This is a genomic window from Methylonatrum kenyense, from assembly GCF_023195885.1.
In the GTDB taxonomy this organism is placed as follows: Bacteria; Pseudomonadota; Gammaproteobacteria; order Nitrococcales; family Aquisalimonadaceae; genus Methylonatrum; species Methylonatrum kenyense.
The window spans coordinates 1-55914 of the sequence record NZ_JALPKO010000011.1; the positions used below are offsets into that span (position 1 = coordinate 1).

General features: G+C 62.8%; 55 protein-coding genes and 1 pseudogene (1 of these 56 only partly in view). 29 read left to right on the plus strand and 27 right to left on the minus strand.

Annotated elements, in window-relative coordinates; all coding sequences use genetic code 11:
* Window positions 1–58: 58 nt before the first annotated feature.
* The 3 genes from M0534_RS12065 to M0534_RS12075 all read right to left on the minus strand — a co-directional run bounded on the left by M0534_RS12065 (window position 59) and on the right by M0534_RS12075 (window position 2516).
* Complete coding sequence (locus tag M0534_RS12065; protein ID WP_248568692.1) at window positions 59–1174, minus strand: hypothetical protein; 1116 nt, start codon at window positions 1172–1174, stop codon at window positions 59–61.
* Window positions 1158–1973, minus strand: a complete 816-nt coding sequence (locus tag M0534_RS12070; RefSeq protein ID WP_248568693.1) for a hypothetical protein — start codon at window positions 1971–1973, stop codon at window positions 1158–1160. The genes M0534_RS12065 and M0534_RS12070 overlap by 17 nt, the downstream gene beginning before the upstream one ends.
* A 189-nt stretch (window positions 1974–2162) precedes the next feature.
* Window positions 2163–2516, minus strand: coding sequence for a hypothetical protein (locus M0534_RS12075; protein WP_248568694.1), 354 nt, complete (start codon window positions 2514–2516; stop codon window positions 2163–2165).
* An 80-nt stretch (window positions 2517–2596) separates the two neighbouring features.
* Between M0534_RS12075 and M0534_RS12080 the strand changes: the two genes are divergently transcribed.
* The 12 genes from M0534_RS12080 to M0534_RS12135 all read left to right on the plus strand — a co-directional run bounded on the left by M0534_RS12080 (window position 2597) and on the right by M0534_RS12135 (window position 12185).
* The gene (locus M0534_RS12080; RefSeq protein WP_248568695.1) at window positions 2597–3490 is read left to right on the plus strand and encodes an SMP-30/gluconolactonase/LRE family protein; all 894 of its coding nucleotides are present in this window, start codon (window positions 2597–2599) and stop codon (window positions 3488–3490) included.
* Window positions 3491–3539: 49 nt separating this feature from the next.
* On the plus strand, window positions 3540–4232 hold the full coding sequence (locus M0534_RS12085; RefSeq protein ID WP_248568696.1) for a CPBP family intramembrane glutamic endopeptidase: 693 nt from the start codon (window positions 3540–3542) through the stop codon (window positions 4230–4232).
* Window positions 4233–4324: 92 nt separating this feature from the next.
* The gene (locus M0534_RS12090) at window positions 4325–4591 is read left to right on the plus strand and encodes a hypothetical protein (protein WP_248568697.1); all 267 of its coding nucleotides are present in this window, start codon (window positions 4325–4327) and stop codon (window positions 4589–4591) included.
* A gap of 192 nt (window positions 4592–4783) precedes the next feature.
* Complete coding sequence (locus M0534_RS12095) at window positions 4784–5263, plus strand: Na+/H+ antiporter subunit E (RefSeq protein ID WP_248568698.1); 480 nt, start codon at window positions 4784–4786, stop codon at window positions 5261–5263.
* Entirely contained in the window at window positions 5260–5520 is a 261-nt protein-coding gene (locus tag M0534_RS12100) for an MrpF/PhaF family protein (protein WP_248568699.1), read from the plus strand. The genes M0534_RS12095 and M0534_RS12100 overlap by 4 nt, the downstream gene beginning before the upstream one ends.
* Window positions 5517–5822, plus strand: a complete 306-nt coding sequence (locus M0534_RS12105) for a cation:proton antiporter (protein ID WP_345894727.1) — start codon at window positions 5517–5519, stop codon at window positions 5820–5822. The genes M0534_RS12100 and M0534_RS12105 overlap by 4 nt, the downstream gene beginning before the upstream one ends.
* On the plus strand, window positions 5819–6748 hold the full coding sequence (locus M0534_RS12110; protein ID WP_248568700.1) for a hydrogenase subunit MbhD domain-containing protein: 930 nt from the start codon (window positions 5819–5821) through the stop codon (window positions 6746–6748). The genes M0534_RS12105 and M0534_RS12110 overlap by 4 nt, the downstream gene beginning before the upstream one ends.
* Window positions 6745–7032, plus strand: a complete 288-nt coding sequence (locus M0534_RS12115) for an NADH-quinone oxidoreductase subunit K (protein WP_248568701.1) — start codon at window positions 6745–6747, stop codon at window positions 7030–7032. The genes M0534_RS12110 and M0534_RS12115 overlap by 4 nt, the downstream gene beginning before the upstream one ends.
* Window positions 7025–8467 carry a complex I subunit 5 family protein gene (locus M0534_RS12120; protein WP_248568702.1) on the plus strand — a complete coding sequence of 481 codons (1443 nt, stop codon included), beginning with the start codon at window positions 7025–7027 and terminating at the stop codon, window positions 8465–8467. Before M0534_RS12115 ends, M0534_RS12120 begins: the two co-directional genes overlap by 8 nt.
* Before the next feature lie 17 nt (window positions 8468–8484).
* Window positions 8485–9948 (plus strand): proton-conducting transporter transmembrane domain-containing protein, encoded by a 1464-nt coding sequence (locus M0534_RS12125; protein ID WP_248568756.1) that lies wholly within the window; start codon window positions 8485–8487, stop codon window positions 9946–9948.
* A complete protein-coding gene (locus tag M0534_RS12130) occupies window positions 9945–11609 on the plus strand; it encodes a complex I subunit 5 family protein (protein ID WP_248568703.1) in 1665 nt (554 codons plus the stop codon). The genes M0534_RS12125 and M0534_RS12130 overlap by 4 nt, the downstream gene beginning before the upstream one ends.
* 51 nt (window positions 11610–11660) lie before the next feature.
* Window positions 11661–12185 (plus strand): lipocalin family protein, encoded by a 525-nt coding sequence (locus M0534_RS12135; protein WP_248568704.1) that lies wholly within the window; start codon window positions 11661–11663, stop codon window positions 12183–12185.
* A 79-nt stretch (window positions 12186–12264) separates the two neighbouring features.
* Here M0534_RS12135 and mtgA read toward each other — a convergent pair whose 3' ends face one another.
* Window positions 12265–12996 carry a monofunctional biosynthetic peptidoglycan transglycosylase gene (gene mtgA / locus M0534_RS12140; RefSeq protein WP_248568705.1) on the minus strand — a complete coding sequence of 244 codons (732 nt, stop codon included), beginning with the start codon at window positions 12994–12996 and terminating at the stop codon, window positions 12265–12267.
* 55 nt (window positions 12997–13051) lie between these two features.
* On the opposite strand from mtgA, the gene M0534_RS12145 reads away from it, so the two are divergent.
* Together M0534_RS12145 and M0534_RS12150 are read left to right on the plus strand one after the other, a co-directional pair.
* Window positions 13052–13681 (plus strand): SDR family oxidoreductase, encoded by a 630-nt coding sequence (locus tag M0534_RS12145; RefSeq protein ID WP_248568706.1) that lies wholly within the window; start codon window positions 13052–13054, stop codon window positions 13679–13681.
* Window positions 13682–13711: 30 nt separating this feature from the next.
* A complete protein-coding gene (locus M0534_RS12150) occupies window positions 13712–15148 on the plus strand; it encodes a lipase family alpha/beta hydrolase (protein ID WP_248568707.1) in 1437 nt (478 codons plus the stop codon).
* 8 nt (window positions 15149–15156) lie between these two features.
* On the opposite strand, the gene M0534_RS12155 is transcribed toward M0534_RS12150, so the two are convergent.
* From M0534_RS12155 to M0534_RS12175, 5 genes are all read right to left on the minus strand, one after another.
* Window positions 15157–16218, minus strand: a complete 1062-nt coding sequence (locus tag M0534_RS12155) for a DUF294 nucleotidyltransferase-like domain-containing protein (protein WP_248568708.1) — start codon at window positions 16216–16218, stop codon at window positions 15157–15159.
* A gap of 143 nt (window positions 16219–16361) precedes the next feature.
* On the minus strand, window positions 16362–18143 hold the full coding sequence (locus M0534_RS12160) for a sodium:solute symporter family protein (RefSeq protein WP_248568709.1): 1782 nt from the start codon (window positions 18141–18143) through the stop codon (window positions 16362–16364).
* Between the two features lie 12 nt (window positions 18144–18155).
* Window positions 18156–18431 carry a DUF4212 domain-containing protein gene (locus tag M0534_RS12165; protein WP_248568710.1) on the minus strand — a complete coding sequence of 92 codons (276 nt, stop codon included), beginning with the start codon at window positions 18429–18431 and terminating at the stop codon, window positions 18156–18158.
* Between the two features lie 56 nt (window positions 18432–18487).
* On the minus strand, window positions 18488–20419 hold the full coding sequence (locus M0534_RS12170; protein ID WP_248568711.1) for a DUF294 nucleotidyltransferase-like domain-containing protein: 1932 nt from the start codon (window positions 20417–20419) through the stop codon (window positions 18488–18490).
* 173 nt (window positions 20420–20592) lie between these two features.
* Window positions 20593–22728, minus strand: a complete 2136-nt coding sequence (locus M0534_RS12175; RefSeq protein WP_248568712.1) for a 3'-5' exonuclease — start codon at window positions 22726–22728, stop codon at window positions 20593–20595.
* Window positions 22729–23039: 311 nt separating this feature from the next.
* Between M0534_RS12175 and M0534_RS12180 the strand changes: the two genes are divergently transcribed.
* The 3 genes from M0534_RS12180 to M0534_RS12190 all read left to right on the plus strand — a co-directional run bounded on the left by M0534_RS12180 (window position 23040) and on the right by M0534_RS12190 (window position 24534).
* The gene (locus M0534_RS12180) at window positions 23040–23288 is read left to right on the plus strand and encodes a hypothetical protein (protein ID WP_248568713.1); all 249 of its coding nucleotides are present in this window, start codon (window positions 23040–23042) and stop codon (window positions 23286–23288) included.
* On the plus strand, window positions 23289–23660 hold the full coding sequence (locus tag M0534_RS12185) for a hypothetical protein (protein WP_248568714.1): 372 nt from the start codon (window positions 23289–23291) through the stop codon (window positions 23658–23660).
* 223 nt (window positions 23661–23883) lie between these two features.
* Window positions 23884–24534, plus strand: coding sequence for a porin family protein (locus M0534_RS12190; RefSeq protein WP_248568715.1), 651 nt, complete (start codon window positions 23884–23886; stop codon window positions 24532–24534).
* Between the two features lie 48 nt (window positions 24535–24582).
* On the opposite strand, the gene M0534_RS12195 is transcribed toward M0534_RS12190, so the two are convergent.
* A complete protein-coding gene (locus M0534_RS12195) occupies window positions 24583–25593 on the minus strand; it encodes an alpha/beta fold hydrolase (RefSeq protein ID WP_248568716.1) in 1011 nt (336 codons plus the stop codon).
* 38 nt (window positions 25594–25631) lie between these two features.
* Between M0534_RS12195 and M0534_RS12200 the strand changes: the two genes are divergently transcribed.
* Window positions 25632–26249 (plus strand): IMPACT family protein, encoded by a 618-nt coding sequence (locus tag M0534_RS12200; protein WP_248568717.1) that lies wholly within the window; start codon window positions 25632–25634, stop codon window positions 26247–26249.
* 62 nt (window positions 26250–26311) lie between these two features.
* On the opposite strand, the gene M0534_RS12205 is transcribed toward M0534_RS12200, so the two are convergent.
* Together M0534_RS12205 and M0534_RS12210 are read right to left on the minus strand one after the other, a co-directional pair.
* Window positions 26312–27661 (minus strand): ATP-binding protein, encoded by a 1350-nt coding sequence (locus tag M0534_RS12205; RefSeq protein WP_248568718.1) that lies wholly within the window; start codon window positions 27659–27661, stop codon window positions 26312–26314.
* A complete protein-coding gene (locus M0534_RS12210) occupies window positions 27658–28293 on the minus strand; it encodes a response regulator (protein WP_248568719.1) in 636 nt (211 codons plus the stop codon). The genes M0534_RS12205 and M0534_RS12210 overlap by 4 nt, the downstream gene beginning before the upstream one ends.
* A 153-nt stretch (window positions 28294–28446) precedes the next feature.
* Between M0534_RS12210 and M0534_RS12215 the strand changes: the two genes are divergently transcribed.
* Window positions 28447–28878 (plus strand): hypothetical protein, encoded by a 432-nt coding sequence (locus M0534_RS12215; protein ID WP_248568720.1) that lies wholly within the window; start codon window positions 28447–28449, stop codon window positions 28876–28878.
* 621 nt (window positions 28879–29499) lie between these two features.
* Here the strand turns inward: M0534_RS12215 and M0534_RS12220 are convergent.
* Entirely contained in the window at window positions 29500–29988 is a 489-nt protein-coding gene (locus M0534_RS12220; protein WP_248568721.1) for a copper chaperone PCu(A)C, read from the minus strand.
* Window positions 29989–29996: 8 nt separating this feature from the next.
* On the minus strand, window positions 29997–30569 hold the full coding sequence (locus M0534_RS12225) for an invasion associated locus B family protein (protein ID WP_248568722.1): 573 nt from the start codon (window positions 30567–30569) through the stop codon (window positions 29997–29999).
* Between the two features lie 126 nt (window positions 30570–30695).
* Here M0534_RS12225 and M0534_RS12230 point away from each other — a divergent pair, with 126 nt between their 5' ends.
* On the plus strand, window positions 30696–31655 hold the full coding sequence (locus M0534_RS12230) for a cation diffusion facilitator family transporter (RefSeq protein ID WP_248568723.1): 960 nt from the start codon (window positions 30696–30698) through the stop codon (window positions 31653–31655).
* 281 nt (window positions 31656–31936) lie between these two features.
* On the opposite strand, the gene phoU is transcribed toward M0534_RS12230, so the two are convergent.
* The 9 genes and pseudogenes from phoU to M0534_RS12275 form a co-directional block, all read right to left on the minus strand.
* A complete protein-coding gene (gene phoU, locus M0534_RS12235; protein WP_248568724.1) occupies window positions 31937–32659 on the minus strand; it encodes a phosphate signaling complex protein PhoU in 723 nt (240 codons plus the stop codon).
* A 133-nt stretch (window positions 32660–32792) separates the two neighbouring features.
* A pseudogene (gene pstB / locus M0534_RS12240) lies at window positions 32793–33527 on the minus strand (phosphate ABC transporter ATP-binding protein PstB); the annotation flags it as partial.
* 168 nt (window positions 33528–33695) lie between these two features.
* The gene (pstA, locus tag M0534_RS12245; protein ID WP_248568725.1) at window positions 33696–35360 is read right to left on the minus strand and encodes a phosphate ABC transporter permease PstA; all 1665 of its coding nucleotides are present in this window, start codon (window positions 35358–35360) and stop codon (window positions 33696–33698) included.
* Window positions 35361–35386: 26 nt separating this feature from the next.
* The gene (locus M0534_RS12250) at window positions 35387–37702 is read right to left on the minus strand and encodes an ABC transporter permease subunit (protein ID WP_248568726.1); all 2316 of its coding nucleotides are present in this window, start codon (window positions 37700–37702) and stop codon (window positions 35387–35389) included.
* Window positions 37703–37873: 171 nt separating this feature from the next.
* Window positions 37874–38857 (minus strand): PstS family phosphate ABC transporter substrate-binding protein, encoded by a 984-nt coding sequence (locus M0534_RS12255; RefSeq protein ID WP_248568727.1) that lies wholly within the window; start codon window positions 38855–38857, stop codon window positions 37874–37876.
* 237 nt (window positions 38858–39094) lie between these two features.
* Complete coding sequence (gene phoR / locus M0534_RS12260) at window positions 39095–40573, minus strand: phosphate regulon sensor histidine kinase PhoR (RefSeq protein WP_282571435.1); 1479 nt, start codon at window positions 40571–40573, stop codon at window positions 39095–39097.
* Window positions 40574–40595: 22 nt separating this feature from the next.
* Window positions 40596–41285: a phosphate regulon transcriptional regulator PhoB gene (gene phoB, locus M0534_RS12265; RefSeq protein WP_248568729.1), complete on the minus strand. Its 690-nt coding sequence runs from the start codon at window positions 41283–41285 to the stop codon at window positions 40596–40598.
* A gap of 83 nt (window positions 41286–41368) precedes the next feature.
* Entirely contained in the window at window positions 41369–42166 is a 798-nt protein-coding gene (locus M0534_RS12270; protein WP_248568730.1) for a lysophospholipid acyltransferase family protein, read from the minus strand.
* Window positions 42166–44355, minus strand: coding sequence for a DUF1631 family protein (locus M0534_RS12275; RefSeq protein ID WP_248568731.1), 2190 nt, complete (start codon window positions 44353–44355; stop codon window positions 42166–42168). Before M0534_RS12275 ends, M0534_RS12270 begins: the two co-directional genes overlap by 1 nt.
* Window positions 44356–44718: 363 nt before the next feature.
* On the opposite strand from M0534_RS12275, the gene M0534_RS12280 reads away from it, so the two are divergent.
* The 9 genes from M0534_RS12280 (at window position 44719) to nadC (ending at window position 52470) form a co-directional block, all read left to right on the plus strand.
* On the plus strand, window positions 44719–45768 hold the full coding sequence (locus M0534_RS12280) for a class I fructose-bisphosphate aldolase (RefSeq protein WP_248568732.1): 1050 nt from the start codon (window positions 44719–44721) through the stop codon (window positions 45766–45768).
* Between the two features lie 118 nt (window positions 45769–45886).
* On the plus strand, window positions 45887–48190 hold the full coding sequence (locus M0534_RS12285; protein ID WP_248568733.1) for a putative monovalent cation/H+ antiporter subunit A: 2304 nt from the start codon (window positions 45887–45889) through the stop codon (window positions 48188–48190).
* Window positions 48187–48615: a Na+/H+ antiporter subunit B gene (locus tag M0534_RS12290; RefSeq protein ID WP_248568734.1), complete on the plus strand. Its 429-nt coding sequence runs from the start codon at window positions 48187–48189 to the stop codon at window positions 48613–48615. Before M0534_RS12285 ends, M0534_RS12290 begins: the two co-directional genes overlap by 4 nt.
* A 1-nt stretch (window position 48616) precedes the next feature.
* Window positions 48617–48967, plus strand: coding sequence for a Na+/H+ antiporter subunit C (locus M0534_RS12295; protein ID WP_248568735.1), 351 nt, complete (start codon window positions 48617–48619; stop codon window positions 48965–48967).
* The gene (locus M0534_RS12300) at window positions 48964–50478 is read left to right on the plus strand and encodes a Na+/H+ antiporter subunit D (protein WP_248568736.1); all 1515 of its coding nucleotides are present in this window, start codon (window positions 48964–48966) and stop codon (window positions 50476–50478) included. The genes M0534_RS12295 and M0534_RS12300 overlap by 4 nt, the downstream gene beginning before the upstream one ends.
* Window positions 50475–50969 (plus strand): Na+/H+ antiporter subunit E, encoded by a 495-nt coding sequence (locus tag M0534_RS12305; protein WP_248568737.1) that lies wholly within the window; start codon window positions 50475–50477, stop codon window positions 50967–50969. The genes M0534_RS12300 and M0534_RS12305 overlap by 4 nt, the downstream gene beginning before the upstream one ends.
* On the plus strand, window positions 50962–51231 hold the full coding sequence (locus M0534_RS12310; RefSeq protein WP_248568738.1) for an MrpF/PhaF family protein: 270 nt from the start codon (window positions 50962–50964) through the stop codon (window positions 51229–51231). The genes M0534_RS12305 and M0534_RS12310 overlap by 8 nt, the downstream gene beginning before the upstream one ends.
* The gene (gene mnhG / locus M0534_RS12315; protein ID WP_248568739.1) at window positions 51228–51617 is read left to right on the plus strand and encodes a monovalent cation/H(+) antiporter subunit G; all 390 of its coding nucleotides are present in this window, start codon (window positions 51228–51230) and stop codon (window positions 51615–51617) included. The genes M0534_RS12310 and mnhG overlap by 4 nt, the downstream gene beginning before the upstream one ends.
* The gene (nadC, locus tag M0534_RS12320) at window positions 51592–52470 is read left to right on the plus strand and encodes a carboxylating nicotinate-nucleotide diphosphorylase (RefSeq protein ID WP_248568740.1); all 879 of its coding nucleotides are present in this window, start codon (window positions 51592–51594) and stop codon (window positions 52468–52470) included. Before mnhG ends, nadC begins: the two co-directional genes overlap by 26 nt.
* 40 nt (window positions 52471–52510) lie before the next feature.
* Here nadC and M0534_RS12325 read toward each other — a convergent pair whose 3' ends face one another.
* The 4 genes in view from M0534_RS12325 to M0534_RS12340 are tightly spaced (at most 25 nt apart) and all read right to left on the minus strand, a layout consistent with a single transcriptional unit that may run on beyond the window.
* Window positions 52511–53779, minus strand: coding sequence for a type IV pilus modification PilV family protein (locus M0534_RS12325; protein WP_248568741.1), 1269 nt, complete (start codon window positions 53777–53779; stop codon window positions 52511–52513).
* A gap of 25 nt (window positions 53780–53804) precedes the next feature.
* Window positions 53805–55040: a pilus assembly PilX family protein gene (locus M0534_RS12330; protein WP_248568742.1), complete on the minus strand. Its 1236-nt coding sequence runs from the start codon at window positions 55038–55040 to the stop codon at window positions 53805–53807.
* Window positions 55041–55058: 18 nt separating this feature from the next.
* Window positions 55059–55871: a PilW family protein gene (locus M0534_RS12335; RefSeq protein ID WP_248568743.1), complete on the minus strand. Its 813-nt coding sequence runs from the start codon at window positions 55869–55871 to the stop codon at window positions 55059–55061.
* Window positions 55865–55914, minus strand: partial view of a GspH/FimT family pseudopilin gene (locus M0534_RS12340; protein WP_248568744.1) — the final stretch only. It continues 490 nt past the right edge of the window; 50 of the gene's 540 nt are visible here — the last part of the coding sequence; its start codon lies beyond the right edge, outside the window — the gene reads right to left on this strand; it ends in the stop codon at window positions 55865–55867. Before M0534_RS12340 ends, M0534_RS12335 begins: the two co-directional genes overlap by 7 nt.

Genomic DNA, 55914 nt, shown 5'->3' on the forward strand with positions numbered 1-55914 from the left:
CTTCCTGCACAGCGCGCCTTGCCTCGGATAAATGCGGCCCAACCAGAGGCAAGGCCGCTCAGGACCTGTCCTTTGCGGCCAATGCCCGCACCGGAATGAAACTGCGTTCCACCGATTGGCGCAGATCCGCGTGCTGCTGCTCCACGACGAAGTGCCAATGCGCCAGGACCTGGGCTTCGAGGTCCTCGCGCAGTTCGGCGATGGCATTATGCAACTCCGCTTCAAGGGCGGCCTGGTTGCGCCAGGCATCGAAACGCAGCAACCCCCAGTCGGTGGCGACCCAGGTCAGGCCGAAGGCCAGTGCGCCGCACACCGGGGCCCCGACCACGGTGGGGCTGCAAATGGCTGCGCCCGCCCCGGCCGCCGGCCCGGCCCTGGCCGCGCTGCGGCTTGCGCCCCGGGCGGCCAGCGAGCCTCCTGCCGTACCCAGCGCACGCCGTCCCAGCAGCCGTGCCGTAACCGTCGCTGCCCCGGCTCCGGATGCAGCCATCGAGGAAGCCGCCAGACGGTCTTCAAAGGCCGGACCGGAGCGCTGATCGAGAGCCGGCAGCACATCGTCCAGCGACAGTCGGATTTCGTTCTCCGGCAACGTTTCCGGCGCAACGGTGCGACCGGAGACGCGTTGCATCACCTGCTCGATCCAGTCGGCACGCATCTGTTGATGGTGGGTCTGCATCGTCATCGCGCCGGCCCGATTCAGGCGTTGCAGCCGGGTTGCGTAATCGGTGTCATCGAACAACTCGCTCTGCAGCCGCTGCAACACGACATCGCCATCAACCATACCGGCCTGCCCAAGCAGCCAGAACGTGATCCGGCTGTACTCGCCCGCCAGGGAAAAATACCAGTCGGCGAAAGCCGGCACGCGCGCATGGACATCGGCGAACAGGCGATCCAGTTCCTCATCAACCAGCTGCGTCAGTTGCTGCTGCAAACCGGACTGTGAGGCCTGCAGATGCTCGCGGGACAGGGCATCGAGCTCCAGGGCCTCGGTCGGCGATAACCGGTGGTGGGCACCACCCAGCTCGACCACCAGCGCCGGCTCATCCCGCCAGAGATCCTGCAGGGTTTCGCGCTGATCGATGGCAAACCACAGCAGCCCGCCAACCAGTACGGCAACCCCCAGACCGAGCAGGCTCCTGTTCGCTGATCGCTCCATCTCAGTTGCCACCGCCATTCCGACTCCAGCAGGTCCGGACCTCCGCCGCCAGCATCAACACGCCGGCCAGGTACAGCAGATAGGACCACAGAAACAGCGCCTTGACGCCAAACAACAGCAACCAGCCGCCAAGCTGGAGTATCGGCAGGCCGACCGCCGGCGTCAGTTGCTGCGCCAGCCACCAGGCAATGGCATCCAGGGCCGCATGCAACTGCAGCGCGGTCAGTAATACGCGGCTGCCCGCCTGTTGCAATGCCACCTCGGCGGACACCGCGTTCACCAGACTGAGCCCATGCATATCGGGATAGCTGCCATGGAGACCGGCCACGGCCAGCAGGATGACAAGCACACCGAGGTTCAACCCCAGACCAAGGCGCCAGCAGGCAATCGGCAGGTAATCCGCCGACAGATGGCGTGCCAGGCTGCGTTGCAGCCAGACTTGGGCCAGGGCGGCCAGCGGCAGATGCAGCAACAGCAGCTGCCAGGCCGCCGTCTGATCCAGGCGCACGACAAACGGGGGCAGCAGCATGCCGAGCACCGCAGCGAGCAGGGCTGCCTTCAGGCCCAGAAACAGCCGGCCACCCAGGAGCCGCTGTAGCGGACTGTCTGCGCGCACATGCGCCGCGATGAACAGTCGACGCCGCGCACGCGCCTGCCGGTAGAGACCGCGGGCAAGCACCAGACTCATTAGCAGCCAGACGGTGACCATCGCGGCATCGCCAAGGTCGGAAGCCACCAGGTGCAACAGAAAGAGCCCCGCCAGCGCCGCCAGAAGAGTTGCCAGGACAGGACCGAAATCGAGCCAGGTGCGATTCATTGAAGAGGGAGGCGATTGCATCTGCCGGCGGCAGCAATCGTGCGCATGCTGCCGCCGCCGGTGGATGCCGATCGGAGGCCACAGACAGGAGGCACCGCAACAATCCCTGGCAGCGCTTCGCCCTGGAGGGCGGTCTGCCTGCGATGGCACAACGGCGCGGGGCGCGCTGCCGTTATCCAGCCCAAGACGTCAGTCGCGGGCGCGCTGCCAGCCGCGCTCGCGCATGCAGTCATGCAGGGCGCGCCGTCGCAGTGCCTGCCGCTCGCCATCCTCGTAGATGGCCGTGTCGGCATCGGTTTCGCCCTCTTCCTCGGCCTCACGCATGCGCTGTTCATCGATTTCCATGATTCGACGATCGGCAATCGGCTCGCAGCGGGACATATCGAGATTGTACCGTCGGCGCTGGTCCTCGGCGGAGACATCAGGGTTGACCCAACGCGCTTCCTCGGCAAAGCGCCCGCCCTCCGTGCCGGCACAGGCGACAAGCATCAGGCTGGCGAGCAGGCTTGCCGGAACGACTATCCTTGCACTGTGGTGACGCATCAATCCATTCCTTATGCTTGAACCTGCAGTCTGAAACCCCATGTTATCCGAGACGACCTTCAGACAGGAGACCGAATTCGATGTCCAGTGAAAACCGACTTGCCGCACCCCGCCACCTCGCCCTCGGCCTGAGCCTGGCCGCGATCGGTTTCGCCGGCACCGCCAGTGCGCTGGAGCCGGCCTGGGAGACGGATGCCGTCTTCGAACAACCCGAATCCATCGCCTACGACGCCGCCTCCGGCTACCTGTACGTGAGCAATGTTGCCGGCGACCCGGATGACGCCAACGGCGAGGGTTTCATCAGCAGGATCACCCTGGACGGCGAGGTGGACACCCTGAATTGGGCTTCGGACCTGAATGCTCCCAAGGGCATCGATATCGTGGGAGACCGGCTGTTTGCGGCCGACATCGACCATCTGGTTGAAATCGACCTCGCCAGTGGCGATATCGTCGCGCGCCACGAAGGCAGCGGTGCAGTATTCCTCAACGATGTTGCCGCGGCTCCGGATGGCAACGTCTACGTCTCCGACATGATGACCGATGCGATCTACCGGCTGCGGGATGGCGAATTTACCCGCTGGCTGGAGAACAGTGAGCTGCAGGGGCCGAACGGTGTGCTGGTCGAGAACGGCACGCTGATCATCGGTTCCTGGGGCAATATCGTCGACGGCTTCGAGACCGATACCGTTGGCCACCTGAAACAGGTGGAACGGGATTCCGGTGCAGTCCAGAGCCTGGGAGATGGTAGCGAAGTCGGCCATCTGGACGGCGTGCAGCCGGATGGCGACGGCAATTACCTGGTGACCGACTGGGTGAGCGGTGACCTTTACCGGATTCAACCGGACGGTAGCTTCGAAAGCCTGATGAATCTGGGCCAGGGCCTGGCCGACCATCTGGTGCTGCTGGACCAGGGCCTGGTCATCCTGCCGCAGATGATGGATGGCGTCGTGCATGCCTATCACCTGGAGCCCTGAGCGCAGGCTGATGCAATCGGCCGTGCCCGTGTCTGCTTGAGCGGCAGGTTTGGCCGAGAGTTCAAGACCGACGCGGCTGGCACTGACCGGCGAACTAGCACTGGCTGTAGCACTGGTCCTGTTCGCCGGCATCACCGCGGCCGTGATCGGCAGCGCCTTCGCCGGCCCGGCGACACCCCTGGCACTGCAGGTGGTGCTTGCCCAGGGGCTGATCATTCTCGCCGGTCTTTACAGCCTGCTCCGCTGGCGGGCGATCCCCTGGTCGGCAATCGGCCTGGTCCGTCCCCAGCTCCGAGACCTGCCCCGCGGGCTGACCGTCCTGCTGGTGGTCTTCCTGTGCAATGGGGTGTTCGCCGGCCTGGTCATGCTCTTGTCGCCGGGGGCGCTGGAACAACACCATGCACGACTGACTGACGTCGCCGGCTTTCTGGTGGGCGGCCTACCGCTTGCCGCGATCGCGGCCCTGATGCTGTTTGTTGCCCTGTATGAAGAACTGCTGGCCCGGGGCTTCCTGCTGCATCGGAGCCGTCTGCTGCTTGCCGGGATCTGGCCTCCGGTGATGCTGTCGTCCCTGCTGTTCGGCCTGGGCCACGGCTACCAGGGCTGGATCGGCATCGCCCAGACCGCCCTGGTCGGCATCGTGCTGGCCCGGGCCACCCTGCACTGGAACACACTGTGGCCGGCAATCATCGCCCACGCGGCTCTCAACACCGTGGCTCTGGGCCTGCTGCTTGGCGCCTGAACTGCGCCGGTCGGCTTCGGTCGACAAGCCCAAGACATTGCCCTCTAAGCGCTGATGAGGCAGCCATCTGTTCCGCCAGGGAGATCCCGGTCATGCGCATTCCCCACCTGTTTGCCATTGCACTTGCCGGCATTCTGGCCAGCAGCAGTCTGCTCGCCGACGCACCGGATACTGACGCAATGTTTAACCATGAACTGCGGCGCCTGCACGCCGATGAGACCGTCAAACTGCGCGATGTTCTGGCCGGGCAGCCGCTGCTGCTGGTCAACACCGCCAGTCGCTGCGGTTTTACCGGCCAGTTCGAAGGCCTGGAGGCGCTGCACCAGGAGTTCGCCGAATCGGGACTAGGGAACCACTGAATTATTCGCGCGTCTGCCTCGACAGACTTCCGCCTGCTGCCTTGCCCGTTGACATGCAGGCCGGTGCGTCTCCGATAGCGCCCGGGGCAACCATCCCAATATCGGAACCGCGACGGAGCGGCCGCCCCAGCTTGCCGTGACCCGGGGTGATTGGTAGAACCGGTAACTCGAATCAGGCAGGGAGGCAACGGATTGGCGGAACGGCGCAACTGGGCACTGGCAACCGGCCTCTTCGCCTTCGGCTTCTGGTGGCTACTTGCCGGTGCGTATGGCCTCGCTTACGCCCTGGTCGCCGCCCTCGCCACCGGCTTGCTGGCAGCCTGGCTGGCTCCATCCAGGCTGCCGGCGATGCGCCTGTCGGGCCTGCTGGCTTTTCTGAGGTTCTTCCTGAGCCGTTCGGTACTCGGCGGCATCGATGTGTCGCGCCGCGCCCTGCAACCCGACCTGCCACTGGACCCGGGCTGGCTGGACTACACCTGCCGGCTGCGAACGCCGCCCGCCCGCAACCTGTTCCTGCTCAGTATCAGTCTGATGCCGGGAACACTGGCCGCCGATATGAATACGGACACGGTACGCGTGCATCTGCTGGATCCCGCCATGCGAGACGACCTGCCCCTGCTGGAACAACGCATCTCGTGGGTATTTCCCGATGAACCGGAGCTTGAGCCGTGATCGTACTGGTGCTGGATGCCGCCTGCCTGGCACTCATCCTGCTCCTCGGACTGGGTCTGGTCCGCGTCATCGCCGGACCGGCCGCCGCCGATCGCATTCTCGCCATCCAGCTGTCCGGCACGACCACGGTGGGCCTGTTGCTGCTGCTGGCGATACGGCTTGAGCAACCGGCCCTGATCCATGCCGCACTGGTGTTTGTGCTGTTTGCCGCGTTGCTGGCCCTGGGTTTCGTCTACGGCACGGAGCGCAAACCGTGACCCTGGCCAGTATCACTGCCAGTGTGCTGATCGTCGTTGGCACCGCTTTCTATATCGCCGGCACCGTCGGGCTGTTGCGCTTTCCGGACATTCACAGCCGGCTGCACGCCTTGACCAAGGCGGACAATACGGGCCTGGGTTTTCTTGCCCTCGGGGTGGCCCTGCTCAGCGGATCGCCGCGCCTGGCCGTGCTGATAGCGCTGGTCTGGCTGCTGGCCCTGATCGCCGCCTCGGTGGCCTGCCACCTGATCGCGCGGTACGCACTGGATGGCACGGATTCCGATTCGGAGCCGCGGGCATGATGCTGCTGGATGGCGTCCTCGCGCTGCTGTTGCTCCTGCTCGCCGGGCGATGCGTCACCGCCGCCAGCCTGCTCCAGGCGATCGTGGCGTTCATCGTGCTTGGCCTGCTGTTGGCCCTGTCCTGGGTCAGGCTTCAGGCGCCGGACCTGGCCCTGGCCGAGGCGGCCATCGGCGCCGGACTGCTCGGCGTGCTGCTGCTGGGGACGTGGCGCCATCTGCCGGCTTCAGGCATCCATCACGAGTTCCCGTGGCCGTGGCACGGCATGAAGCAGGCTGTCTCCGCACTGGGCGGTCTGGCCCTGGCGGTGATGCTTGCGCTGGCGCTGCATGAAACGGCGCCCGAACCGGCGGCAGCCGGCGAGACTGCCCTGGCGCAACTGGATGCGGCAGGCGTCAAACAGCCGGTCACCGCCGTACTGCTGAACTTCCGCGCCTACGACACATTGCTGGAAATGGGTGTCCTGCTGATGGCCTTGATCGGCGCCCTGATCGTGCGCCGACCATTGCAGGACGGCTCCCGGATCGCGCCGGCGACCCTACTGTCGCCAAGCCTGGCTCGTCTGTTTCTGCCACCGATCCTGCTGATCGGCCTGTATCTGGTCTGGGCCGGGGCCTACAGTCCCGGCGGTGCTTTCCAGGGCGGCGCCGTGCTTGCCGGTGCCGGTGTCATGCTGGCACTGACCGGTCTGTTGCGCGGCGCATCCGTGGACGGCCTTTGGCTGCGCGGGCTTCTGGCCCTGGGCGCCATTGTCTTCACTACGGCAGGGGTTTTGCTGGTGCCGGTGACCGGGCATTTCATGGCGTATCCCGATGGACTGGTCACACCACTGATGGTGCTGATCGAATTCAGCCTGGCGATTTCCATCGCGCTGTCGTTGCTGTTGCTGTTCACCGGCACGCCCGGACTTGCCAGGAGCCGGCCATGAGCGGGATTGATCCGTTCGCCCTGGCCGCGGCCGGGCTGATGGCCTTCGGCCTCTACGGTTTCTGCGTGTGCCGTCATCCACTGCGACGGCTGCTGGCAATCAACCTGGTCGGCAATGGCGTTTTCCTGGCACTGATCCTGATTGCCCGACGCCTGCCGGACGGCCCGGACCCCGTGCCCCATGCCATGGTGCTGACCGGAATCGTGATCGCAGTCAGCGCGACCGCGTTCGGGCTGGCCCTGATTCGCCGTCAGGCGCGGCCGGAGGACGACGGCAATGACTGAGGCCTTGCCGGTGCTGCTGGTCTTTGTCCCGTTTCTTGCCGGCCTCGGCCAGTTCGTGCTGGGCCGTGCCGTGCCCTGGTCCCAGCAGTTCGTTTCCGGCTTCAACCTGCTGCTAGTGCTCCTGCTGCTGCGCGCGGTCGCTGGCGGCGAGCCGGTGATTGCCGATCTCGGCGGCTGGGGAGAACCGCTGGCCATCCACCTGCAGGCGGATGGCCTGGCCACGTTGATGCTGCTGCTCACCGCGGTGCTGGCGGTCGCGATCTCCCTGTACGCGATACCCGCATTCGGTGGTCATGCCCGTTCCGCCTGGCAGTTCTGGACGCTCTGGCCATTGCTGCTGGGGTCATTGAATGCCCTGTTCCTGTCCCGCGACCTGTTCAACATCTACGTCACACTGGAACTGGTCACCCTTGCGGCGATCCCCCTGGTGCTGCTGGCCGGGCCGCGAAAAACCGTCGATGCCGCCCTGCGTTACCTGCTGTTCGCATTACTCGGCTCTCTGATCTATCTCGCCGGCGTGGCGCTGCTTTACGCCCAGGCGGGCACCCTGGACCTGGCCCTGCTTCCCGCGGCGACGCCCACGGGCAGTCTCGCCGGCCCACTGGCGGCCGCGCTGATCATCACCGGCATATTGATCAAGGGCGCAATCCTGCCGTTTCATATCTGGCTACCGGCGGCGCATGGCGGCGCGCCGGCAGCGGTCAGCGCGATCCTGTCTGCCCTGGTGGTAAAGGCCGCAATCTACCTGCTGCTGCGGCTCTGGACCGGGGCCCTGGAACCGCTGGTCTCGATCGCCGCCGGCCAGTTGCTGGGCCTGCTTGGCGCCAGCGCCGTGCTGTTCGGTTCCTGGCAGGCATTCCGGCAGTCCCGTCTCAAGCTGGTGGTTGCCTATTCCACGGTGGCCCAGCTCGGCTACATGCTGCTTTTCTTTCCGATGGCGGTGACTGCCGCCTGGCAAGGCGCCGTTTACCACGGTCTGGCTCACGGCGTCGCCAAGGCGGCGCTGTTTCTGGCAGCCGGCAACCTCCTGTATTACCTGGGCCAGGATCGACTGGAGGCATTGCGCGGCATCGACCGTCCACTGGCGGTGAGCCTGCTGGCCTTCGGCCTGGCCGGCGTCAGCATCATGGGATTGCCGCCAAGCGGTGGTTTCACTGCCAAGTGGCTGTTGCTCACCGCATCGCTGCAGACTGGGCAATGGTGGTGGACTGCCGCGCTGGTGGCCGGCGGCCTGCTGGCGGCCGGCTACATTTTCCGTGTGTTGCGCCTTGCCTTCCTGCAATCCGCCGAACCGGCAGAGCGCCGCGACGGCCCCGTGCCGGGCCGCCTGATGGCATGGACGGCAACTGCCCTGGCGCTGCTGGCCATTGGCCTGGGCCTGATCTCGGCACCGCTGCTGGATCTGCTTGGTGACATCCCGGGAGGCGGCTCGTGAGCCTCGCCTATCAGGCCATGCCCCTCTGGGTGCTGCTCAGTTCACTGCTTGCCGCGGCCGTGATCTTCGCCCTCGGTGAAGGTCGGCCGAGGTTGCGCATCGGGATCAACCTTGCGGCCGCCCTGATCAAGCTGGTGCTGGTCGGGATCATGTTGCTGGGTGTCCGGGCCGGGCACGAGTTTATTGTCCGGCTGCCGCTGATGCCGGGCATCGATCTGGTGCTGCAGGCGGACGCGCTCAGCATGCTGTTCATCAGCCTGTCGGCGCTGCTTTGGCTGGCCACCACCATCTATGCCATCGCCTATCTGGAGGACTCGCCCAACCGGGCACGTTTCTTCGGTTTCTTCAGCCTGTGCGTGGCTGCAACCATGGGCATCGCCACCGCCGGCAACCTTTTCACATTCTTCATTTTCTACGAGATGCTGACCCTGGCCACCTGGCCGCTGGTGATCCATCGCGGCACACAGCAGGCGATGCGGGCCGGCCGTGGCTACCTGTGCTACACGCTTGGCGGCGGCGCGGTGTTATTGCTGGGGATCGTGCTGCTGCACGGCTTGGCCGGACCGCAGGATTTCGTTGCAGGCGGCACCCTCGTGGAACGTGGCGAAAGCCATCCACTGGTGCTGACTTTGATATTTGCCCTGCTGATCACCGGCATGGGGGTCAAGGCTGCACTGGCGCCGCTGCATGGCTGGTTGCCGACCGCCATGGTGGCACCGGCACCGGTCAGTGCCCTGCTGCACGCCGTTGCCGTGGTCAAGGCCGGCGCCTTCGGTATCGTCCGCGTGGTCTACGACGTCTACGGCATCGAACTGACCCAGGCGCTGGGCATGGCCGAAGTGCTGGCGATTGCCGCCTCCGTGACCATCATCTACGGGTCGCTGCGCGCGATCTGGCAGACCGACCTCAAACGCCGGCTGGCCTATTCCACGGTCAGCCAGGTGTCCTACATCGCGCTCGGCGTTGCCCTGGCCAATCCGCTGGCCAGCATCGGCGGGCTGGTGCACCTGGTCCATCAGGGACTGATGAAGATCACCCTGTTCTTCTGCGCCGGCTGCTATGCCGAGACCCATGGCATTCATTCCATCGACGAGCTCGACGGCATCGGACGCCGGATGCCGTGGACCACGGCCATGTTCACGCTGGGGGCCCTGGGCATGATCGGCCTGCCGCCGCTGGCCGGGTTCATCAGCAAATGGTACCTGGGCCTGGGGGCGGTCGCCGCCGGACAGCTCTGGGTAATCGGTGTCCTGCTGGCCAGTACCGTATTGAACGCCATCTATTTCCTGCCGATATTGCACCGGGCCTGGTTCCGCCCGCCGAAGCAGGCCGATGACAGCCTGGCCGAAGCTCCCGTGGGTCTACTCGGTCCCACCCTGTTCGCCGGCTTCGCCGCCCTGGCGGTCGGTCTGTTTGCCGGCTCCGGCTGGAGCCCACTGGCCTGGGTCGAACTGCTGGTCCAGCGGGAGTACAGCCCGTGAATCTGCTGCTGATGCTGCTGCCGTCGCTGCCGCTGGTGCTCGGCACCGCAGCCCTGGCCGGCCGCCTGGGCCGCAACAGCGCCGGCGGCGGCGTTATCGGCACATGTGTGGTGGCACTGCTGGTCGTGCTGCTGGAGCCATCCGACTTGCATCTGTCCTGGCTGCTGCTGGGGACAACGCTGGCGCTGGACGAGGTGAGTCGGGTCCTGTTGTTCTGCGCCGCACTACTCTGGCCGGCTGCAACGCTGGCCGCCGGCGGCTTGTTCGAGGGCCGCGACGGACGCCGTTTCGGCATGTGCTGGCTGTTTACGCTGAGCGGCAATCTGGGCATGTTGCTGAGCCAGGACCTGGCCTCGTTCTATCTCTGCTTCGCGGTGATGACCTTCTCCGCCTACGGCCTGGTTGTGCATAAGGCAAACCATGAGGCGTGGTACGCCGGCAGGATCTACCTGATCCTTGCCATCGGCGGCGAGAGCCTGCTGCTGGCCGGGATCTTCCTGCTCGCGGCCGAGGCCGGCAATCCGACCGTCGCCGATATCCCGCAGGTGTTCGCCGCGCTGGACAGGCCGGCGTTGGCCGGGGGCCTGCTGCTGACCGGTTTCGCGGTCAAGATGGGCGTGATTCCGCTGCATGTCTGGCTGCCGCTGGCGCATCCGGCGGCACCGGTGCCGGCCAGCGCGGTACTCTCCGGCCTGCTGGTCAAGGGCGGCCTGATAGGCTGGCTGCGTTTTCTGCCGTCGGACACCGAGCCACTGCAGCTGGCCGCAGACATCCTGCTCCTGCTCGGCTTCGCCGGCGCCTTTCTCGCGGCCCTTGCGGGCTGTCTGCAGCAGCGGCCGAAAACAGTCCTCGCCTATTCCACGATCAGCCAGATGGGCTTGCTGACCGTACCGGTGGCGCTGTTACTCGGGGGCCGGCTTGATCCGGTGACCGCGATGCCCGTAATCGCCCTGTTCGCCGGCCATCATGTCCTGGCCAAGGGTGCCCTGTTCCTGGCGGTGGACCATTGGCCAGGCGCCCGCTGGCGCCGGCTTGTGACCGTTCTGCTGGCGCTGACCATCGCCGGACTGCCCATCAGTGGCGGACTGCTGGCCAAGGCAGCGCTGAAATCGACACTGATCGAACCGCTGCCGCTGCTTGTCACGCTGAGTTCAATCACCACCAGCCTGCTGCTGCTGCGAGCCTTGCAACGCCTTCGCGAAACGGCAAGCGACCAGCCGCCACCGGACACCCTGGCGACCTGGTCCTGGGTCATTCTGGCCATCGCCGCTGTCAGTCTTCCCTGGGCCCTGGCGGATGGCGATGTCCGCAGCTACGCAATGGCTGCTAGCGGACTGATCGACGCGAGCTGGCCCATCGCACTCGCCGGCCTGATCGTCCTGCTTGGTGCGAGACACCTGCGCTTCACCATCGCCGAGGGCGATATCCTTGCGCCGATCGAGCGTCTGGTCAGACGCATGCTGGAGAGCGTAAACCGGCTACGGGACCAGCTCGGGCTTGAACGGGCCCAGGCCGCATTGGAGCAAGGTCATCGACGGGCGGCCGACGGCAAGGACAGGCTGCTCGGCCTGCTGGAAAGGGATCTACCGGAACAGTTGGTCACGTTGCTTCTGATCGGTCTGCTGCTACTGCTGGGCATACTTCTGATCGCCGGCGGATGAACATTGCCGGGCGGCGTCTGTCAGTGGATCAGTCCATTCGGAGAGACCACCATGCACCGTGTACCCGCTCCGCTCTCGCTGCTCGCGGCAGGCCTGCTTGCCGGCTGTCAGTCCACCCCACCGATGCCGACCGTCGATCATGTCGACCTGGACCGCTACATGGGCGACTGGTACGTCATTGCCAACATCCCGACATACCTGGAACGGGACGCCCATAATGCGGTGGAAAGCTACAGCCTGAACGCGGACGGCACCATCGACACGGTGTTCACCTTCCGCCAGGGCGGTTTCGATGGTGAAAAAAAGCGCTACAACCCCACCGGCTTCGTCCGCAGTGACAACAATGCCGAATGGGGCATGCAGTTCATCTGGCCGATCAAGGCCGAGTTCCTGGTCATCTGGCTGGACGAGGACTACACCCAGACCGTGATCGGCCGCAGCAAGCGCGACTATGTCTGGATCATGGCGCGGGAGCCCGAGATGGCCGACAAGGACCTGCAGCAGATCATCGCCTTCCTCGGCGACAAGGGCTACGACACATCCGAGATCCAGATGGTGCCGCAGCAATGGGATTAAAATCCCGTTTTAGGTGTTACGTTTTATGTTTTACGTCAACAACTTAAAACCTTAAACGTTACACCTTAAACGCGCGCTCCTAGAGCGCGCCTAAGTAAGCCGTCCCGCCGAGGGACTGCATCTGGCGCTGGATCCAGATCTGGCGTGAGCGGACATGATCCGACGGCGCGTCGACCCGGAAACGGTTGGGGCTCGGCAGCACTGCGGCCAGCAGCGCGGCCTCCGCCGGCTGCAGCTGGGCGGCAGGCTTGTTGAAATACTGCTGGCTCGCGGCCTCGACACCGTAGACCTCGGGGCCGAACCGGGCGACATTCAGGTACACCTCGAGGATCCGGCGCTTGCCCCAGAACTGCTCGATCAGCACCGTGAACCAGGCCTCGACACCCTTGCGCACCAGACTCCGCCGTGGCGACAGAAACAGGTTCTTCGCCACCTGCTGGCTGATCGTGCTGGCACCACGGAGTCGCCCGCCATCCCGGTAGTCGGCGACAGCGGCAGCGATCGAATCGAAATCGAATCCCCGGTGGTGCGGGAAAAGCTGGTCTTCTGCGGCAACCACCGCCAAGCGCATGTGCGGCGATATATCGTCCCAGTCTATCCATTCCCGGCGCGGCGCAGCCAGTTCCTCATTGCCCCAGGCCTGCCAGGAATGCTGCAACATGAAGGCGGTGGTGGGTGGATTCACCACCCGGAACAACAGCACCAGCAAGACACTGAGCGTCGCCAGCAAAAGCAGGGTCCCACCCAGGACCAGAGCCACTTGCCGCAGGATTCGGGGCAACAGCTTGCGTTTACCGGCTCGCTTTTTCATGCTCGGGATTCTTGCCCACTCGCAGACATCACGCAAAAACACGGGGAACCGGCAGATGAAAACACTGGTCATCGGCGCCAACGGCCAGATCGGTCGCCAGCTCTGCGCGCTCGCCGCCCGGGCGGATCTGCCCGTACGCGCGATGCTTCGGCAGGCCGAGCAGGCACCATGGTTCAGCGACCAGGGCATCGAGACGGTGATTGCCGATCTCGAAGGCGACTTCCGCCATGCCGCGGAAGGCTGCAGCGAGATCCTCTTCACTGCCGGCTCAGGACCCCACACCGGGGCCGACAAGACCCTGTTGATCGATCTGCTGGGGGCCATCCGGGCCATGGACCTGGCCGACGCGACGAGCATGCGCCGCTTCATCATGGTCAGCGCGTTGCGGGCCGAGGACCCGATGCAGGCGCCCGAGGCGCTGCGCCCCTATGCCGCGGCCAAACATGCCGCGGACCGCCTCATTCGTCTTGCGCGAACACCTCATTTGATCCTGAAGCCCGGCAAGTTGACGGATGAGCCGGCCAGCGGATATCTGACCACGAACCCTGCGACTGTCGGTCATATCACGATTTCCCGGGAAAACGTTGCGCTGGCGCTGCGCGAAGCGTTGCGGCGACCGGAGCTTCGCCAGACCGAATTCGAGTTGCTCGACGGCGACATACCGGTCGAGCAGCTATTCTCCTGAGACGCCTGGCGACAGAGAGGGATCTCGGCGATGGAACAACGCTACCTGCCGATCATCTACGTACGTGGTTATGCAGGCAACCAGGGCTTCGTGGAGTCCACGGTTGACCTGCCCTATTACGGCTTCAATCTCGGCAGCACGAAGATCCGGACGGGCGCCGATGGTGATCCGGAGTTCCGGATCTTTGAGAGCCCGCTGGTTCGCTTGATTCGGGATCATGGTTATACGGATTATTTCGCCCGGGTCCGCGATGGCGAGGTGGAGGTACTGCGCGGCGAATCCGGCGACGAGGTGCCGCAACGTTCACTCTGGATCTACCGCTATTACGACCAGACCTCGCGCGAGATCGGCGACGGCACCCGCGACCCGGTGGAGGATCTGGCCGGCGACCTCGGGCGGCTGATCGAGCATGTGATACGGTGCAGCGGCGCACCCCGCGTGCACCTGGTGGCCCATTCCATGGGCGGCTTGGTCTGCCGCAGCCTGATCCAGCGCCACCTGCGGGACCGCGCCGAGGAACGGGTCGATCGCCTGTTCACCTACGGCACGCCGCACGGTGGCATCCACTTCCGCACCGGGCTCGGCTTTGCCGCCAAGCTGCGTGACCTGTTCGGTATCAACGATGCGGATACCTTCGGCCCGCGCCGCATGCGCGAGTACCTGCGCGTGCCCGACGACTGGGATGATGACCGGCTGCACGAGATCAGCCACTTCCCGCCGCAGAAAGTGTTTTCCCTGATCGGCACCAATCACGAGGACTACAACATGGCGCGTCTGGCCGTCGGCCCGCGCAGCGACGGCCTGGTCAAGATGAAACACGCCTATGTTCGCCACAGCAGCCGCGCCTTTGTGTTCCGCGCCCACAGCGGCCCGCTGGGCATGGTCAATTCCGACGAGGCCTACCAGAACCTGCAACGCTTCCTGTTCGGCGATACCAGCGTCGAGATCGCGATCGAGGACCTGGTGCTGAGGGACGCCTTGCGGGACAACGACGAGTTGCGCCACCTGCTGATCGAGACCCAGGTCGTGATCCGCGGCGAGGACGTGACCATGACGGACCAGCGCGAGGAGGACGGCTCGGCCATCCGCACCAGTCCGGCAGCGCTGGAGGACGGCCGCGAGACATTGTTCCGCGTGTTCCTGATGCGCGGTTTCCGGCCGCAGGCACGGGAGAAATACTCGTTTTTCCAGATCCGGTTGCGGATCCTGCCGGTGTTCGTGCGCGAACGGCGGGTCGTGCGCGACCGCCATTTCTCGGGAGAACACCTGTTCTCGGACACGCTGACCATCGGCGTGCGGGACCAGGACGATGCCGAAGGACGGCTGATTCGCGCGGGCTGGGGCGGCCTGGAAAGTGATGCGCCGAAACAGGGCAAGCGCTATACCGACGAAATCGTTCGTATTCCGATGGAAGGCCGACACCTGCAGTCCGGCGACGTCACGCTGACCATCCGCGACGAGAGTTGAAGCCTCACTCACAGACCCTGGCCGAGAACGGTCTGCCGCAACACCGCTTGCATGGCGGAAATTGCGCGGAACCCCTTGCGCAGGGCGTCCAGCTCGTCAGCGGTCATTCGCCGCGGACTAAACCGGTTTGCCAATGGCTCACCGGCCTGAATTGACTCGGCCTGCAACCGCGCCCGGATCCCGGTCAGTTGACGATAGGCATCGGCCAGTGCCTGCGCCGAGTCGGCGCTCAGCAAGCCGGCCTGTTGCGCCTGCCGCAGCCGATCCAGGGTATGCAGCGCCGGCAGTCCGCCGCGAACCGCAAAACAGCGGGCAAGCTGCACCAGCGGCAGGATTCCGCCCTGTTTTAGATCAAGCAATCCCGCGTTGGCGCCGAACCACGGCGTTCGAAACCGCCCGAACAGGTTGATCGGTGGCCTCGTCCGGATCGCACCATCCCGCAGACGCGCCATGAAACGGCGGTTGATACCGGCCTCGGTCAAGGCCTGGCGGCGAAGGGGTTCGAACAGATCCGGAGGGCCGTCGACCACCCGCAGGTCCATGTAATGCGTGGCCAGCATCACGGCCCGGTTTTCCGGGTTGCGAATCACCTGCTCGAATGCCCGGCGCCAGCCACTGGCCGGCCGCCGCCATTCCGGGTTCGAAGGCCCGACTCCGCCGGGGCAGAGTGGCAGACCGCAATCCGCCAGGCCGCGACTGATCTGACGGGCGGTCTCGCCGAACCAGGCATCCGCCGATGCCGGCAGGTCGTCAGCGTAGACCATCGCATTGTCCTGATCGGTATGGACCGTCTGCTCGCTCCTGCCCTGGGACCCGCAGGCCAGCCAGGCCCATGGCCCGGGCGCCGGCTGATCGCGACGCTCAATGACCAAACGGATCACCACCCGCGTGAGCCTGTCCATCAGCGCGGTGAGCTGCCGGGCCTGCTCGATTGCATCCACCGAGCCGGCCTGCATGTCGGCCTGGAACCCGGGAAAACGGTTCGAGATTGCGGCCAACGCAGGAATCTCCCGCGCGTCGTCCAACTGCTGCTCCAGATCCCTGCACTGATCCGCCCAGCCCTCAGTCATCGAACGTGCCCCGCGTCAATGCGTCGTATCCCACCACGTTAAGGAAACGGAGCACCGGGCACAAAAAAGCCCGCCGGAAGGCGGGCTTTTGTTTCACTCCAGAGCTGCGGCCGCGGATCACGGCCAACAGCTTGACGACCGGGTCAGTCGGCGCGCGGCACGCGCACGCTTTCCACCAGGTCCTGGATGTGGGCCGGCGGCGGCGCCGTCACCTTGGCGACGATGAAGGACACCGCCAGGTTCGCCAGGGCACCGATCACCCCGAAGCTGCCCGGGTTGATGCCGAACAGCCAGTAGTCGGCGTTATCCGGCAACAGCGCGAGCTGCGGGAAGAAGAACAGGCCCTTATAGGTGAAGATGTAGGCGCAGGTTACGATCAGACCCGCCAGCATCCCGGCGATGGCACCTTCCCGGTTCATCTTCTTGTAGAAGATACCCAGCATCAGGGTCGGGAACAGACTGGCCGCTGCCAGACCGAACGCCAGGGCCACCACTTCCGCCGCAAAGCCTGGTGGATTGAGCCCCAGGTAACCGGCCAGCAGGATGGCCGCTGCCATACTGATACGGGCCGCCAGCATTTCCCCCTTCTCGGTAATATCCGGCCTGAACACGCCCTTCAGCAAGTCATGGGAAATCGCCGACGAAATCGCCAGCAGGAGGCCTGCCGCGGTGGACAACGCCGCGGCGATACCACCCGCCGCCACCAGTGCGATCACCCAGGTTGGCAGCCCGGCAATTTCCGGGTTGGCCAGCACGATGATGTCGCGGTCGAGGGTGGTCAGCTCGGAGCCTTCCCAACCCCACTCGTCCTGGGCCATCTGCGCGAACTCTTCATTGTCCGCATTGTAGTACTGGATCCGGCCGTCCTCGTTCTTGTCCTCGAAGCCAAGCAGACCGGTCTCGCCCCAGCGCTCCATCCAGGCCGGCTGATCCTCAAAGGCCAGGTGGGCCTCTTCCTGACCGATGTTGTCACGGTCCAGGATCAGGGTATCCAGCAGGTTCCAGGTCGCCATGGCACCCACCGCCGGAGCCGTGGTGTACAGGATGGCGATGAAGAACAGCGCCCAGCCGGCGGATTTCCGCGCATCACGGATCTTCGGCACCGTGAAGAAGCGGATAATCACGTGCGGCAGACCCGCGGTGCCGATCATCAGCGAGATCGTCAGCAGGAACATGTTGAGCATGCTCATGCCGCCGTCAGTGGCGGTGTACTGGGCGAAGCCGAGATCCACCAGCGTCTGGTCCAGAGCCGTCAGCAGGTGGGTATCAGATCCAGCCAGCGTGCCACCGAGACCGATCTGCGGGATCGGCATGCCGGTAATGGTGATGGCGATGAACACCGCCGGCACCGTGTAGGCAAAGATCATGACGCAGTACTGGGCAATCTGGGTGTAGGTAATGCCCTTCATGCCGCCGAACACGGCGTACAGGAACACCACGAACATGCCAGATACCAGACCAACGGTCAGCGGCACCTCCAGGATGTTGGAGAAGGCGATACCGACGCCTCGCATCTGCCCGATAACGTAGGTGATCGAGATGACCAGCAAGCAGATCACCGCTACCACACGCGCCGTGGTCGAGTAGAACCGGTCACCGATGAACTCGGGCACCGTGAACTTGCCGAACTTGCGCAGGTACGGAGCCAGCAACAATGCCATCAGCACGTAGCCGCCGGTCCAGCCCATCAGGTACGCACCCCCGGTGAAGCCGAGGAATGCGATTAGGCCGGCCATGGAGATGAAGCTGGCCGCCGACATCCAGTCGGCCGCCGTGGCCATGCCGTTGGCGACAGGGTTGATGCCCTTGCCGGCGACATAGAACTCACTGGTACTGCTGGTGCGGGCCCAGATTGCGATCCCGATATAGAGCGCAAAGGTCAGGCCAACGACCAGCAAATTGATTATCTGTTGGGAGCCTTCCATCGTCTTTTGTCCTCAGTCTTCGTAAACGTCGTATTCCCGGTCCAGCTTGTTCATGCGCCAGGCGTAATAAAAAATGATCACCAGGAAGGTGTAGATCGAGCCTTGCTGCGCGAACCAGAAGCCCAGGGGATACCCGCCAATGCTGAAGTTGTTGAGCGGCCCCGCGAAAATGATGCTCAGTCCCAGCCCAACGAAGGCCCAGACGAAAAGGCAACCGGCAATGATCTTCAGGTTTTTCTGCCAGTATTCGCCTCGGTCCTTTGTCGGCTGATTTCCAGAATCAGACATTTATCAACTCTCCTCTCTTTCCCAGGACGAAGGGTTTTTGTGTGTTGCTGTTACGATTACAACTGATAATCCGATGCAAGCTTCGACTGTAATTTTCTCGCCTCCCGAAACGCCTCTTTCAAAATCTTTCGATCCAGTTCGTTCAATTGGTCCGGCGCCACATGGTTGCTGAGTTCCTCGCCGGCCTGACCCTGCTCCTGGTGCTGCCGCGTCCGCAACACCTGGATGTAGTGATAGGCGATGACCCAGGCCTCGACATCACCGCGCGACAGCGCCCCGCACTCGGCCCCTTGCCATAGCCTGTCCACGGTATTCGTGGCCGGCAGGCCGTGGGCCAGTGAAAAGATTCTCGCCGCGTCGACGAATGGCGTCACCCCGTTGATTTTCAGATCAATCACGTTGCGCTGCTCGCCATGACTTCGGGTCACGAAGTCACGGATGATGCCGAGTGGCGGTCGATTTTTCAGCGCGTTCGCCGCCATCTGTTGTCTGAACCTGCTGTTGCGCCGGGTCAATTCCATCAGCTCCCGGCGCATCTCCTCGGCATCCTGCCCCGGGCCATGGATTACCCGGAAATCGAAAAAGATTGCCGCCTTCAGCAGGTGTTCCGGCGTGCCCTGTTCAATCCAGCGCCGGAAGCGCTTCTGCCACTCCTCCCGTGACAGGCAGCATTCCGGGTTGCCCGCCATGATATTGCCCGGACACAGCGGATAGCCGCAGCGATCCAGGGCCTTGTTGATCCGTTCGGCCACCGGCAACAGCCGCCGCCGGATCGCATCGGCGTTGCCACCGGCGGGCACCTCGAACAGGATGCCATTATCCTGATCCGTCTTCAGTGTCTGCTCGCGCCGCCCCTCGCTGCCGAACGCCAGCCAGCAGAACCGGACGTCGCTCAGGTCCTCCTCGTTGTCCTGCATGCACAGCTCGATCACACGCTCGCAGATGTGGTCGTTCAGCAGCGTGATGATCTGCATGATCTGGCCGACCTTGATGCCCTGATCGATCATCTGTCCGACCAGCGCATGGATGTCCGCCTGCAACGGTACCAGCGCATCCACGGTCGTCGCCCGGCGGATCGTCCGGGTCAGATTGACCAGCCCGACCCGCTGCAGCGAGAACAGGTCACGCTCGGAGATCACGCCCCTGAGCCGGCCCTCATCCACCACGCAGACATGGTGAATCCGGTTCTGCGCCATCACCATCGCCGCCTCGAAGGCAAATGCGGTGGACGACAGTGTCACCGGATCAGGCGACATGACCTGCCCGATTTCCTGGTCCAGGTCGACCTCCGGCAGCGCGACCCGACGCAGCAGGTCATTCAGCGTGAACACCCCCACCGGTGCCGTCGACTGGTCGACTACCACCATACTGCCGACGTGGGCGTCAGCCATGGCCTGCAATGCATTCCGGATGCTGCTCTCCGGCGCACAGGTAACCGGCGCCTTGCGCAGGCGCTCGCACAGCTGGATGTCCAGCGAGGTATCGCCACCGGCCAGGCTTTTTATGCCAGCATTGTCCGCCTGCTCCAGAAGGCGGTCCAGCGTGTGCGACAGACGCCGGTTGCAGAAGGCATGAAACGCATCCGACGCCCGCAACAACTGCTGGAAATCGGCGCGATCCAGTTCCAGACAAACGGTATCTTCCTCTGCCTGGAACGCCCGCCGAAGACTTCGGCCGCTGAGCAGCTCGCCAACCGGAAAGCATTCGCCCGGCAGCAGTTCAGAGTCTGCGGCCAGGCGCCGACCATCCTCCACCCTCGCGCCTGTCACCCGCCCCGTACGAATGATGCAAAGGCTTTGTGCCGGCTTGCCATCGCGCGGACCGACCTGCGTTCCGGCGGCATACCGCTGCTCACGCACACGCTCGGCCAGCAGGGCAAGGTGCTCCGCACTCATTGCATCAAACGGGGGATACTGACGAAGAAACATCCTGATCGCTTCGCGATCCACATCCACCCGGGGGCCTTGCTTATCGTTATCCGCGCCCATGCTGCGCTATGTTCTCCCCACCATCACCGTCACTTGCAGGTGGCGTGCCAGTCAGCGCACGCCATGAATCAATGAATTGGCTACCCAGCCAGCGCCGAGAGGTTACGGATCGTAACAATTCGCTACCTGAGGTAACGTCCCGGTGGCAAACGCGGGGAGTGAGCAGTGCCTCCCTAGCCACCAGCCCGACCCGCCTCTCCGGCACCGAACACGGCGGAGCGGTGCCGCAGCTCCGCCTCCATATGCGAATCCCGCATCACCTGACCCAGCGTGGTCTTGCCCTGCGCCTTCAAGCGGTCGATAAAACGCACCAGCAGCCGCGCGGTGGCCATGGCATCGCCCAGCGCCGTATGCCTGCCACTGATCGCGATACCGTAGCGATCGCACAGCGCATCCAGTGAATGACTCTCCTCTTCGCCATCGAGCAGGGCGGACAACAGCAGGGTATCCAGTACCGGATTGTCGAAACTGACTCCGGCCTGACGTTGCCGCAAGCTGATGAACTTCATGTCGAAGGCGGCGTTATGCGCCACCAGCACCGCATCACCGGCAAAGGCGTGGAATTCGGGCAGCACCTCGGTGATTGCCGGCTTGTTCGCCACATCCTGGTCGGTGATACCGTGGAATCGAATCGAACCGGCGGGGATCGGTCGCCCCGGATTGACCAACCGGTCAAAGGTCTCGCCGGTCAGGACGCGTCCGTTGACCACGCGGACACCGGCAATCGCGATGATCTCGTCGCCCTGCTCCGGGTTCAGGCCAGTCATCTCGCAGTCAAACACCACGAAACTCAGCTCCGTCAGCTGCTTGCCGGACAGGGCGTCGCGCTCACGAAAATCCTGCAGCAATCCGAAATCGTAGAACTCCGGCCGCGCCGGCAGCCGCTCCTCATCCATGAACTGCGGCCGACGCGAATCCATCAGCGGCAGGCGCAACAGCGCGTGTCCCTCCCGGCTCGAGGGCTGGCTCCAGGGTTCACAGCCGTGCCGCTCCAACGTATCGCCAAGGCTCTGACCGCCCGGCTCACCGTAGCCGCAAGGCAGTTCGAACCACTGATTGAGGACGCTGCTGGGTAGCATATTGCCAGCCCAGCTGATGTCCAGGTAGACCCGTCGATCACCCAGCAGGGATTCGATCTCGAACAGTTCGGCACCGGTGTGGTCGTGCAACTGCCGCAACAGGCAATCCAGCGCCAGCATCAGGGACAGGCTGTCGCCGTGAACCCATAACGGCGAGCCGGCCAGCTTCACATGCACGGTGGGCAGGTCCGACAGCCTGTGTTCCAGGCAATTGACCAGGTCGCCGACAAACACGTCTGCCATCGGCCAACGGCTCATGTTGTAGCCGTGGATACGCTTGGCCAGTTCGTCGATGGCCTCACTCAGGCGCTCACTCTCCTTGTTGATCACCTGGTCAAACGATGCCTGCTCCTCCGCAGACATGTCCGGATAGGCCATCCGGGTCTCCGCTGCCGCCCGAAGATTGCCCACCATGCCGCGCATGTCCCGGGTCAGCACCCGACGGACATGGTCAATCTGCGCCATGCGGCCCAGGTCCGCGGAAATGTCCACCAGGGTCACCAGGTAGCCGGTCACCGCACCATCGTGCTCCTGCATCAGGGCCATGCGCCCATGAAACATGCGCTCGGAGTCGACGCTGGTGCAGACGAACGGCGCCGAGAACTCCACGGGCTCGTCATCCTGCCGCCGGTGGCGCCATTCCAGTCGCTCCATGGTGTGCTGCAGCGGTGCCTCGGACAGCACGCCGTGCAATGGCCGGCCCAGGCCGATGGCTTCCGGCTGGCCGAGGATCGCCACCGCCGCCCGGTTGTAGAGCATGATCTGGTGCTGCCGGTTACAGACCAGCACCCCCTCGGTAAGCCCCTGCAGAATCACCTCAAGCCACGCCTTCTGCTCGGAGAGCTCGGCCGTAGCCGACTGCGTTGCCTTGTGCGTCTCGCGCCGGGACAGCCGCAGCGCGTCGGCCAGCGCGGTGACAGCCGGTGCCAGCTCCGCCAGCGCATGGCGCTGGGGCAGGCTCAGTTCCTGCTCCACGTTGCGGGATTCGAGCAACGCGTTGATCCCGCGCGCCAGCTTGCGACCGGGGCGCATCACCAGTCGCTCCATGGTCCACCAGCAGAACAGGCCGCAAGCAGCCAGCAATAGGATCGCGAGGGTGAGGACAACTCCCGGCCCGGCTCCATCACCGACCTCGTTGGCAATCACGTAACGCACGGCGATCACGAGAACGGCAATCGCAAGCACGGTCTGGAGCGTGCAAAGAACGATTGTCAGGTTGCGCGCCCGCATCAGCGTTTGCCACCGAGACCGCTGGCGCCTGCGAGGCCATGTCGGTCAGGCCATCTCCGGGACACGGGACTGGCAGTCGATGTCATCCTCTCCCCCGGGGCACCGCGATGGGCGCCTCTGTTATATCGCGCTACAGCCCGAACGTAGCACACCACGGGACCCGCAATCAGAACCGCTTGATCCGCCGAACCCGACCGCCTAGCCTGATCGGGCTTGGGGCGTCGCTGACCCATTCCCGTGCCTGGGTCAGAAACTGGTTCGTCATCTGGCAAGACCTGGAAATGATTTAACTCACCGGAGAACGAACGCACATGAGTGACCAGCCGCAACGCCAGGTGCTGCCACCTGATCCGATGCTGCGCATGCTGATGAAGATAGGCCTGCCCATCGGCGCGGTCAGCCTGATATGCCTCTGGCTTGCCTACTTCCTGAACAACCAGGCCCTGCTGACCGTGTTCTTCGTCACCGCACTGGTGGCCTTCGGTATCGGTCTGGTCTACAACGCGCGCCTGGTGCTGGTCATGCTGCGGCGCAAACGCGAAGAGCAGAACTCCCGATAAATGCCTCAACGACAGCACGATGACCTGACCACAGGCCAATGGCTGCTCGCCTTCTGGTTTGCGCACTGGCACCTGGCAAGGATGCCGGCGGAGACGGAACAGGATCGACTGCGCCGGGCTGCCTGGTGCCGCGATTACTGCAACCGTTTCGCCGCCCGCTGGTTCGTGCTCGCCATCGTTTTGATCTTCGTCCAGAACTCGCCGCTGGGCTTTGTCTTCGTAATTGGTGGCGTGCCTGTGCTGCTGCCACTCTTTCTGCTCACCTTCTGCGTCGCCATCGGCCACCTGGTCTGGCAGCTCCTGGCGCAAAAGAAGGCGGGCCCACCGGAGATCGATCCACCCCAGGACTGGGATGACGACGATCCGCGCTGACCAGTCCGAGTCACCGGATCGTCAGGCACTTTCCCGCAGACCCACGGGACTATGACGTGCCGTTGCTGCCCATCCCCTTACTCACCGGAAACCCGGCCCCGGCCACGCTATTGCCAGGTTCTGAAGATGGGCATGGATCACGTTTCTGCCCTTTCACCCTTGCAACTGACCGAGCGGCATCTGACCCTCTCGCCCTGCACCAATCACAATGGAGAAAGCAACGATGAAACCTTTGACCGGTTACTGCAGTGCCTTGGCGTTGGCCGCTGTCCTCACTACCGGATCTGCCCACGCCCACAATCACGTTCAGACGGGCACCAGCAGCTGGGACGGTCCTTATGTGGGTGTCACGCTGGGTTACACCGACTTCACGATGGAATTCCGCGGCCGGGACGACTTCGGCTCCGTGCGTTCCGATTTTGGCGGCAGCGGCGCCAACTACGGCATTCTGGCCGGATGGGGGTTCACGCACGGACAGGGTTATCTCGCCTTTGAAGCGAATTTCGGCTCCAGTGCGGCGGATTCAACGATGAGCGTCGACGGTGATCGCATCAAGATCGATCAGGAAGAAAGCTATGGGTTGAGCATGCTTGGGGGCGGCTTCGTTGCGGATTGGCTGTTGCTTTATGGTCGCCTTGGCTGGCAGCGCACAAACTATGAGGCCTCCGTTTCCGGCGCGGGTTCCGACGACGAGGACTTCGATGGCGTGCGCGCCGGCCTTGGCGCCGACATGAGATACAACGATAACTTGAGCTTGCGCATTGAGTACAACCGAATCTATTACAGTTCCGAGCGTTTCCGCGCCGGAAATGCCCGAACATCCTTCGAACCCGAAGAAGCCCGCTTCGAGCTTTCGGCAATCATGCGCTTCTAAGCCCCTTGTTGCTGACCCGCCGTCCAGCGGCGGGTCAGCCCTGATTGCCTACTCCTCGAGATCCGCCTGGAATAACCCGTCCAGCGCTTCCAGGTACTGCTCCGGCGCCTCGATGTGGGGCATGTGCCCGATGCCTTCGAACAGGATCAGTTCGCCGTCCTGGAGTCGCTCCAGTGCGCGATCACCCAGCGTCGTGTAGTCGCCCATCCTTTCGCCGAGTTCGTCGTCCACCAGCGGACGGCCGATGGCGGTTCGGTCACGGTCACCGATCAGCAAGGTCACCGGCATCTCCAGCTGGTCGAACTGGTAAAGCACCGGCTGCGTCATCACCATGTCCGCGGTCCGCGCCTGGGCCCATGCCACGCGGTCGCGTTCATCCGACTCATAGGTGGCAGCCAACATCCGCGCCCAGCGGTCGTAATTGCTGTTCCAGTTGCCGTCGTAGTAATAGGTCTTCTGGTACTCGCGGATACTCTCGTAGTCCTTTTCCATTTCCGACTCGAAGATCTGGTCGACACTCCGGTAGGGCACGCCCATGGCGCGCCAGTCCTCGAGACCAATGGGGTTCAACATAGCCAGGTGCTCGACCCGGTCCGGGTACTGCAGTGCAAAGCGCGTCGCCAGCATGCCACCCATGGAATGTCCCAGCAGCTTGACCTGCTCGACATCCAGCGCATCCAGCAACTTCCGCGTGTTATCGGCAAGCTGGGCGAATGTGTACTGATATGCTTCCGGTTTGCTGCTCTTGCAGAAGCCGATCTGGTCCGGAACGACGACGCGATAACCACGGGCGGCCAGATGATCGATCGTCTGATGCCAGTAGGCACCACAGAAGTTCTTGCCGTGCAGGAGCACGACGGTTGCGGCCGGTTCCTGCTCCGGTTGCACGTCCATAAAGGCCATCGACACGGGTTCGCGCTGGCTGGTGAACTCGAATTCGGACACCGGATGCGGATAGGTGAAACGCTCCAGGTCCGGCCCGTAATCCGGCGCCCCGGCGTGGCCGTTGCTGCCAAGAGAAACGGCAATGAAGGCGAAAACCGCGGTGATGACACGCATGATCGGGAAACTCCTGGTGAGCAATCACACTTGATGAAATGACAGACTCAGGCTACCCCATACCGGAAGAAGACCGGGAACGCGAGACGGAAGTTCGCAAGAGCAGATTCATTGCGCGGGTGCACGCGGTTCGCGACCGACAGCAGGCGATGGAACGCGTGGCACTGGCGCAGCAGGACCACCCCAACGCCAGTCACCACTGCTGGGCCTACGTGCTGGGCCGGCCCGGCGCGGCGACCAGCGCGGCGATGAACGATGACGGTGAGCCCTCGGGTACCGCCGGCAAACCGATCCTGAATGTAATCGAGCACAAGGCAATCGGCGATGTCCTGGTTGTCGTGATCCGCTATTTCGGCGGCGTGAAGCTCGGCGCCGGCGGCCTGGTCCGGGCCTACGCCGGGGCCACCGAGTCCGTGCTGGGCGATCTGCCACTGCGCCGCGAAACACCGCAGATTCACTATCGCCTGGTGCTGGACTTTGCCGACGAACAACCGCTGCGCCACTGGCTCGATCAGCACGGGGGAGCGCTGATCGACATATGCTACGCAGAACAGGTCACCGCCGAAATCGCCGTTCCGGGTACCCTTCAGCAGGCCCTCGTCGATTTCGCCGGCAGCCAGGGCATCGACCATACCGAAGCGCAGCCGAGACGCTGACCCAGCACCGTATCCACTGCGGATCATCGGGGACAAATCAGGGTAGAACCTGCCATGTCTCCCTAACCTGCCGACGCCAGGCTGGCGCTCTCCCTTTCCGGCGCAGTCATCCGAACCCGGACGCCCTGACCGGGACGGCTATCGATGCTGACAGATCCCCCCAGGCCGGCAAGTCGCTCGCGAATGCCGAGCAGGCCGAATCCGCTGCCGCCCGCTTCGGTTTCGAAGCCACGGCCATTATCGCGAACCTCGGCCTGGATGGTTCCGCTCCGACGGTTGACGGACACCGTGACGCGTGTCGCGTCCGCATGCCGGCTGATATTGGTGAGGCACTCCTGCACCGCACGATAGATATGAATGGCGAGGGCCGGCGGCACCTGTTCCAGGCCATCGGACAAATGCAAATCCACCTGGATGCCGCGATTCCGACGGCTCCAGTCCGAGACCATCTGCCGGATACCGGCCTCCAGCCCCAGTTCCTCCAGGGCCGCCGGATGCAGGCGATGAATCATGTTGCGGGCAATGTCATAGACCTGGCCGGCTGTGCGGGCAATGGCTGCCGCACCGTCGCGAACGGCACCGTTATCCGGCGTCGTGGCCTGTCGAATCGCGGCCGCCTCGGCACGAATCGCGGACATGCACTGCCCCAGTTCGTCGTGCAGCTCGCGGGCGAGGTGCCGGCGCTCGTCCTCCTGGACTTCGAGGATCTGCCGGTTCAACCGCCGGACCCGGGCCCGGCTCTGGTCCAGCGCACTGGAAAGTCGGTTGAACTGGCGCGAGACGCTGTTGAATTCAGGCACGGAGAATTCCGGAAGCCCGCTGGTGTAATTGCCGTGCTCCAGGTCATCGAGGCCCCGGAGAATGACATTCAGCGGACGCAGCGCCCGATTGACGACGAAATAAATGATCAGGTTGGCACCAATGGCAAAGCCGAGCAGCACCGCAAGCAGGCCACGGGCAGCTTGCCAGGCCTCGGTGATTTCGTCTGCGGGCTCGGCATGCACCACAAACCAGGCACTGTCGGCGGTTGGCACGGGCACGGTACGGTGAAAACTGGCCACGGGCGGCTTCACGAAATAGGTAAACCAGGCTGGTGCATCGGGGCTTCGGGGTTCAGGCGCGTCCGCAGGCGGTGGCGGTTCGGCCCCTTCGTGGACATCCAGGCGAATGTGCCGATGCGCGCCCAGCCCCTCGATCTGATACAGCAGATCGTCGGCGCTGATTTCCAGCCCTTCCATCTCGGTCAGGCTCTCCATTGAGGCCTCGACCAGCTGGACGGTCAAGTCGGACGCCGAGCGCAGTTCGGCCTCGACGGCAACCCGGGAGTTGTGCACCACGAACAGCATGCCGATCAGCAACGCCACCACGGTCAGCAAGGCAAGCAACAGACTCAGGCGGGTGCGCAGCGTCATGGCTGCACCACGCCCTCGCGAATCGCCAGTCGGGTCAGATCGGCGGTATTCGCCATGCCGAGTTTGTCCCGGACGATGCTGCTGTAATTGGCAACGGTCTTGTAGCCAAGATTCAGGGTCTCGGCGATCTCGGCGACGCCGCGGCCCTCCGCCAGCAGGCGAAAGATCTCGAATTCTCGGGGGGACAGGTTGCGCAGGGCATCCTCCGGGTTTCCGTCGCCCTGATGCGCGACCATGGCCTCCTGCACGTCGGCGCCGAGAAAACGGCCGCCTTCGGCCACGCGTGATACCGCTTCCACCAGCACTTCCGGCGCGCTGGACTTGGTGATGTAGCCGTCGGCACCTGCTTCCAGCGCTTGCTCGGCAAATACCGCCTGGTCGTGCATGCTGAACACCAGGACACGGACCTCCGGTTCGCGCCGTTTCATGCGTCGAAGCGCCTCGACACCACTGATGCCGGGCAGTGACAGGTCCATGACCACGACATCGAACGGCGTCTGACCAGTACGCTTGTAGGCGCCTTCACCCGTGGCAGCCTCCTCAACCACCCAGGCGCTGTCCGCCTGCTCCAGCAGCCGGCGGTAGCCGGCACGCACAACAGCATGATCATCCACGAGCAGAATGCGTAACATGCGTTTATCCGTCTGATTCAATACGCGACTGCGACACAGCATAAGACATCAGTGGCCAGGAATGGGTCGCCACCACCCCGTCTTCGCGCATGCCGCAGGAACAAACAGGCCGTGTCGCGGATCTTTTCCAGACACAACGGAGGAGTTCGAACCATGCCAAAAACAATGATCGCCCTGCTTGCCGCCGCCCTGATAGCCACGCCTGCCCTCGCCGCAGTTGCCGGCACACCGGACGAGGCACCCCAGGCTGATGCTGCCGAGGCCGCGGATGCCGACCACGGCGTGCGTGTCCGCGGTGACCGTGGGCAAGGCGCATTTTCCATGTCCATGCTGCAGATGACCCGCCAGTTCCGGGACGGCCGTGAACGGCTGGCTTTCCGCACCGCCTTCAATACCGTGGTCGAGAACCGGGAACGGGAGAAAGGCATTCGCCAGGCCTACGAAAACGGTGAACTCAGCGAAGCGGACTACGAACGCCAGAGGGAACGGGTCTACCGTTCCATGCATGGCATGACCGTGGAAGACATCCTCGCCGAGGCCGAAGCCGAAGCCGAAGCCGAAGCCGAAGCCGAAGCCGGCGAATGAAAGCACTTGCCGCGAAGCCACCGGGTAAACTTTCGACAGGGTTGAGGTCAGTGGAAGTATTGGCTTGGCCCTGTTGGGCCGGAGGCACGTCAGGCCAAGGCAATACTTCCACTGCCCCTACCTTTCCGTGAGCGTTGCGCCTTATTTGGGCGACGACTGATAGGCAGCTACGTTGAGGACGGGAATCACGTTGGCGGTTGGCAGTGAGTGCCAGGGGAGGAGAAGATTTTTCTCCGGCGCTGTTGGGAGGAAACACTGAGCAATTCCCACGTTCGCGCTCGTGTCCGATTTCGGCAGCCTGGCAAGGCGCGGTGCCGGTTCGGTAGCCCCACTACCCCAAGGCAACCTGCTTCTGGCCAGATCCGTAGGGCGGGTCAAGCGTAGCGGACCCGCGCGGTGTGATCCGTTATCGAATCGGCCTGGCCGGCCGGTCTGCCCGGGTCTCCCATGGCCTTGCTTCTCCTGAGAGACTCTTCTGCACCGAGATGCCTGACACCGCGTGCATTCGCTTCGCTTAATGCACCCTACGCGTCGTGTTCATCGCGCCTTGCCTCGAAAAAATGCGGACTCCAACGCAAGCGTGCGAATAAATCAGCGTTTCCTAAAGGAAGCACAGTGTTCCTAGTGATGGTGGTGGTGATCGTGTTCATCGTCACCATTCAGGCCTTCACGCGACACCGGCATTTCCACGGTCAGGATCTCTCCGCTCTGGAAGCGCATCTGCAGTTCCACCACATCGCCCTCTTCCAGGGCATCACCCTGCCGACCGATCAGCATGATGTGGTATCCACCCGGCTCCAGCACCCGTTCTCCACCGGCCGGAATGCGCAGCGTCGACCAGTGCACCATCCTGGCCTGACCATCCTCTTCCACCGATTCGTGGATCTCGGCGCGGTCGAACTGCGGGCTGTCGACGCCAATCAGGATCTTCCTGTCTCCTTCCGGCGCCTCGATCCGCATGTAGGCCGCGGTGCGGTCGGACACCTCCGGCACCCAGCGCACCCAGGGATCATGAATAGTGATTTCGTCCGCCGAGGCCAACGGGGCGAAGGCCGCCGCCAGCAGCACCAGGGCGGAGCAGAATCCGCCAGTACGCAACATCACGCTCATCAGTACAATCACTCCATGATCCGGTTAAGGGCGGCGGTGAAGCCCATCATCGAGATCGGCAGATCGAAACTTTGGTTGCGAGCATCGCGAATGGTCACGGTGCCGGCGGCACCCTGACGGAATTGCTCCAGCATGTCATCATCGAACAGCATTGAGGCCATGCAGCCGTCCTCGCCACAGATATCGACGCCGATGCGTACCGCTTCATTGTCATCCACCTTGAGTTCCAGGCCCGGCTGCAGGCGAATCCCCAGTGGCACGGAGAACAGGGCCATCGGCATGCCACGCTCCGGCATGTAACCAACCACAACCTCCATGATGATTTCCCCGGTTTCCTCCACCGTCACCCGCTGCAACATCTCGCAGGCACGAATGGTTTCCCCGTCCTCCTCAAAGTCCTCGCAGTAGACATTCCAGTCCTCGAAGCGCTCGAGTTCCCCATGGTCCCGGTCGCGTTCGGGTATGGTCCCCTCTGCCTGATCGACGTCGCCAGAGAAGTCCTGCTGGGCGAAAACCGCCGGACCGAAGCCGAAAACGGCTAGCGCAACGGCCAGCGCAAACCGCGTTGAGAGTCGTTTCATCAGATGCTGTCCCCTCTGGAATCGCTGTGGATATTCCAATCAGTACCGAACTGGTACACTTTTCACAATTTCATAATAATGATGCCCGGGCGCGGAGCACGGGGCCATCATGTCATTCTAGGGACCATGCAGCAGCAAAGCCGTTCCAGCGACAGCCACTCGCAGGACTCCGCTCGTCTGAGAAGGCGTCGTGCGCTGGTGCGTTTCGCATGGCTGTCAATCGCCGCATCCTTGCTGGTCATCGCCCTGAAGACCCTCGCCTGGTGGTTGACCGGCTCGGTTGGCCTGTTGTCGGATGCTGCCGAATCGGTGGTCAATCTCGCCGGCGGCATCATGGCACTGGTCATGCTCAGCATCGCGGCACGGCCCGCGGACCACGATCATCAGTATGGACACGACAAGGCGGAATACTTCTCCAGTGGCCTGGAAGGCGCACTGATTTTTCTTGCCTCCGTCGGCATCATCGTGGTTGCGGTCAATCGCCTGCTGAACCCGCAACCCATCGAAATGCCGGTCGTCGGCCTGGCTCTCTCCGCAGTTGCCACGCTGATCAACCTGGCGGCCGCGCGGGTGTTGCTCAGCGCGGGTCGGCGCGAGGAATCGATAACCCTCGAGGCGGACGGTCATCACCTGATGACCGATGTCTGGACGTCGGTTGGCGTGATCGGCGGGGTCGCGCTGGTGGCGGTCACCGGCTGGTATATCGTTGATCCGCTGATCGCGCTGCTGGTGGCGGCAAACATCAGCTATACCGGCTGGAAGGTCTTCATGCGGTCAGTCAACGGCTTGATGGACAGTGCCCTGGACGAGCACGAGATCGCAGAGATTCAGCGCATCCTTGATCACTACGGCCGCCAGCACAACGTGGATTTCCATGCACTGCGGACACGGCAATCCGGCGCCCGCCGCTTCATTTCCATGCATGTACTGATGCCCGGCGACTGGACCGTGCAACGCGGCCACGACGTGGCCGACGCCATCGAGAACGCCATCCAGGATCGCTTCAGTGGCGCCAGCGTCATTACCCATCTGGAACCGGTGGAGGACCCACGCTCCTACCGCGACATTTCGCTGGATCGGGACTAGCGAGACACCGATTGATTCCCGCGTCTGGCCAGATGCGTAGGGCGGGTCAAGCGTAGCGGACCCGCGCGGTGTGATCCGTTGGCAGGACATGAAAGGTTTTCAGACAAGGCAAGGTGTTCGGACGAACAAGGGCCGGGATGGGCATTGGCGGTGACCGAGAGCCTGTTGCCACAATTGTGACGGATCACACCGCGTGCATTCGCTGCGCTTAATGCACCCTTGTGCCTTGCCTCGGAAAAATGCGGACGCCGACGCAGGCGAGCGAATCAATCAGTGTTTCCCTAACGCCTGTCGCCGGTGGCCTCCTCGGCCATCTGTTCGAAGCTGATGTGGCGGACGTCCTTGCCCATCACGAAATAGATCACGTATTCACAAATATTTCGTGCACGATCACCGATGCGTTCCAGCGCCCGCACCGACCAGATGATGTCCATGACCCGCGGGATCGAATCCGGGTCATCCCGCATCCGCTTCAGCAACTGACGCAGGATCTCCTCGTACTGGCTGTCGGCGCTGAAATCCATCTGCGCCGTGCGTACGGCATGTTCCGTGTCCATGCGCGCGAAGGCATTCAATGCATTGTTCAGCATGCGACGGACGTATTCGCCCAGCGCCGCGATCTCGGCCATGGGATGCAGTTCACGGTCCTTGTCCAGCAGGTGCAGCGCCATCTTGCCGATACGCTCGGCCTCGTCACCGATACGCTCCAGATCGGTGATGGTCTTGATCACCGCCATCACCAGCCGCAGGTCGCTGGCCGTCGGCTGGCGCCGGGCAAGGATGTGCGTGCACTCCTCGTCCAGCTCCACTTCCATGGCATTGACCCGGTAATCGCGGGTAACGACAAGTTCGGCCTTGCCCGTGTCACCCTCGGCGAGGCCGTCCATGGCGTCGGCCAACTGCTGCTCCACCAGACCACCCATACTCATGGCCCGGTTGACGATGTCTTCCAGCTCCTCGTTGAACTGCCGCGAGATGTGCTGGGTGAAGATGGATTTGTCCATGTTACGGGCCTCGATGGTCGGGTGGACCTGATTCGGTGTTTACGGCTTCCGGAATGGCTCTGGAAACGTTTTAGGTCTTACGTTTTATGTTTTACGTAAAACCTGAAACCTGAAACGTAAAACGTATCGGCCGTTACCCATAACGGCCGGTAATATAATCCTCGGTCTGTTTTTTCGCCGGCGACGTAAACAGCGTGTCGGTGTCGGCGAACTCGACCATTTCGCCCATGTACATGAAGGCCGTGTAGTCCGAGACGCGGGCGGCCTGTTGCATGTTGTGGGTGACGATGGCGATGGTGTACTCCTCCTTGAGCTCGAACATCAGTTCCTCGATCTTCAGCGTGGCCAGCGGGTCAAGCGCCGAGGCCGGCTCGTCGAGCAGCAGGACCTCGGGTTCGATGGCCACCGCGCGGGCAATGACCAAGCGCTGCTGCTGACCGCCGGAGAGGCCGAAGGCGTTTTCGTTCAGGCGATCCTTGACCTCGTCCCAGAGCGCGGCGCGGCGCAGGGACTTCTCCACCACCTCGTCCAGCACGCGCCGGCTCTTCACGCCCTGCAGGCGCAGGCCGTAGGCCACGTTCTCGTAGATCGACTTGGGAAACGGGTTCGGCTTCTGGAACACCATGCCGACCCGGCGCCGCAGCTCGGCCACGTCCACCGCGGGATCGTAGATATTCTCGCCGTGCAGCAGCACCTCGCCCTCAACGCGGGCCGCGTCGATCAGGTCGTTCATGCGGTTCATGCAGCGCAACAGCGTCGACTTGCCGCAGCCGCTGGGTCCGATGAAAGCGGTGATGCGCCCTTTCGGAATCATGAGATCCACGCCCTTCAGCGCAATCTTGTCGCCGTAGTAGAGCTTCAGGTCTCGGATTTCCATCGCCGGCGTCTCCTGGCTGATGCGCCGCTTTTCGCCGGCGCGGCCGCGCATGCTGGCCGGATCCATGCCGTGGGTCAGTACCTTGTGTTCGTCTTTCATCGTGGACACCGTGTTGTCTCGCTCTGTCTCGTCGTGCGTCTCGTCGCCGTCAGTCGCGGGCTAATCGCTCTCGCTCTTGTACTTCTCCCGCAGGTAGTTGCGGATCGAGATGGCGGTGACGTTGAGGATGATGATCAATAGCACCAGGATCAGTGCGGTCGCATAGACCAGCGGCCGGCCAGCCTCCACATTCGGGCTTTGGAAGCCGACGTCGTAGATATGGAACCCCAGGTGCATGAAGGCCCGGTCCAGGTGCAGGAACGGGAAGCTGCCGTCAATGGGCAGGTTCGGCGCCAGCTTGACCACACCGACCAGCATCAGCGGCGCTACCTCACCGGCGGCACGGGCCACGGCCAGGATCAGACCGGTCATCATGGCCGGTGCGGCCAGCGGCACGACGATTCGCCACAGCGTTTCGGCCTTGGTCGCGCCCAGCGCCAGGCTGCCCTGGCGAATCGTGCTCGGAATCCGTGACAGACCTTCCTCGGTGGACACGATCACCACCGGCAGCGTCAGCAGGGCCAGGGTCAGCGAAGCCCAGATGATCGCCGGACTGCCGAAGGTGGGTGCCGGCAGGGCCTCGGGATAGAACGTTCGGTCGATGCTGCCGCCGAGGAAGTAGACGAAGAAGCCGAGCCCGAACACGCCGAACACGATCGAGGGCACGCCGGCCAGGTTGTTCACCGAAATGCGGATGGTCCGCACCAGGGGACCCTGCTTGGCATATTCGCGCAGATAGATCGCGGCCATGACGCCGAACGGCGTGACCACGATGGACATCAGGATGACCATCAGCACGGTGCCGAAGATCGCCGGCAGGATGCCGCCCTCGGTGTTCGCCTCGCGCGGGAAGCCGCTGACAAAATCCCAGAACGTGCTGCCGTAATGCGAGAGCTTCGCGCCCAGACCCATGTCGTTGGGCCAGGTGGCCCGCACGATATCAGCCAGCAGGACCTCCTGGGTGCGGCCGTCCATCAACTCGGCGGTGATGCCGTAGCGACGGATCTCCCGGCGCAGCTCGTTGCGCCGCTGCTCCAGCTCGTCGTATTGCGACTGGAACTCGGCCCGCCGGTCGTCGAGCAGGGCTTCCTGTTCCGCGCGCTCCTCGTCGCTTAGCTGCGGGTTGAGTTCCAGGGCCCGCCGCTGCAGGCGGATCTGTTCGATCTCGTGGTTGACCGCACCGATCTCGAACCGCTCGATACGCTGGATCTCGCGCACGCTGGTCCGGGTTTCCTCGAGCTGCGACTCGAACGCGGCGCGGGCGTCGGCACCCTCGGCGACCACCTCACCGTCTTCCCGGTAGTCCTTGAGATAGCCGATCAGGTCGCCCCAGGTCAGGCGCTCCAGCACCATGGCCTCGCGCGGGTAGCGGAATTCCGAGGCGTTCTCGCCGATGTACCAGACGAAATCCCGGCCCGTGGCGTCACGGTTGCCGCGCTTGATCAGATGGCGCGTGACGATTTCCTGGTCCTCGGGCACCTCATAGCCGGCATCGCGCATGGCCGCCGCAGTCATGGTTTCCGAGCGGCTGAGCTCGCCCAGCACGCGTTCCGGCTCGTCTCCGGATACGGCGTAGTCGAACTCGGCCACGGCCTTCGGCCAGAAGTGACCCAGGCCGTTGACGGCGATCATCAGCAGCAGCCCGACCACCATGATCAGACTCACGGTAACGGCTCCGGCGTTGAGCCAGATCCAGGGCGTGCCGCTCTTGAACCAGTTATTCATTGATCGTTCCTGCCGTGGCTGCCGGATTACAGCGAGCTGTACTTGCGCCGCAGGCGCTGGCGCACCAGCTCTGCCGCGGTATTGACGACAAAGGTGAGGACGAACAGCACCAGCGCGGCCAGGAACAGGATCCGGTAATGGGTGCCACCGACCGCGGTCTCGCCCATTTCCACGGCAATGTTCGCCGACAGCGTGCGCATGCCCTCGAAGATGTTGAAGTTGACCACCGGGCTGTTGCCGGTCGCCATCAGCACGATCATGGTCTCGCCGACCGCGCGGCCGAAGCCGATCATCACCGCCGAGAAGATCCCCGGGCTGGCGGTCAGCAGCACCACCTTGACCATGGTCTGCCACGGCGTCGCACCCAGGGCCAGCGAGCCCTGGGTCAGGTGCTTGGGCACGTTGAACACCGCGTCCTCGGAGATCGAGTAGATGGTCGGAATGACCGCGAAGCCCATGGCGATGCCCACCACCAGGGCGTTGCGCTGGTCATAGGTGATGCCGACATCGGTCAGCCACTGGCGCATGTCGCCGTTGAAGAACCAGATCTCGATCAGCGGGCTGGTGGCGACACAGGCCCAGACCGTCAGGATCACCACCGGCACCAGCAGCGCCGCCTCCCAGCCGTCCGGCACCAGACGCCGGGCCAGCGGGCCGATATGCACGCTCCACAGCCAGGCGAACACCAGCATCGCCAGTGGCGTGAACAGCAGTATCGTGAACACCGATGGCAGGTTGGCCTCGACGAACGGCGCCAGCCAGAGCCCGGCGAGGAAACCGAGGATCACGGTGGGCAGGGCCTCCATGATCTCGATGGTGGGCTTCACCGAACTGCGCATGCGGGGCGACATGAAGTAGGCACTGTAGATGGCGCCCATGATCGCGATCGGGGTCGCGAACAGCATCGCGTAGAAGGCCGCCTTCAGCGTGCCGACGGTCAGCGGCACCAGCGAAAACTTGGGTTCGAACTCATCGGTCGCCGATGAGGACTGCCAGACGAATTCGGGTTCCGAGCGTCCCTCGTACCAGACCCGGTTCCACAGCGCCGACAACGACATTTCGGGATGCGCGTTGCGCACATCAAGCGCATGCAGGCGCTCGTTGTCGTCCACCGCGAACAGCGCATTGGCGCGGGGCGCGAAGGCCAGGGTGCGGATCGAACCACCATCACCGATCCGGGTCGAGAGCAGGGTCTGCTCCGAGGTGGAGAAATGCAGCTTCAGACCGCCCGCCTCGTCGGCGGTGGCGAAACCCTTGCGGCCGTATTCCGGCGCGATGGTGCGGATCGGCGCGTCGTGGCCGTCAAAGCCTCGCACCCGGGTCAGGCGGCGCACATTGTCCGCATCGCGGACCAGGAACCACTGGCTCACGCTGCCATCCGAACCCCCGACGATCAGGGATTCCGAACCGAGCAGATATTCCATCGCCGTGACCGCGGCATCATCGCCGTCGATCACCCGGGTCACGTCCACCAGCTGCGCATCCGCCGGACGTGCGATGTTGTAATAATGCACCTGCCCGGCCTCGTCACCGAGCAGCAGCACCCGCCCGGTGATATCGATCAGCATGCGGGTAACGTCGGCATTCTCCGGCGGCGTCAGATCGAAGCGCTTGACCTCGACCGTGGTCTCGCCGGTCATGAACGAGGTGGTCTCGGCGAAGTTGACCAGGATCAGGCGATCATCGGCCAGTTCGACAGCCAGCATGATGCCGCCGGATCCGCGCTGGATGGCCAGGTTGCGGACCGGGGTGCCGTCTCCGGCGATGTCCAGCAGCTGGCCTTCCTCGGTTTCCATCGGAAACTTGATCCGGCCGCTGACACGGCGCTCACCGTCGCGGAATTCCTCGTCAAACACATGCTCGACGATCAGCACCTCGCCACTGTCCAGCCCGTAGGCGGAGATCCGCGTACGCGGCTCGGCCTGGGCCCGGGCCGTGACCTGGGTACCCTCACCCAACGGCACCTCGAAGGTGTCGCTGACCTCACCGTCGAGCGGATTGAAAAAAACGGCCCGGCGGTCATCGGTAAAACGAACGGCCAGCGAGCGATGCCGGTTCGAGGCCACATGCACGGTCTCGACATCGGCACCACCCGGCGCCTCGTAGCTGGACTGCAGCTCGGTGGAAGCCGACTCCAGCAGCGGAAAGACTTCTGAGAACAGGTAAATGAAAATCAGCGCCAGCGCCCCAATGACACCCACACCGAAGACCGCAACCAGCACCTTGGCGGCGACATCCTTGACCGCGCGCCAACGCCGCAGGCGTTTGCGGGCATCACCGCTTGGAAGCAGGCTGCGCACCGAACCGGATCCTGCTTCCGGCCTGCTGGAGAGATCATTCATGGGGGAAGTCCGCGTTCATGAACTGCGTGATTTCGGCGGATGCTACGTGCCGTCCATGACAGTTCCGTGACGGAAATATGACTGAACGGAGACAGCAGCTTGCGACGGCGGCAGAAACAGAAAAGCCCTGCCTGGGCAGGGCTTTTCCGGTTTTTCGCGCAAGACCGAGGCTCAGAGACCCAGCTTCTCGCGTTCCTGCTGGGCGACGGCGGCCGGCAACGGGATGAAACCGTCACGCACCGTGACGTCCTGGCCCTGCTGCGACAGCACCAGCTTCAGGAACTCGCCAACCCGCGGTTCCAGGTCCCGTTCCGGGTGCTTGTTCACGAAGACATAAAGAAAACGGGCCAGCGGATAATCGCCCGAGGCCGCGGTTTCGGCGCTCGGCTCGGCCATCACGCTGTCGGCGTCGTGGGCCAGCGGAATCGCACGCACGCCGGAGGTCTCGTAGCCGATGCCGGAATAGCCGATGCCGTTCAGCGACTCGGTCACACCCTGAACCACCGAAGCGGAACCCGGCTGCTCGTTGATGGAGTCCTTGAAGTCGCCATCACAGAGTGCGTTCTGGCGAAAGAAACCGTAGGTACCGGACACCGCGTTACGGCTGTAGAGCGTGATATCGCGGTTGGCCCAACTGCCTTCCAGCCCCAATTGTCCCCAGCGGGTGATGTCCTCGTCATGGCCGCAGCGGCGGGTGGAGGAAAACACCGCGTCGACCTGCGGGATGGTCATGCCCTCGATCGGGTTGTCACGGTTGACGAACACGGCAATGGTGTCGATGGCAACCCGTACCGGTGTGGCCGGATAACCATGGGCCGCTTCGAATTCGGCCTCTTCGCTGTCGCGCATCGCGCGGCTCATCGGGCCGAACTGCGAAGTGCCCTCGGCCAGCGCCGGCGGCGCGGTGCCGGTGCCGGCACCCTGGATCTGCACATTGACGTTCGGGTAGAAGCCGTTGAACTCCTCGGCCCACAGCGTCATCAGGTTGTTCAGCGTGTCGGAACCAATCGAGGTCAAATTGCCGGAGACGCCGGACGTGCTTTCGTAGATCGGCAGGTTCGGATCCACCTGCACCTGCGACTCGGCAAAGGCCGTGGCGCTGAAGGCGGTCACGGTCGCGGCGGCGATCAGGCCGGCCAGGGAATGCTTGCTCATTGGAATACTCCGTTGTTCGCGTTCGCAATCATTGAACTGCGCTTTTCCCGGTGAGAGCCCGAGAACGAGTCGGAGTATGGGGAGCGAGTGTGACAGGACTGTGAAGGGGGAGTGACGACCACATGAAGCCGCCGCAGGCGGCTTCATGTGGAGGTTTCAGACACGCAGTTTTCAGTGTTCAGACAGGGCGGCCGGGGTTCCCGGGATTACACGGTGGGCACCACTGAGCCTGCGACACTAGCGAGAGTTTTCCCGTCTCTTGCCTTGGTCTTCATCTTTGTCTTTGTCTGAAAACTGAACACTGAAACCTGAATCACTTCGCCCCTGCTCACTGAAACCTGAATCACTTCGGTCGTGATCACCTGTGCCTTCCTCGAGTGTCAATCGCTCGGGGAAGGTGACACTGAAACGGCTGCCCTCGCCTGCCTCGGAGTGGATCTGCAGGCGGGTGCCGTAACGGCCGAGCACGTGCTTGACTATGGAAAGACCGAGACCGGTGCCACCGGTACGGGAGGAACGGCCGGAGTCGACCCGGTAGAAACGCTCGGTCAGCCTCGGTAGATGCTGGGGAGAAATGCCCGGCCCGTTATCCTCGACCTGGAAGTGGGCGCGATTGCCGCGACGCTGCCACAGGACGCGGATCCTGCCGCCGGACTGGGTGTATTTTACGGCATTGAACACCAGGTTCGACAGTGCGCTGCGGAGTTCCGATTCCTCGCCAAGGATCCAGAGCCCGGGATCCACATCCAGCGTTATCTCGTGGCCGTTCTCGGCACTCAGGGTTTTCGCCTCCTCGCCAAGTACCCGCAGCAGTTCCGGCATGTTCACCGGCTTCATTTCCACCGGCCTCTGCTCGGTTTCCAACCGGGACAGGGTCAGCAGGTCTTCCACCAGGCGATCCATGCGCAGCGATTGCTGATGAATCAGCTCCAGGGCGCGCCGGACCTGTGCCTCGGCGTGACCGAGTTGGTCGCTCAGATTCTCCGAGACACCCTGAATCACGGTCAGCGGCGTCCGCAGTTCATGCGAGATGTTGGCCACGAAATCCCGCCGCATGCGCTCCAGCCGGTACAGGCGCGTAATGTCCCGCGCCAGCATCAGACGCTGATTCTCGGCATAGGGGATAAGCCGGATTTCCAGCATCAGCTCCTCGTTCACCGGTGAAGGTACCGTGATGGTCGAGGTCTCCTGCTCCTCACGCCGGACGAAGGCGCCGAATTCGGGGTGGCGGAACAGGTTGGCGATGCGCTGCCCCTCGTCCTGCGGCCAGCTCAGCCCCAACATGTCGCCGGCCGGCCCGTTCCACCACTGGATCTCGCCGTTCTCGCGCAGGATGACCGCCCCATCCGGCATGGCATTGATGCCCTCGCGGATGCCCTGGAGGATTTTTGCCAGCTTGCGCCGGCGGCCACGCTGGCGCCGCTGCAGGCGATGAATGCCGTTGAAGATCTCGCCCCATAGGCCGCTGGAATCGGGCGGCTCGAGGCTACGTCCCTGACGCAGCCAGCGCTCCAGTCGCACTTGATTGTGAATGTTCCAGACCAGGTAGACGGCGGTGCCGAGAAACAGACCCAGCAGCAGGTGTCCGACGAGGAAACCGATCGCGGCCGAGACGGCCGTTACCAATAGAAGACGCAGGAAAACAGCGGGCCATGGGGATTGGCCCGATAACGGATCCCTCACGGCTGGTCCATCACGGCGCGGCAGCAGGCGCATGATTCAGGCCCAGCCAGGCCGTTTACGGCTTGGCGGAAAACCGGTATCCGGCACCACGGACGGTCTGCACCAGGCGATCGTGCCCGCTGTGGGCGATGGACTTGCGCAGGCGGCGGATGTGGACATCGACGGTGCGTTCCTCGACATACACGTTCATGCCCCACACGTTATCCAGTAACTGACCACGGGTATAGACGCGCTCCGGATGGGTCATGAAGAAATGCAGCAATCGGAATTCGGTGGGACCCATATCAACCGCGGCATCGTTGACACTGACCCGATGACTCACCGGGTCAAGCCGCAGCCCCTCCACCTCGAGCACCTCCTCGGCACTCATCGGCGAGGCGCGGCGCAGCACCGCCTTGATGCGGGCGGTCAGCTCCCGTGGCGAGAACGGCTTGGTCACGAAGTCGTCGGCACCGGACTCGAGCCCACGGACCTTGTCCTCTTCCTCGCCGCGCGCGGTCAGCATGATGATCGGGATGTCGCTGCACAACGGATCCTTCTTGATCCGCCGCGAGAAGTCGATACCGCTCATGCCGGGCAGCATCCAATCCAGCAGGATCAGGTCGGGCACATGCTCGTTCAGCAGAGTAAAACCCTCCTCTCCGGACTCTGCCTGATGCACCTCGTAGCCGGCGACACTCAGCGCCATCATCACCATTTCGCGGATCGGCGCCTCATCTTCAACGATCAGTATCTTCACTGCCATGCCGATTCAGTTCCTCGCTGAGGAAACCGCTGCTCGATTCCTGCATCCGGGACCGGGTCCGCGATTGCCAGACTGGTTCGGCGTCATTCAATAGCAACCTTGTGACCGTTTTGTGACAGCAACATGTCGCGCATGTGACGTTCCACGACGTCGCGCAGACTGGCGCGGTCGTGGCCGATGCTCGACAGCGTATCGCCCGCGATCAACCGCGCCTCCACCCGGGGCTCGCCGGCAAGCCGGATGACCTGCGCGATGAGGTTCTGGTTGTCGACAAAGGGTGTCCGGCAGTTGACGCTGCCGTCCGGATTCAGATAGCGCAACAGCAGTGGCTGCACCGGCACCTTGGCGTCGACGGCCGCCTGGAACAGGCGATGCTTCAGCGGCAGCAGGTCCATGCCGCGCGTGGTGGTGCCTTCGGGAAAGAAGGCCACGCGATCGGGCAGGTGCAGCCGCTCGACCATATCGGCCACCACCTTCGGCGCCGCCCGCGGGTTGCCGCGCTGCACATAGAGCGTGCCCAGGCAGGTGGCAACGAAACCGATGCCCGGCCAGCGACGCACTTCCTCCTTGCTGAGAAAACTCACCGGATGGTCGGCCGAAATCACCAGGATATCGAGCCAGGAGACATGATTCGCGGCCAGCAGCACAGGGGGATCGGCAATCCTCTCGCCGGCATGCCGGATACGGACGCCGAGCAAGCGGCAGATACTGTGGCACCAGAATGCCTGGGCACGACGGCCGAGACCGCCATGCAGGGGTTTCTGCAGCAGACGGTCGATCGCGACACAGGCGAGGATGACGACAACGCCCAGCATAACGTGCAGAAACAGGACGGGAATCCGGACCAGGCGCCGGAGGTTGGGCAACACATATGCACCCATCAAGAGGCGGCCTGCTGTCGCAGCTCCGTTACGACCTGTCCGAGCGCCTTGTCGAACAGCGCACTATCGTCGAGCTGCCGCAGGCGCCCGCTGGCCAGTTCCTCGGCCATTGCCCGCCGCGGCAGTTCCGCCAGGCGGAAGCCGGCCCGGTTGACCAGCACCAACCAGGCACCGCCGGAGAATCGCGCGGCGAGACGGCAACGCGCCGGGGCATGACCTTCATGCCGCCATTCCAGCCAGCAGTCCACCGGTAACGAATCCACCGCCTGGAGATGGGTTTCCAGTTCATCATCCCCGCTCTCGGCGGCGACCTCGCCCAAACCCACCGACTCGTCCGCGGGCGGCGCGTCGGTCAGCGGCCGGGTCAGCACGTCGATGTGCGCACCTTCGAGGTCATGCAGCAATTCGGTCATCCGCGAGTTGTCGAACATGATGCCGTTGGCGCCGGCGCGCAACTCCTTCAACACGCCCGGGATTTTCAGCACCAGATCCCGCCGTTCCTCGTGGTCGTTGCTGAACTGCACGGTCTCCAGCAGCCGTTCCACGGTCTTCAGGTACCGGTGCCAGGTATCACTGCCATCACCTTCGCGCAGCAGGGTCATCGACAGCACCCGCATCCACGGACCTTCCAGAATCGCCTGCACGGCCGGCGGCACCTGCAGGCCGGCACAACGCTCCCGTATTTCGCGAGCGGCGCGATCCTGGGCCTCACTCAGGCGGGCCTTGCCCTCGGCTACCGCGCGGGTCCGGGCCTCGACCTGCCGCACGCGCTGCAATTCCGATGCACGGAAGCGCTCGAAGGTGCTCAGCGCCTCGCGGAAGACATCCAGGTCATTGCGGAAATCCCGCTGGATCTGCGCCACCACCTCATCAATGCATTGCAGCAGCGGGTCGCCCTCTTGCTCCGGTTCGGTTGCCGGGGTCCAGCTCACGGCGGCCCGGGTCAGTTCGTTGATCAGGCGGCGCGCGGGGTGCGAACGTTCGCTGAACAGCGCCGGATCGAGCAGCGCCACCTTCACCACCGGAATCTGCAAGCGGGAGATGGACAGCTTCATGCGGTCCGGCAGGTCCGGATGCTCGAGTACCGACTCGAACACCAGGCTGACGATTTCGATGGCACAGGAATGCGCCGGATCCATGCGTTCACCGCCGGCGCTGGCACCCAGTCCTTCACGCACGCGCCGCCGAATAATCGCGGGCGGCATATAGACATACGCATCGTTGTCCGCATCCCGGGGCACGTTCTGAAGCGTCGAGAGTACGGCCACGACATCCTGAATGCTTGCCGGCAGACCGGGTGCGTCGTCTTCTTCGGCATCGAACTGCTGCAACAGATTTCCCGGCAGCGAGAAGCCGCCCCCGCTGCCGGGGGCTGGCGCCTCGCCCTCGCTGACGGAGCGAACCAGGGCCTCCAGCGCAAGGATCAGTCGCTGCCCGGGTTCATTGGCCGGCCTGCCGGCCCCTGGGGCCGAGCTTCCACCACCCGCGCGCGGCTCTGCTGCCGCCGGGGGCGGTCTCGACCGGCCGGGCTCGGGCAGGGTGACGCCGGCATCCGCCAGCACCCGATTCAGTTCACGGTAGAAATCGGGCAGCTGCGGGTTGACCTGCTCTTCGAACAGTTCAAAGAATGCACGCCACGCGGGCATGTCGGCATCGATATCGTCCAGTGCCGCCTTGAGCATTTCTGCGAGCTGGCGCGGGTCGACCGGATTGCTGCCGCCATCAACCGGATCACCGGTCGCAAGGCGCGTCAGTCGCTGGCACAGGAAATCGAGCGTCTGCCTGTTGTTCTTCCGCGCACGCCCGACAATGGCCTCCAGTGCCAGGTCCCGGTCGAGGGTTTCCGAGGGCACCAGACTCAGCGCGGATAGATCCGGCTTGGGCGGGGCGGCGGCCGAACGATCCTGGCGCAGCCGCTGGATGGCATCGCTCAATGCGCCGATCACCCGTTGCTCGATGGTAAATCGATTGCGGCGCAGTTCGGTCGCGAAACGATGGTGTGCGGTATAAAGCTCGAAGTCGTCACTGGACTCGACCCGCGCCATCAGCTGCGTGTCAGCGGAATCCAGCACCGACCGCAACAACTCCAGCAGCCGCCGCTCGGCGGTGCGCTGGAAACGACCCAGTGCCTCCGTCACCTCGACGCGACCCCGCAGCCCCTTGTCCTTGTTGTCCTTGTTGTCACTCATGCATCGTTCCGTAACGCGGTTGTACCGGCTGGCGCTCGCCCCTGCAGCGCCGGCGGCAATTATCAACAGCCATATTCTGCAACCGCATCGTTGCAAATCTACCGGAAACCATGACGAAAGTATCGGAAATTCCTGATTTCAGTATGAGAGCGGACTTTTCCGCCGGGATTTTCCCGACAGTCCGTGCGCTTCCGGTCCCGCTTCCCTATAATTCGGCCCCTTGCGGAAGGTCAGAAACCGGCTGGAATATACGCCAGCCCGCACGAACAGCAATTCACGGCGGCCTGGGCCACGAACACGACAAGAAACGGTGCATGCCGGCACAAGCGAGTTTTACGTCACCTCTCGGGGGAGTTAAGCAAAATGACCGATATTCAGAAGCTGCTGGGCGCCGAGGCCGACTCACTGCTCGGCCACCGCTGCACCGGCATCACCAGCGACCAGATCCAGCTGCCGGGTCCGGATTACGTCGAACGGGTGGTGGCGCAGAAGGACCTGAAGCCCACCGTGCTGCGTAACCTGCAGACTATCTTCAACACCGGCCGCCTGGCGGGCACCGGCTACATGTCGATCCTGCCGGTAGACCAGGGCATCGAGCATTCGGGCGCGGCCTCGTTCGGACCGAACCCGGCCTACTTCGATCCGGCCAACATCTGCAAGCTGGCGGTCGAGGGCGGCTGCAACATGGTCGCTTCGACACTCGGCGTGTTGCAGTCCGTGTCGCGCACCTACGCGCACCGGATTCCGTTCCTGCTGAAGCTCAACCACAACGAGCTGCTGACCTATCCGGAAATGTACGACCAGACGATGTTCGCCTCGGTGGATCAGGCGTTCGACATGGGCGCGGTTGCCGTCGGCGCAACGATCTATTTCGGTTCGGAGGACTCCCGGCGCCAGATCCAGGAAGTCAGCGAGGCCTTTGCCCATGCGCATGAGCTGGGCATGGTCACCGTGCTCTGGGCCTACCTGCGCAACAACGCCTTCAAGAAGGACGGTACCGACTACCACGTGTCTGCCGACCTGACCGGGCAGGCCAACCACATTGCGGCGACGCTGAATGCCGACATCGTGAAGCAGAAGATGGCCGAGAATAACGGTGGCTACAACGCCATCGGCTTCGGCAAGACGCACAAAAAGGTCTACTCGGAACTAACCAGTGACCATCCGGTCGACCTGGTTCGTTACCAGGTGGCGAACTGCCTGATGGGACGCGCCGGCCTGATCAACTCCGGTGGCGGATCGGGCGAAAACGATCTGCAGCAGGCGGTGCGCACTGCGGTCATCAACAAGCGTGCCGGCGGCATCGGCCTGATTTCCGGTCGCAAGGCCTTCCAGCGGCCGATGAATGAAGGTGTCGCGCTGCTGAATGCCATTCAGGATGTTTACGCCGACACCTCCATCACGGTGGCGTAACATGGCAGACTGATGGCCTCCGTGGGGGAGGCCATCACCTCATATTCCGGCCGGTTTCACATGTTTCGCCATGTGATGCAGTCAGTGTTGCCAAAAACAACAGGACGCTCATCCGACCATGCTCATAGCCGTCTTATCCGGATTCATCCTTGCCGCCGCGTCACCGTGGCTGGCGCGCAGTGTTGGTGACAGGGCGGGCTGGTTGCTGGCCGCCTTGCCTGCGGCGCTGTTCGTCTACTTCCTCGGTTTTCTGCCGACGGTCAACGAATCCGGCGCCCAGGTGATCCACTATCCGTGGATTCCGGACCTGGACGTCAATTTCAGCTTCCTGGTGGATGGCCTCAGCCTGCTGTTTGCACTACTGATCAGTGGCATCGGCACCTTCATCATCATCTACGCCGGCGGCTATCTGCACGGCCATCCGCACCTGCCCCGCTTTTACGCGATCATGTTCGCGTTCATGGCCTCGATGCTGGGCCTGGTGCTATCGAACAACCTGATCACGCTGTTCGTGTTCTGGGAGCTCACCAGCGTCACCTCCTATCTGCTGATGGGCTTCAACCACGAGGACAAGAACGCCCGCTGGTGCGCCCTGCAGGGGCTGCTGGTGACCGTGGCCGGCGGTCTGGCCCTGATGGCCGGACTGATCATGATTGGCGTCGCCGCCGGCAGTTTCGAACTGCACGAGATCCTGGCCGACGACGACGTGTTGCGCGAGCATCCCTGGTACGTGGGCATGCTGATCCTGGTTCTGATCGGCAGCTTCGCCAAGTCGGCCCAGGTGCCCCTGCACTTCTGGCTGCCGAATGCGATGGTGGCACCGACGCCGGTGTCGGCATTCCTGCACTCGGCCACCATGGTCAAGGCCGGCGTTTATCTGCTGGCCCGCTTCAACCCGGGCCTGGGTGGCACCGACGCCTGGCTCTACACGCTGGGCATCGTCGGCGCGCTGACCATGTTCACCGGCTCGTTCATGGCCCTGCGCAGCACCGGCATCAAGGCAGTGCTCGCCTACACCACGGTCATGGCGCTGGGCACGCTGGTGATGCTGATCGGCATCGGCACCGAGGGGGCGATCATCGCGGCGATGGCCTTCCTGCTGGCGCATGCGCTTTACAAGGCCTCGCTGTTCATGCTGGCCGGCGCACTGGATCACGAAACCGGGACCAAGGACATCCTCAAGATGGGTGGGCTGCGGCAGTTAATGCCGATCACCTTCCTCGCGAGCTGCGTGGCCGCGCTGTCGCTGGCCGGGCTGCCGCCGCTGTTCGGCTTCATTGCCAAGGAACTGATGTTCGAGGCCACGGTGGGGGCACCGGGCTTGGCCTTCTTCACTACGGTGCTGGCCGTGGTCTCGGCAATGATGGTTGCCGGCATGGCCGCGGTGTTCGCGATTCGGCCGTTCACCGGCAAGCTGAAGGAAACGCCGAAGAAACCGCACGAGGCACCGCCCTCGATGCTCGCGGGGCCCGTGGTGCTAGCCACGCTCGGCCTGCTGTTCGGCCTGATGGGCTTCATCCCGGCCAGCGGTATCGTGCAGAGCGCGGTGGGCGCCGTCTACGGCAGTCCGATCGAGGTGGAATTGTACCTCTGGCACGGCATCAATCTGCCGCTGATGCTCAGCATCCTGGCGATTGCCGGTGGTGTCGCGCTGTTCCTGCGCTGGGAACAGGTGCTTGATTTCTACCGCGAGCGGCTCGGATTCATCGACCGGTTCGGCGCCGAACGCGGCTACGAGAAATGGTACGACGGTGTGGTCTGGCTGGCCGAATGGCAGACCCGCGTCCTGCAAAGCGGCTATTTGCGTACCTACCTGACCATTACCGTGCTGACCACGGTGGTGCTGACCGGATGGACCTTCTTCGGGCACACCAACAGCGCAGTGACGCTGGGCAGCATGGACATGCACTTCTACGAGGTCGCCATTGCCGGCGTGGTGGTGGTCGGTGCGATCGCCGCCTCGGTAACCAGCTCGCGCATCGGCGCTGCCGCCACCCTGGGCATGGTCGGCTTCGGCGTTGCCATGATCTACGTGCTATTCAGCGCGCCGGACCTGGGTATCACCCAGATCATGATCGAGACGCTGACAGTGATCCTGCTTGTACTGGTGCTGTTCCGGCTGCCCGGCTTTCTGAATCTGTCGAAACCGGCCGACCGGGTGCGGGACGCCGCCGTGGCGTTCTCGCTCGGCACACTGATGACGGTGCTGATCCTGGCGGTCAACGGCGTCACGGTTACCGACCCGATCTCGCTGCAACTCGCCGAGTGGAGCTACACCGAGGCCCAGGGCCGCAACATCGTCAACGTCATCCTGGTCGACTTCCGCGCCCTGGACACGCTGGGTGAACTGTTCGTGATCGGCCTGGCGGCGGTGGGTGTCTACGCCATGATCCGGTTGCGTGCGGAGGACAAGCAACGATGACTCCAATGGGATCCCTGATTCTGCGCACCACGGCGCGGCTGCTGCTGCCGCTGCTGATCCTGTTCTCGGTGTTTATCCTGCTGCGCGGGCACGACGAACCGGGCGGCGGCTTCATCGCCGGGCTGGTGGTGTCGGTGGCCTTCGCGCTCTACCTGTTCGCATTCGATGTGGCGCGCACCCGCGAACTGATGGGTGCCGACCCGCGGTTCCTGCTCGGCCTGGGTCTGCTGATCGCAACCCTGAGCGGCGTGCCGCAGATCTTTTTCGGCCAGGCCTTCTTTACCGGTCTCTGGCTGCCGATCGATGTTCCCGGGCTTGGCGAAGTCAAGCTGTCCACGCCCCTGGTGTTCGATATCGGCGTCTATCTGGTTGTCCTTGGCGCGGTCATGACCATCGTGCTCGCGCTGGCAGAAGCGGAGGAATGACATGGGATCTGTCATGGCCGTGGTCGTAGGCGCGTTGTTTGCCGCCTCCGTCTACATGATGCTGCGACGCTCCATTGTGAAGCTGGTGATCGGCCTGATCCTGCTCAGCAATGCCGCCAACCTGCTGATCTTCACGGTCTCGGGTCTGACCCGTGGCGCACCGCCGCTGATCCCGGAAGGCATGACCGTGCCGCCTGGCGGAGCTTGGGCCGACCCATTGCCGCAGGCGCTGATCCTGACCGCGATCGTGATCGGCTTCGGCGTTCTGGCCTTTGCCGTCGTGCTGATCCACCGCGCCTATGAGGTGGTCGGCGAAGATGACATGGACCAGATGCGGAGCACGGATTCGTGAGTACTGCAGTTGCCCTACCGGTCCTGATCCCGCTCATCGCCGGCTCGCTGTCATTGGTCTTCTACAAGTCCCATGCGGTGCAGCGCTGGGTCGGTGTGATCGGCACGGGCGCCCTGTTCCTGGCCACCGTCGCCTTGCTGGCCAAGACCTGGACCGATGGCATCCAGGTCATGGAGTTCGGCAGCTGGCCGGCGCCGTTCGGTATCGTGCTGGTTGCCGACCTGCTGAGCGCCACGATGACGCTGATGGCCGGCATGATGGGCTTCGCCCTGGCCGTCTATTCGCTGCCGTCGATGAGCCGGGATCACGAGGCCTTCGGCTACTACCCGCTGATGCACCTGCTGCTGGCCGGCGTCTGCGGTGCCTTCCTCACCGGCGACATCTTCAACCTCTACGTCTGGATCGAGGTGCTGCTGGTGGCCTCGTTCGCGTTGCTGATCCTTGGCGGTGAGCGCGGCCAGATGGAGGGCGCGGTCAAGTACGTGACGCTGAACCTGTTCTCGTCGATGATGCTGCTGGTCGGCGTCGGCCTGACCTACGGCCTGACCGGCACACTGAACATGGCCGACCTGGCAGTGAAGTTGCCGCAGGTCGAGGAACAGGGCCTGGTCACCGTGGTCGGCATGCTGTTTCTGGTGTCGTTCGCCATCAAGGCGGCCGCCTTCCCGCTGTTCTTCTGGCTGCCGGCGTCGTATCACACGCCGCCGATCGCCGTCACCGCGCTGTTCGCGGCGCTGCTGACCAAGGTCGGCGTCTACGCCCTGTTCCGGTTCTTCAGCCTGATGTTCGACAACGACGTCGGCTACACCCACGAACTGCTGCTATGGATCGGTGGTTTCACGATGGTGACCGGCGTGCTTGGTGCCGCCGCCTACTACGAAATCCGGCGCATCCTTGCCTTCCACATCATCAGCCAGATTGGCTACATGATTGTCGGCCTGGCCCTGTTCACGCCATTGGCGCTAGCCGGCGGCATCATCTATATCGTTCACAACATCATCGCCAAGACCAATCTGTTCCTCATCGGTGGCGTGATCTACATGCTGCGCGGCAGCTACGACCTGAAGCAGATCGGCGGCTTGTGGAAAACCCGGCCGATGCTCGGCGTACTGTTCCTGCTCTCTGCCCTGGCGCTGGCCGGCATCCCGCCGCTGTCCGGCTTCCTCGGCAAGTACGTGATCATCCGCGCCGGCATCGAAGTTGAGAGCTGGGGCATCGTCGCAGCGGCGCTGGCAGTGGGCCTGATGACCCTGTATTCGATGGTAAAGATCTGGGCCGAGGCCTTCTGGAAAGCGCAGCCCGAGGAGCATGCGGAGCGCGCTGCGGCCTTCGAGCGGGCCATCGACAAGAAGAATCTGACACTGATGATGCTGCCGGTTATCGTGCTGGCACTGCTGCCGGCGGCCATCGGCATCGGCGCACAACCGGTGATTGAAATTGCGCGGGTGGCCGCTGATCAGTTGCTGGATTCGACGGCCTATGTGGAAGCCGTGCTGGGGGTGACGCCATGACCCTTTTGATATGGAACATCCTGCTGGCTTTTGCCTGGATTGCCCTGACCGGCAATTTCGACGCCCGCGGGCTTATTGTCGGCTTCATCTTCGGCTATTTCACGCTGCTGGTGATCAGCCGCGCCTCGGGCCGGCGGCCGACCTATGTGCGGAAGGTGCCGCAGACCATCGGCTTCGCACTGTTCTATATATGGGAGCTGATCAAGTCGAACATCCGCGTCGCCGTGGAAGTGCTGACCCCAACGCACACGATGAAGCCCGGCGTCATCGGCCTGAAGCTTGAATGCCAGAGCGACGCGGCGATCACGATCCTCGCCAACCTGATCACCATGACCCCGGGGACCTTGAGTCTGGACGTGTCCAGCGACAAGAAGGTGTTGTTTATCCACGGCATGTACATCGACGACGAGGAACAACTGCGGGCGGAGCTGAAAGACCTGCAACGACGCGTCATGGAACTGCTGGACGAAACGGGAGAAAGCAATGGCTAGCTGGGTGATTTCCATCGCGTTTCTATTGCTGATCGCGGCCCTGGTGCTGTCCTTCATCCGGCTCGTCCAGGGGCCGAGCCTGCCCGACCGCGTGATCGCGCTGGAATTGATCGCGCTGATCACGACGGCCTTTATCCTGGTCTACGCCGTCGCCGTGGATGTGCCGGCCTTCATCGACGTGGCCCTGGTGCTGGCGCTGACAGGCTTCATGGCCGCAATCGGCTTCGCCCGTTTCCTGGAACGGGGAGGCAACCCGAAATGAATACCGTGGTCGCCATCCTCATCCTCATCGGTGCCGGCTTCATCTTCATCGGTGGGCTCGGCGCCTACCGCATGCCCGACATGATGCTGCGCATGCACGCAACGACCAAGGCGGGTGCCCTCGGCGGCGGCCTGGTGGCAATTGCGGTCGGCCTTTACTTTGCCGACCCCGCCTACCTGGTACGCACCATCGCCATCCTGGTGTTCGTTGTCCTGACCGCCCCTGTCGCCGCGCACGCCATTGCCCGCGCCGGCTACTTCACCGGTGTGCCGTTCTGGGAAAAAACACTGAAGGACGAACTTCGCGAGAAGCTCGACACCAAAGGGCACCACATCTACAGCGGGCTGGAATCCAACGGTGATGTCGAAACCCGGCGCGAGGACTGAACCCGCCCTGCCCCCACTCGCGCAGATCGAGGGCGAGGTCCGCCGCGCACTGCAGGAGGACATCGGCCCCGGCGACCTCACCGCCGAGCTGATTCCGGCGGATCGCCAAATGGCCGCCAGTGTCATCACCCGCGAAGCTGCCGTGCTGTGCGGCACCGCCTGGTTCGACACCGTGTTCCGTGTGCTCGATCCGGCAGTGGAAATTACGTGGCAGGCGGGCGATGGCGACCGAATCAGTGCGGACCAGTTGCTCTGTACCCTCAATGGTCCGGCCCGGGCCATCCTTACCGGTGAACGCACCGCACTCAACTTCCTGCAGACCCTATCGGGTACCGCAACCGCCGCACGGCAGTACGTGGATGCCGTGGCCGGCACCGGCGTTCAGATCCTGGACACCCGCAAGACCATCCCGGGACTGCGCCTCGCACAGAAATACGCTGCCGCCTGCGGTGGCTGTCGCAACCACCGAATCGGCCTGTTCGACGCCATCCTGATCAAGGAAAACCACATCGCCGCCGCCGGCTCGATCACCTCAGCCGTCGAGGCCGCACGGAAACACCACCCGGGGGTACACGTCGAAGTCGAGACGGAGGACCTGGCCGAACTTCGCGAGGCCCTGGCAGCGGGCGCCGACAGCGTCATGCTGGATGACTACAGCCTGACAGACATGAAAAAGGCCCGGCAATCTGCCGGGCCTGATCATCCCCTGGAAGCCTCAGGCAGTGTCAGCCTGGAAACAATCCGCACCGTGGCGGAGACGGGGGTAAGCTACATCTCCGTCGGTGCCATTACCAAGCATCTGCGGGCGGTTGATTTATCGATGCGACACGGAAAAGTTAAGTACTCTCAATAATCCAGAGATGGCACCATTTCTAATCGCTCGCGCGTGGTTATTAAAGACTGTCGCAATTACCGCCCGGTATACAATAGTTAAAGCCACTGTTCATGAAAAAAATGTCCGGATTTCCGAATACCTCGTCACTAGCAGACGTTAAGGCATCTCCGCAATCGTCACTGTCCGTTATCAGAAAATCATGCCCCAAGTCGTCGTCAGAGGAGAAATCTTCGCCAAACCCAAGATCGGTCAAATCCATCTCCTCAATCGGGCGCCCGAAATCGACGCGCTCGACCCCTCGCTCCGGATGTCTACCGATCCCGATAGCTTTTTCCGAACCGGAATCGAAGCCACGATAACGTCTCACGGCACTCAGGAAGGGCTCCCGAGAATCCCAGCTCTCGATATCCGTTTCGTCTGGATCTCCAACACAGACGGACAAATCATCAAGAACACCCCCTGCCCGCGGTCGTAACTCAATATTTCCGTACCAACCCACACCGACAAAACATCGGTAAAAAATCGCGTCTACCTGCTCATTAGGTCCAGCCTGGGACCAGACCGTGTCCTCTTCCTCGAATATATTTGTCGTAACGCAGGATGCGCCCTCACCAGGGCCGATGAAATATTCCCTTAGATCCTCAGACGCTCCTGATTGAAGAACAACTCCACTAATCGTGCTGAAACCCGGATTTTCCGGCATTTCCATAATCAGTAAGAGACCGCCGTCCGGACCAACCACCTCCGTACGATCCCCCTCTCTCAAAACCTGCGTCCCATCCGGAAAACCTTCGACACTCTCCGGGCTCGCCATCGGTGTTTCACCGAACCCCGGTGTTCGCGCCATACCGGAAGATTTGGGAATCGGGTTCGGTGAAGGAAGCCGACCTCGCGCAAGGTTCACCGCGTTAATTGCCGTCTCGCTCAGAACATGAGTCGCGATGTTCAATTCCTGAAGATCACCACGAACATCTTGCCATGCAATAGAAACGTCCACGTTTAGCTGCCGTTCGTTCTCGGCATCTTCTTCAACGTTTAAATCGACATCAAATGTAGCGTTGACTCCCTCTACGCCTGTTCGCGGGTGATCACTCATCACTTCAAGAATTTCGGCACCACTCAATGAGTTCCTTACCCGCTCCACCGTAGAGTCCGCCAGTTGGATAGCCTCTGCCCTGGCCTTCGACTCTCCAGTTGCAGCCGTAATTTCACCGTGCATCCGGAACACAGCCAGAAGTCCAATCGAGATGATTGCCACGCCGATAAGTGCATCGATTAGACTTATTCCCCGACAAGCTTTGTGGTTCCGCAACTTGGCTGTAATCATTATTTCTTCCTAGCTAGTAAACGCGTCAGTCAGTCGAAATCCAATCTCTCCACGAACCTGAGTCGGCTGATCGAATACCGGAACCTCCAGCTCGCTGGACTGCTAACGGATCAAAAATAAAACTGGGCGTACCAAATATATCCGTTTCCGTTTCTTCAAAAATTCCGTCACCTTCCACAATCACAGAGCCGTAAAAAACCGGATTACCGCGCGCTGTCAGATCTCCCGTCACATACAAAATCCCATGAAACTCTTCGAAATTTCCTCGAACTGTAAGGTTTCCGTCGACAATCACGACAGCGGGGTTTTCCCTAGAACCGACGGAACCGTCTAGCCTGGCAGAGCCATCGACCCAGGTCACCTGGCCCCACATGCTCTCGTCAATACTAATATTCCCGCCATTCAAGCTATGTGAAACCATCGTTTCTCGGTAGTCACTCTTCCCCATGCCCAGAAACCCTTCAAAAAACTCGTCTTCACCGATCTGTAACGCCTTGTCTTCAAAAAGCTCCCGACTCCCTTCTCTCGCACGGTGATCTCTGTCACGCATTGACCTCCGATCATAAAAATCATCACCTGGAGGTGGAACCGGGTCACTTAATGCTGGCGGTTCGGACCCCGGAAACCGAGTGTACAGGCCCGCTGCATTACCGCTTATTATCGGTTCCGAGCCCGTTCGAATCGTCTGATCACGATATGCGTTATATATATTGGCGTTACCCCTAAAATCGACCATTCCGCGGGCGATAAAAGGCACGTCCGGCTCACTTGCGACGGTCGGACCCGCGCGCATACTTACCATGATTGCCTTTCTAGACGATCGGTCGTCACTCCAGCCGCAACTAAGGATTACTGCCTCTCTCAAATCTGAAGCCCTAAACCCTTCCACCGCTGACGTCGGGAATGTCGCCGTCGGGAGGGCTGGACACAAATCGTCTAGTCCGGAAAAGGTTTCCCCCGCCACATCGAGTGTTAGAAAAACTGTTCGATACGTAGCGCGTCCGTTCTCATCGGCATCTGGCCGAAGGTCATCAGGAGTGTTACTAATTTGCATGTGGGCCATTGCCCGCTCGACACCACCTTGTGCCGCGAAGGCAGTCTGTTTCATGCGGAGTTCGTTAGCAGACATCCTCTGTTCCAGAATCCCTGTCTGAGCCGTGAAAAGCACAACAAGGGTCACGGCGACAAGAAAAACAATCGCCGTGAAAACCGTAACGACACCACGTTGGCCCCTACCAAAAAACTGATTGGTCTCATTCATGGGTAACATTGCCCCAACCTACGGTTCAAAAATCCGGTTATTCTTCACGCCAACAATTTCCTCGAAAGATATTGTTGATTCCGGATTCGTCGCGTGATCCGCTCGCATAATAATACGCACACGGCGTGACTCAATTGATATATCCTCTTCGCCAGCCGTTCCCTCGTCACATGCGCTTTCTTCGCCGGATGAGGAAAACGTCAGACAGACGGAGGAGTCCATATCGAAGCGCAACTCTCGGATACGAGTTGTATCGTGGTCTGTTAAGCGAACCCATTGCGCGGATCCCGGCGGGCTGTCTCCGCAGTTATCAGTTGAATTCACGTCTCCAGCAGGGTCACTTAGCATTTCCAATTGGTCGCCGCTCTGCCGGTAGCCAAAGACAAATTGTGTCCCTGCATCACCCGGCCATGTCGCGTCTTGACCGGGATTATAGGAAAAGGTGGGGTCATAACTGAGCATGACACATCTTCCATCGTTCAAAACCTGAATATTCCGAATGCCATCAGGAACACTCGATTGGCCTGGCCAGGATGCTTGAGTTGTCATGAACGGGTTCAGTGGTGGCCGACCATTTCGCCCTTCAATATGAGACGGATGCGAATAACCAGACCGACGAATATCGGCAGCCATGAGATCCATCGCAATACGGGTTTCCTGCGTCAGGCGGGCTTCGGCGGTAACGAATGCTGCGCCGCGGATTACCGTTATGTATAGTGCAATGATCGCCCCGACAGCGACTAAACCCACGACGAGACCGACCATTAGCTCGACCAGGGTGAAACCGCCAGATTTAGGTTTAAACGCCAACTGATTTATTCTCCTTAGCATTGGCGGTATGCTCCTAAGGGTCTGTCCACACCGCAAAGTCTTG

What these genes read in the sequence shown, in the direction of transcription:
- M0534_RS12170 (WP_248568711.1), bottom strand. Translation starts at nt 20,419, where the DNA reads ATGGGCGCGGATAACGATAAGCAAGGCCCCCGGGTGGATGTGGATCGC.
- M0534_RS12150 (WP_248568707.1), top strand. Translation starts at nt 13,712, where the DNA reads ATGGAACAACGCTACCTGCCGATCATCTACGTACGTGGTTATGCAGGC.
- M0534_RS12310 (WP_248568738.1), top strand. Translation starts at nt 50,962, where the DNA reads ATGGCTAGCTGGGTGATTTCCATCGCGTTTCTATTGCTGATCGCGGCC.
- M0534_RS12120 (WP_248568702.1), top strand. Translation starts at nt 7,025, where the DNA reads ATGACTGAGGCCTTGCCGGTGCTGCTGGTCTTTGTCCCGTTTCTTGCC.
- M0534_RS12075 (WP_248568694.1), bottom strand. Translation starts at nt 2,516, where the DNA reads ATGCGTCACCACAGTGCAAGGATAGTCGTTCCGGCAAGCCTGCTCGCC.
- M0534_RS12200 (WP_248568717.1), top strand. Translation starts at nt 25,632, where the DNA reads ATGACAGACTCAGGCTACCCCATACCGGAAGAAGACCGGGAACGCGAG.
- M0534_RS12255 (WP_248568727.1), bottom strand. Translation starts at nt 38,857, where the DNA reads ATGAGCAAGCATTCCCTGGCCGGCCTGATCGCCGCCGCGACCGTGACC.
- M0534_RS12225 (WP_248568722.1), bottom strand. Translation starts at nt 30,569, where the DNA reads ATGAAACGACTCTCAACGCGGTTTGCGCTGGCCGTTGCGCTAGCCGTT.
- M0534_RS12135 (WP_248568704.1), top strand. Translation starts at nt 11,661, where the DNA reads ATGCACCGTGTACCCGCTCCGCTCTCGCTGCTCGCGGCAGGCCTGCTT.
- M0534_RS12195 (WP_248568716.1), bottom strand. Translation starts at nt 25,593, where the DNA reads ATGCGTGTCATCACCGCGGTTTTCGCCTTCATTGCCGTTTCTCTTGGC.
- M0534_RS12210 (WP_248568719.1), bottom strand. Translation starts at nt 28,293, where the DNA reads ATGTTACGCATTCTGCTCGTGGATGATCATGCTGTTGTGCGTGCCGGC.
- M0534_RS12285 (WP_248568733.1), top strand. Translation starts at nt 45,887, where the DNA reads ATGCTCATAGCCGTCTTATCCGGATTCATCCTTGCCGCCGCGTCACCG.
- M0534_RS12180 (WP_248568713.1), top strand. Translation starts at nt 23,040, where the DNA reads ATGAGTGACCAGCCGCAACGCCAGGTGCTGCCACCTGATCCGATGCTG.
- M0534_RS12275 (WP_248568731.1), bottom strand. Translation starts at nt 44,355, where the DNA reads ATGAGTGACAACAAGGACAACAAGGACAAGGGGCTGCGGGGTCGCGTC.
- mnhG (WP_248568739.1), top strand. Translation starts at nt 51,228, where the DNA reads ATGAATACCGTGGTCGCCATCCTCATCCTCATCGGTGCCGGCTTCATC.
- M0534_RS12065 (WP_248568692.1), bottom strand. Translation starts at nt 1,174, where the DNA reads ATGGCGGTGGCAACTGAGATGGAGCGATCAGCGAACAGGAGCCTGCTC.
- phoB (WP_248568729.1), bottom strand. Translation starts at nt 41,285, where the DNA reads ATGGCAGTGAAGATACTGATCGTTGAAGATGAGGCGCCGATCCGCGAA.
- M0534_RS12280 (WP_248568732.1), top strand. Translation starts at nt 44,719, where the DNA reads ATGACCGATATTCAGAAGCTGCTGGGCGCCGAGGCCGACTCACTGCTC.
- M0534_RS12125 (WP_248568756.1), top strand. Translation starts at nt 8,485, where the DNA reads ATGCCCCTCTGGGTGCTGCTCAGTTCACTGCTTGCCGCGGCCGTGATC.
- M0534_RS12270 (WP_248568730.1), bottom strand. Translation starts at nt 42,166, where the DNA reads ATGGGTGCATATGTGTTGCCCAACCTCCGGCGCCTGGTCCGGATTCCC.
- M0534_RS12335 (WP_248568743.1), bottom strand. Translation starts at nt 55,871, where the DNA reads ATGCTAAGGAGAATAAATCAGTTGGCGTTTAAACCTAAATCTGGCGGT.
- M0534_RS12070 (WP_248568693.1), bottom strand. Translation starts at nt 1,973, where the DNA reads ATGAATCGCACCTGGCTCGATTTCGGTCCTGTCCTGGCAACTCTTCTG.
- M0534_RS12165 (WP_248568710.1), bottom strand. Translation starts at nt 18,431, where the DNA reads ATGTCTGATTCTGGAAATCAGCCGACAAAGGACCGAGGCGAATACTGG.
- M0534_RS12145 (WP_248568706.1), top strand. Translation starts at nt 13,052, where the DNA reads ATGAAAACACTGGTCATCGGCGCCAACGGCCAGATCGGTCGCCAGCTC.
- M0534_RS12090 (WP_248568697.1), top strand. Translation starts at nt 4,325, where the DNA reads ATGCGCATTCCCCACCTGTTTGCCATTGCACTTGCCGGCATTCTGGCC.
- M0534_RS12160 (WP_248568709.1), bottom strand. Translation starts at nt 18,143, where the DNA reads ATGGAAGGCTCCCAACAGATAATCAATTTGCTGGTCGTTGGCCTGACC.
- M0534_RS12305 (WP_248568737.1), top strand. Translation starts at nt 50,475, where the DNA reads ATGACCCTTTTGATATGGAACATCCTGCTGGCTTTTGCCTGGATTGCC.
- M0534_RS12295 (WP_248568735.1), top strand. Translation starts at nt 48,617, where the DNA reads ATGGGATCTGTCATGGCCGTGGTCGTAGGCGCGTTGTTTGCCGCCTCC.
- M0534_RS12230 (WP_248568723.1), top strand. Translation starts at nt 30,696, where the DNA reads ATGCAGCAGCAAAGCCGTTCCAGCGACAGCCACTCGCAGGACTCCGCT.
- M0534_RS12220 (WP_248568721.1), bottom strand. Translation starts at nt 29,988, where the DNA reads ATGAGCGTGATGTTGCGTACTGGCGGATTCTGCTCCGCCCTGGTGCTG.
- M0534_RS12190 (WP_248568715.1), top strand. Translation starts at nt 23,884, where the DNA reads ATGAAACCTTTGACCGGTTACTGCAGTGCCTTGGCGTTGGCCGCTGTC.
- nadC (WP_248568740.1), top strand. Translation starts at nt 51,592, where the DNA reads ATGTCGAAACCCGGCGCGAGGACTGAACCCGCCCTGCCCCCACTCGCG.
- M0534_RS12185 (WP_248568714.1), top strand. Translation starts at nt 23,289, where the DNA reads ATGCCTCAACGACAGCACGATGACCTGACCACAGGCCAATGGCTGCTC.
- phoU (WP_248568724.1), bottom strand. Translation starts at nt 32,659, where the DNA reads ATGGACAAATCCATCTTCACCCAGCACATCTCGCGGCAGTTCAACGAG.
- M0534_RS12215 (WP_248568720.1), top strand. Translation starts at nt 28,447, where the DNA reads ATGCCAAAAACAATGATCGCCCTGCTTGCCGCCGCCCTGATAGCCACG.
- phoR (WP_282571435.1), bottom strand. Translation starts at nt 40,573, where the DNA reads ATGCGCCTGCTGCCGCGCCGTGATGGACCAGCCGTGAGGGATCCGTTA.
- M0534_RS12175 (WP_248568712.1), bottom strand. Translation starts at nt 22,728, where the DNA reads ATGCGGGCGCGCAACCTGACAATCGTTCTTTGCACGCTCCAGACCGTG.
- mtgA (WP_248568705.1), bottom strand. Translation starts at nt 12,996, where the DNA reads ATGAAAAAGCGAGCCGGTAAACGCAAGCTGTTGCCCCGAATCCTGCGG.
- M0534_RS12290 (WP_248568734.1), top strand. Translation starts at nt 48,187, where the DNA reads ATGACTCCAATGGGATCCCTGATTCTGCGCACCACGGCGCGGCTGCTG.
- M0534_RS12325 (WP_248568741.1), bottom strand. Translation starts at nt 53,779, where the DNA reads ATGATTACAGCCAAGTTGCGGAACCACAAAGCTTGTCGGGGAATAAGT.
- M0534_RS12080 (WP_248568695.1), top strand. Translation starts at nt 2,597, where the DNA reads ATGTCCAGTGAAAACCGACTTGCCGCACCCCGCCACCTCGCCCTCGGC.
- M0534_RS12110 (WP_248568700.1), top strand. Translation starts at nt 5,819, where the DNA reads ATGATGCTGCTGGATGGCGTCCTCGCGCTGCTGTTGCTCCTGCTCGCC.
- M0534_RS12330 (WP_248568742.1), bottom strand. Translation starts at nt 55,040, where the DNA reads ATGAATGAGACCAATCAGTTTTTTGGTAGGGGCCAACGTGGTGTCGTT.
- M0534_RS12155 (WP_248568708.1), bottom strand. Translation starts at nt 16,218, where the DNA reads ATGACTGAGGGCTGGGCGGATCAGTGCAGGGATCTGGAGCAGCAGTTG.
- pstA (WP_248568725.1), bottom strand. Translation starts at nt 35,360, where the DNA reads ATGAATAACTGGTTCAAGAGCGGCACGCCCTGGATCTGGCTCAACGCC.
- M0534_RS12115 (WP_248568701.1), top strand. Translation starts at nt 6,745, where the DNA reads ATGAGCGGGATTGATCCGTTCGCCCTGGCCGCGGCCGGGCTGATGGCC.
- M0534_RS12205 (WP_248568718.1), bottom strand. Translation starts at nt 27,661, where the DNA reads ATGACGCTGCGCACCCGCCTGAGTCTGTTGCTTGCCTTGCTGACCGTG.
- M0534_RS12250 (WP_248568726.1), bottom strand. Translation starts at nt 37,702, where the DNA reads ATGAATGATCTCTCCAGCAGGCCGGAAGCAGGATCCGGTTCGGTGCGC.